At 44.7% G+C, this 57671-nt stretch carries 42 protein-coding genes (1 of these 42 running past the window's edge); 22 read left to right on the top strand and 20 right to left on the bottom strand.

Translation table 11 applies throughout. The features are described from left to right. The 4 genes from QUB14_RS18410 to QUB14_RS18395 form a co-directional block, all read left to right on the top strand. Positions 1-904 carry the 3' portion of a glycoside hydrolase family 10 protein gene (locus tag QUB14_RS18410; RefSeq protein WP_333218504.1) on the top strand. It extends 299 nt beyond the left edge of the window, so the window shows 904 of its 1203 coding nt (coding positions 300-1203); the start codon falls outside the window, past its left edge; its stop codon occupies positions 902-904. A 14-nt stretch (positions 905-918) separates the two neighbouring features. Beyond that, positions 919-1596, top strand: coding sequence for a TIGR02117 family protein (locus QUB14_RS18405; protein WP_333218503.1), 678 nt, complete (start codon positions 919-921; stop codon positions 1594-1596). Positions 1597-1728: 132 nt separating this feature from the next. After that, a complete protein-coding gene (gene hisA / locus QUB14_RS18400; RefSeq protein ID WP_333218502.1) occupies positions 1729-2502 on the top strand; it encodes a 1-(5-phosphoribosyl)-5-[(5-phosphoribosylamino)methylideneamino]imidazole-4-carboxamide isomerase in 774 nt (257 codons plus the stop codon). 140 nt (positions 2503-2642) lie between these two features. After that, on the top strand, positions 2643-4052 hold the full coding sequence (locus QUB14_RS18395) for a cation:proton antiporter (protein WP_333218501.1): 1410 nt from the start codon (positions 2643-2645) through the stop codon (positions 4050-4052). A gap of 237 nt (positions 4053-4289) precedes the next feature. Here QUB14_RS18395 and QUB14_RS18390 read toward each other — a convergent pair whose 3' ends face one another. The 9 genes from QUB14_RS18390 to QUB14_RS18350 all read right to left on the bottom strand — a co-directional run bounded on the left by QUB14_RS18390 (position 4290) and on the right by QUB14_RS18350 (position 19748). Continuing rightward, complete coding sequence (locus QUB14_RS18390) at positions 4290-5294, bottom strand: ADP-ribosylglycohydrolase family protein (RefSeq protein WP_333218500.1); 1005 nt, start codon at positions 5292-5294, stop codon at positions 4290-4292. Then, positions 5266-7971, bottom strand: coding sequence for a PAS domain S-box protein (locus QUB14_RS18385; RefSeq protein WP_333218499.1), 2706 nt, complete (start codon positions 7969-7971; stop codon positions 5266-5268). The genes QUB14_RS18390 and QUB14_RS18385 overlap by 29 nt, the downstream gene beginning before the upstream one ends. Then, a complete protein-coding gene (locus tag QUB14_RS18380; RefSeq protein ID WP_333218498.1) occupies positions 7946-8338 on the bottom strand; it encodes a circadian clock KaiB family protein in 393 nt (130 codons plus the stop codon). Before QUB14_RS18380 ends, QUB14_RS18385 begins: the two co-directional genes overlap by 26 nt. A gap of 21 nt (positions 8339-8359) precedes the next feature. Then, a complete protein-coding gene (locus QUB14_RS18375) occupies positions 8360-8698 on the bottom strand; it encodes a circadian clock KaiB family protein (RefSeq protein ID WP_333218497.1) in 339 nt (112 codons plus the stop codon). A gap of 24 nt (positions 8699-8722) precedes the next feature. Next, positions 8723-10420, bottom strand: coding sequence for a circadian clock protein KaiC (gene kaiC / locus QUB14_RS18370; protein ID WP_333218496.1), 1698 nt, complete (start codon positions 10418-10420; stop codon positions 8723-8725). A 917-nt stretch (positions 10421-11337) separates the two neighbouring features. Further along, complete coding sequence (locus QUB14_RS18365; protein ID WP_333218495.1) at positions 11338-14169, bottom strand: PAS domain S-box protein; 2832 nt, start codon at positions 14167-14169, stop codon at positions 11338-11340. A 41-nt stretch (positions 14170-14210) separates the two neighbouring features. Next, entirely contained in the window at positions 14211-15308 is a 1098-nt protein-coding gene (locus QUB14_RS18360; RefSeq protein WP_333218494.1) for a BMP family protein, read from the bottom strand. A gap of 114 nt (positions 15309-15422) precedes the next feature. Next, the gene (locus tag QUB14_RS18355; RefSeq protein WP_333218493.1) at positions 15423-17597 is read right to left on the bottom strand and encodes a glutamine synthetase III; all 2175 of its coding nucleotides are present in this window, start codon (positions 17595-17597) and stop codon (positions 15423-15425) included. A gap of 900 nt (positions 17598-18497) precedes the next feature. Continuing rightward, positions 18498-19748, bottom strand: coding sequence for an alpha/beta hydrolase (locus QUB14_RS18350; protein ID WP_333218492.1), 1251 nt, complete (start codon positions 19746-19748; stop codon positions 18498-18500). Positions 19749-20168: 420 nt separating this feature from the next. On the opposite strand from QUB14_RS18350, the gene QUB14_RS18345 reads away from it, so the two are divergent. Beyond that, on the top strand, positions 20169-21947 hold the full coding sequence (locus QUB14_RS18345; protein WP_333218491.1) for an SWIM zinc finger family protein: 1779 nt from the start codon (positions 20169-20171) through the stop codon (positions 21945-21947). A 57-nt stretch (positions 21948-22004) separates the two neighbouring features. On the opposite strand, the gene QUB14_RS18340 is transcribed toward QUB14_RS18345, so the two are convergent. Next, positions 22005-22607, bottom strand: coding sequence for a 2OG-Fe(II) oxygenase (locus QUB14_RS18340; protein ID WP_041622513.1), 603 nt, complete (start codon positions 22605-22607; stop codon positions 22005-22007). Between the two features lie 107 nt (positions 22608-22714). On the opposite strand from QUB14_RS18340, the gene QUB14_RS18335 reads away from it, so the two are divergent. The 9 genes from QUB14_RS18335 to QUB14_RS18295 all read left to right on the top strand — a co-directional run bounded on the left by QUB14_RS18335 (position 22715) and on the right by QUB14_RS18295 (position 36295). Continuing rightward, complete coding sequence (locus QUB14_RS18335) at positions 22715-23092, top strand: hypothetical protein (RefSeq protein ID WP_333218490.1); 378 nt, start codon at positions 22715-22717, stop codon at positions 23090-23092. Positions 23093-23268: 176 nt separating this feature from the next. Beyond that, positions 23269-23628 carry a group 1 truncated hemoglobin gene (locus tag QUB14_RS18330; protein WP_333218489.1) on the top strand — a complete coding sequence of 120 codons (360 nt, stop codon included), beginning with the start codon at positions 23269-23271 and terminating at the stop codon, positions 23626-23628. Positions 23629-24204: 576 nt separating this feature from the next. Then, complete coding sequence (locus QUB14_RS18325; RefSeq protein WP_333218488.1) at positions 24205-26541, top strand: glycoside hydrolase family 31 protein; 2337 nt, start codon at positions 24205-24207, stop codon at positions 26539-26541. A gap of 338 nt (positions 26542-26879) precedes the next feature. Next, the gene (locus QUB14_RS18320; RefSeq protein WP_333218487.1) at positions 26880-27224 is read left to right on the top strand and encodes a DUF433 domain-containing protein; all 345 of its coding nucleotides are present in this window, start codon (positions 26880-26882) and stop codon (positions 27222-27224) included. After that, on the top strand, positions 27217-27573 hold the full coding sequence (locus QUB14_RS18315; RefSeq protein ID WP_333218486.1) for a hypothetical protein: 357 nt from the start codon (positions 27217-27219) through the stop codon (positions 27571-27573). Before QUB14_RS18320 ends, QUB14_RS18315 begins: the two co-directional genes overlap by 8 nt. Continuing rightward, the gene (locus tag QUB14_RS18310; protein ID WP_333218485.1) at positions 27573-28181 is read left to right on the top strand and encodes a Uma2 family endonuclease; all 609 of its coding nucleotides are present in this window, start codon (positions 27573-27575) and stop codon (positions 28179-28181) included. The genes QUB14_RS18315 and QUB14_RS18310 overlap by 1 nt, the downstream gene beginning before the upstream one ends. Before the next feature lie 231 nt (positions 28182-28412). After that, complete coding sequence (locus tag QUB14_RS18305; protein WP_333218484.1) at positions 28413-33146, top strand: beta-propeller domain-containing protein; 4734 nt, start codon at positions 28413-28415, stop codon at positions 33144-33146. Between the two features lie 9 nt (positions 33147-33155). Continuing rightward, entirely contained in the window at positions 33156-35087 is a 1932-nt protein-coding gene (locus QUB14_RS18300; RefSeq protein WP_333218483.1) for an ABC transporter ATP-binding protein, read from the top strand. Positions 35088-35698: 611 nt separating this feature from the next. Further along, on the top strand, positions 35699-36295 hold the full coding sequence (locus QUB14_RS18295) for a Uma2 family endonuclease (RefSeq protein ID WP_242716623.1): 597 nt from the start codon (positions 35699-35701) through the stop codon (positions 36293-36295). A 213-nt stretch (positions 36296-36508) separates the two neighbouring features. On the opposite strand, the gene QUB14_RS18290 is transcribed toward QUB14_RS18295, so the two are convergent. Then, entirely contained in the window at positions 36509-36931 is a 423-nt protein-coding gene (locus tag QUB14_RS18290) for a hypothetical protein (RefSeq protein WP_333218482.1), read from the bottom strand. Between the two features lie 293 nt (positions 36932-37224). On the opposite strand from QUB14_RS18290, the gene gnd reads away from it, so the two are divergent. Beyond that, the gene (gnd, locus tag QUB14_RS18285; protein ID WP_333218481.1) at positions 37225-38679 is read left to right on the top strand and encodes a decarboxylating NADP(+)-dependent phosphogluconate dehydrogenase; all 1455 of its coding nucleotides are present in this window, start codon (positions 37225-37227) and stop codon (positions 38677-38679) included. A 60-nt stretch (positions 38680-38739) separates the two neighbouring features. On the opposite strand, the gene QUB14_RS18280 is transcribed toward gnd, so the two are convergent. Next, positions 38740-40224: an alpha-amylase gene (locus QUB14_RS18280; protein WP_333218480.1), complete on the bottom strand. Its 1485-nt coding sequence runs from the start codon at positions 40222-40224 to the stop codon at positions 38740-38742. A gap of 346 nt (positions 40225-40570) precedes the next feature. On the opposite strand from QUB14_RS18280, the gene QUB14_RS18275 reads away from it, so the two are divergent. Then, positions 40571-40996, top strand: coding sequence for a restriction endonuclease (locus QUB14_RS18275; protein ID WP_333218479.1), 426 nt, complete (start codon positions 40571-40573; stop codon positions 40994-40996). A 72-nt stretch (positions 40997-41068) separates the two neighbouring features. Beyond that, positions 41069-41482 (top strand): alternative ribosome rescue aminoacyl-tRNA hydrolase ArfB, encoded by a 414-nt coding sequence (gene arfB, locus QUB14_RS18270; protein ID WP_333147251.1) that lies wholly within the window; start codon positions 41069-41071, stop codon positions 41480-41482. Positions 41483-41521: 39 nt separating this feature from the next. On the opposite strand, the gene QUB14_RS18265 is transcribed toward arfB, so the two are convergent. Further along, positions 41522-41791, bottom strand: a complete 270-nt coding sequence (locus QUB14_RS18265) for a helix-turn-helix transcriptional regulator (RefSeq protein WP_333218478.1) — start codon at positions 41789-41791, stop codon at positions 41522-41524. A 234-nt stretch (positions 41792-42025) separates the two neighbouring features. Continuing rightward, the gene (locus QUB14_RS18260; RefSeq protein WP_333218477.1) at positions 42026-42325 is read right to left on the bottom strand and encodes a helix-turn-helix transcriptional regulator; all 300 of its coding nucleotides are present in this window, start codon (positions 42323-42325) and stop codon (positions 42026-42028) included. A gap of 345 nt (positions 42326-42670) precedes the next feature. Here QUB14_RS18260 and QUB14_RS18255 point away from each other — a divergent pair, with 345 nt between their 5' ends. After that, positions 42671-43669, top strand: a complete 999-nt coding sequence (locus QUB14_RS18255) for a hypothetical protein (protein WP_333218476.1) — start codon at positions 42671-42673, stop codon at positions 43667-43669. A 7-nt stretch (positions 43670-43676) separates the two neighbouring features. Further along, complete coding sequence (locus tag QUB14_RS18250) at positions 43677-43838, top strand: hypothetical protein (RefSeq protein WP_333126185.1); 162 nt, start codon at positions 43677-43679, stop codon at positions 43836-43838. Between the two features lie 247 nt (positions 43839-44085). Here the strand turns inward: QUB14_RS18250 and QUB14_RS18245 are convergent, their stop codons facing one another. From QUB14_RS18245 to QUB14_RS18230, 4 genes are all read right to left on the bottom strand, one after another. Next, on the bottom strand, positions 44086-44877 hold the full coding sequence (locus QUB14_RS18245; protein WP_333218475.1) for a hypothetical protein: 792 nt from the start codon (positions 44875-44877) through the stop codon (positions 44086-44088). 2 nt (positions 44878-44879) lie between these two features. Then, a complete protein-coding gene (locus tag QUB14_RS18240) occupies positions 44880-46223 on the bottom strand; it encodes a restriction endonuclease subunit S (protein WP_333218474.1) in 1344 nt (447 codons plus the stop codon). A 92-nt stretch (positions 46224-46315) separates the two neighbouring features. Continuing rightward, entirely contained in the window at positions 46316-48277 is a 1962-nt protein-coding gene (locus QUB14_RS18235) for an N-6 DNA methylase (RefSeq protein WP_333218473.1), read from the bottom strand. A 253-nt stretch (positions 48278-48530) separates the two neighbouring features. Then, positions 48531-52076 carry a PAS domain S-box protein gene (locus tag QUB14_RS18230; RefSeq protein ID WP_333218472.1) on the bottom strand — a complete coding sequence of 1182 codons (3546 nt, stop codon included), beginning with the start codon at positions 52074-52076 and terminating at the stop codon, positions 48531-48533. Between the two features lie 144 nt (positions 52077-52220). On the opposite strand from QUB14_RS18230, the gene QUB14_RS18225 reads away from it, so the two are divergent. Together QUB14_RS18225 and QUB14_RS18220 are read left to right on the top strand one after the other, a co-directional pair. Beyond that, positions 52221-52343: a hypothetical protein gene (locus tag QUB14_RS18225; RefSeq protein ID WP_333218471.1), complete on the top strand. Its 123-nt coding sequence runs from the start codon at positions 52221-52223 to the stop codon at positions 52341-52343. A 603-nt stretch (positions 52344-52946) separates the two neighbouring features. After that, entirely contained in the window at positions 52947-55772 is a 2826-nt protein-coding gene (locus tag QUB14_RS18220; protein ID WP_333218470.1) for a GAF domain-containing protein, read from the top strand. 10 nt (positions 55773-55782) lie between these two features. On the opposite strand, the gene QUB14_RS18215 is transcribed toward QUB14_RS18220, so the two are convergent. Further along, the gene (locus tag QUB14_RS18215; RefSeq protein WP_190661121.1) at positions 55783-55923 is read right to left on the bottom strand and encodes a hypothetical protein; all 141 of its coding nucleotides are present in this window, start codon (positions 55921-55923) and stop codon (positions 55783-55785) included. A gap of 56 nt (positions 55924-55979) precedes the next feature. Here QUB14_RS18215 and QUB14_RS18210 point away from each other — a divergent pair, with 56 nt between their 5' ends. Continuing rightward, on the top strand, positions 55980-57209 hold the full coding sequence (locus tag QUB14_RS18210) for a transposase (RefSeq protein WP_333218469.1): 1230 nt from the start codon (positions 55980-55982) through the stop codon (positions 57207-57209). A gap of 16 nt (positions 57210-57225) precedes the next feature. Here the strand turns inward: QUB14_RS18210 and QUB14_RS18205 are convergent, their stop codons facing one another. Beyond that, positions 57226-57603: a response regulator gene (locus QUB14_RS18205; protein WP_333218468.1), complete on the bottom strand. Its 378-nt coding sequence runs from the start codon at positions 57601-57603 to the stop codon at positions 57226-57228. Between the last annotated feature and the right edge of the window lie 68 nt (positions 57604-57671).

The raw sequence follows: 57671 nt of genomic DNA, 5'->3' as shown, positions 1-57671 counted from the left end.
ACAGTCGATCGACCCCTCGCCCGGATTGAAAGACCGAGACATCCTTCAAGAAATTATAGCACAATCCCGCCCAAAAGGTATAGCAGTAATCCCCTGGTTTGAGTTTGGTTTCATGGCTCCCGCCGAATCGGAATTAGCCACACTTCACCCCGACTGGCTGGCGCATCGGCGCGACGGTTCAACTATTTGGAAAGAAGGCAAACACGATCGAGTTTGGCTGAATCCCTTTCATCCAGAAGTCCAGCAATTTATCTTAGATTTAATCCTAGAAATTGTCGATAATTATGATATAGATGGCATTCAATTTGACGACCATTTCGGCTTGCCAGTAGAATTTGGCTACGAGCCGTTAACAGTGTCAATGTATCAGGAACAAATCAAAAGCCCTCCCTCCGACGACGCCCGCGAAACCTTCTGGGTGCGCTGGCGCGCTGACAAAATCAACGACTTCGTGGGCAGAGTTTCCCGCGCCATCAAATCCCGCAAAGAAAAATGTATTGTCAGCTTATCTCCGAACCCTTTTCACTTTTCTTTACCCGCCCACTTGCAGGACTGGTTTACCTGGGAAAGACGGGGCTACATCCAAGAAATTGTGTTGCAAATTTATCGCAGCGATATCAAGCGTTTTAGTGCCGAACTGGAACGGGAAGAAGTTAAACTGGCTAAACTTAACATTCCAACTGCGATCGGCATTTTAACAGGTCTTAAAAATAATTCCGTCCCCCTCAAACAAATTCAAGAACAAGTGCAAGAAGTGCGAAAAAGAGATTTCGCTGGGCTGTCGTTCTTTTTCTACGAAAGTTTGTCGAATTGGGCTAACGAAACCCCCGAACAGCGCAATTATGCCTTGCAAGAATTCTTTCCCACAAAGATGCAGCGCCCGCCATCCGAAGGCAGAATTTGACACCCAGGGCTAAAATGAGAAAAAGCATACAGCGCTTAGGAATTGTCATCTTATTTTTGACCGCTTTCCTAACAATTGGCTATCTCACTCCCAGAAAGTGGGGAAATTACTCGCAAGCAGATTGCATAATCTCTCTATACATTTCCAATCAAGGCATTCACACGGAAATCATTGTTCCAGTTACAAATGAATATTTTGACTGGAATCAATTTTTACCGCTAACAGAAATAGGGCCGCATGCCACTTCTGATTATAAATATCTATCTTTTGGCTGGGGAGATAGAGCTTTTATGCTGGAAACTTCCACATCAGCAATCATCAACCCAGTTACAGCTTTGAAGGCGCTATTTCTCCCTACTCCGTCTACCGTACACGTTCAAGGTTATCGGGTTCCTCCCCAAAATATTGAAGCCAAATGTGTGAAAATTAGTGGAGCGAATTATCTTAAAATAATAAATTTTCTTAAAGATACATTCCTATTAGACGCAGGAGGTAAGAAAATTAAAATTAGCTACGGCTACGGCAAAAGCGACAGTTTTTATGAAGCCAAAGGCAGTTACTCTATTTTGAGAACTTGCAACGACTGGACAGCCGAAGCTTTGCGAAAAGCCGATGTCAATACTCCTTTATGGTCTACGCTTTCTTCAGCGATTATGTTTCATTTAAATAGCGGTTGCGAATGTCAAAAATAAATGGTAACGGGTAATACCATTTTATATTTGAGATTAAACAATTGGGAATGACTGATTAGGTATGGGTTTGGAGCTTGCCTAAAGTTGCATTCTTTTTTTTAACTGGTATAATTAGCAATTTGAGCAAAAATCATGAATGTAATTCCAGCGATCGACTTATTGGATGGAAAATGCGTCAGATTGTATCAGGGAGACTACGCGAAGTCTCAAACTTTTAACGACAACCCGGTCGAAGTCGCCAGAGAGTGGGTAAATGAAGGCGCAACCATGCTGCATTTAGTAGACCTCGACGGCGCCAAAGCAGGTCATCCAGTCAACCAAGCAGCCATTGAAGCGATCGTCCGATCCGTAGACGTTCCCTGTCAAGTAGGTGGGGGAATGCGCGATCGCGCTTCTGTTGCTGCTATCCTCAATTTAGGCGTTCGGCGCGTCATTCTCGGCACTGTCGCCGTCGAACAACCGCAATTAGTCGGCGAATTGTGCGCCGAATTTCCCGGCCGAATTCTGGTTGGCATTGATGCCAGAAATGGTCGAGTTGCGACTAGAGGCTGGCTAGAAACTTCGGAAGTTTTAGCAACAGAATTGGCGCAAAAAATGGCCGAGTTAGGGGCGGCTGAAATTATTTACACCGACATTCACCGCGACGGTACTATGGAAGGGCCGAATTTGGAATCTTTGCGCGAAATTGCTAATGCTATTTCGATTCCGGTGATTGCTTCCGGTGGCGTTAGTTCGATCGCAGATTTATTGAGTTTGCTGGCTTTGGAATCAATTGGTGTCAAAAGTGCGATCGTCGGTAGGGCAATTTATACCGGCGATATCTTGCTAAAAGAAGCAATTCAAGCAGTCGGACAAGGGCGGTGGCAGGATGTACCGCCAGATTTGGGTTCTTCAAGCTTTGCTTGATAGTCATGTCGAGTTAACTGGCTACCCAATATGTAACAGTTATCAATTTTCCGACTCACAGTCATTAGTCATTAGTCATTAGTCATCAGTCAACAGTCAACAGTCAGCATAGAATCATCTTTCTTACCATCACCGTACCCATGTTTTTGAACCATACAATTACAGCTTTAAGTTCTGGGATGGCATCCCTAGTTGCTCCCATACCTTTATTAGCAACAGTCGAGGCCGAAAATTCGCCGATCGTCCTCAGCGGAGTTTTGCTCAGTTTGGTAGTGATTTATATCGCCAGTAAAATCGGCGCAGAAGTAGCGAGAAACTTCGATTTTCCACCGGTTTTGGGTGAACTTGTAGCAGGGGTGATTATTGGGGTATCTGCTTTACACTTGATCGTTTTTCCCGGAAGCGAGCTGTCAGCATCCAACTCAGGGATTATGACAGTTCTGCAATCGATCAATCATCTGTCTCCTGCCGCCCTCACAAGTGTCTTTGAATCGCAGAGTGAAGTCATTTCAGTGCTGGCTGAATTAGGCGTGATTATTCTGCTGTTTGAAATTGGCTTAGAGTCGGATCTCAAACAACTCAAGCAAGTCGGAATTCAAGCTACCGTTGTCGCCTGCGTAGGTGTGGCAGTTCCCTTTGCCGCCGGTACTGCTGGCTTAATAATAATTTTCCACACTGCAGCAATTCCAGCAATTTTTGCGGGGGCAGCTTTGACCGCAACCAGCATTGGAATTACCTCTAAAGTGTTGTCTGAATTAGGACAACTGAACTCTAAAGAAGGTCAAATTATTGTCGGTGCGGCGGTGATTGATGATGTGCTAGGAATTATTGTCCTGGCTGTTGTCGCCAGTTTAGCCAAAACAGGTGAGATTGATGTTGTTAATGTCATCTATTTGATCGTAAGTGCAACTGCCTTTCTGCTAGGTTCGATTCTCTTGGGTGGTGTCTTCGACAAAACTTTCTCGGCGGTGGCGGGTCAACTCAAAACTCGCGGCAATATTATCATCCCGGCATTTATCTTTGCTTTCTTCATGGCTTTTCTGGGCAACGCAATTCATCTCGAAGCCATTTTGGGGGCCTTTGCGGCTGGTTTGGTGTTGGATGAAAGCGATGCCCGCCTAGAGTTGGATGAACTGGTGAAACCCATCGCCGATTTATTTGTGCCCATCTTCTTTGTAACGGTGGGGGCTCGGGCGGATTTGGGGGTTTTGAACCCAACAGTACCGGATAATCGGGCGGGACTTTTGATTGCCGTCTTTTTGATTTTGGTTGCTATTTTTGGCAAGATCGTAACAGGCTGGGTGGTGTTTGGTCAGCCGGGAATCAATCGATTGGCGATCGGAGTGGGGATGATTCCTCGGGGCGAAGTCGGGTTAGTGTTTGCCGCCATCGGTTCGGCGAGTGGGGTTTTGGATAAACCGTTAGAAGTCTCGATTATTATCATGGTGATTCTGACGACTTTTTTGGCTCCGCCTTTTCTGCGGATTGTCTTTGGGGATACGGTAGAGCCTCCTGCTAGCGGGGAACTTTCTAGCGAGAAAATAGTTTGATATCATTTCCGGTTACACCGGAATGATGTTGACGGTTGACTGTTGACTGTTGACTGTTGACGCCGTGAACAGTGAACAGTGAACCGTCAACCGTGAACTCGAATTTACTATTCCGATGCTAACGGATTTGATATGATTGAGGGAATTTGAGTCTGGACGATCGACTGATTTAGAAACAAATGTCGATCGTCCAAATTTATTTAGCCGTAATAATAAGTCCTAAGTTGTGAGAAGCGGCTACAACTTGACTTTCAACTGATAACAATTGTCAGCGAGTTTAATCAGTTCGCCCAGACGCCAGGTACCCCGATCGTTCAAAAATTCCGCTAGTTGATTCGGGATGGCTTCTAGGCCCAGAAATGCCCCGCTGATGGCACAAGCCATTGCTGCGGTGGTATCCACATCGCCACCGACGGCGATGCTAGTGCAGAGAGTTTCCCAGTAATCTTGAGGCGTTCTCAAAAACGCATATAAACTCCACAAGACGCTACCAACTACAAAAGGGGAAATTCCTTGCCAAGAGTCCTCGTAGTTTAACGGGAGTCCTGCTCTAGAAATCAACTCTACGGCTGACTCTGGAGGCAATTTGACCCAATCAATCAAATCTTTGAGCAAAGCGGCAAAGGAAGAATCGACTTCTCCTACCCATTCGCTCAGTTGACCGAGAAATGGCTCAGTTTCAATAGTTGCAGATTGAAGGGCGATCGCCACAGCCCCGGCGATCGCCACAGCACCGGCAGAACACCGCGAATCTTGATGGGTGATGCGCCCTTGATCGCAAGCAGCTTGTACAAGCTGGGACGGGTCATCGTAGAATATTAAGCCGATCGGTCCAGCCCTCATCGCACTGCCATTACCAGCATTGGGAGCAGGAGTACCAGCTTCTTGCCAAGCAACCCCCCGTATCAGGCGGTTTGCAGCTTCTTCTGTCGCTCGACCCCGCCCGACAATGCGCTGTTGAGCGAAAATGTCAGCAATACGGGTGGCGTAGTCGCTGGGGTCGAATTCACCACAAGCGACGTAGCTTTGGAGGAGTTCGCGGGCGAGTTGGGAGTCGTCGGTGTATTGACCAAAAGGCAAGCCGAAGCGATCGCGATCTTTGATTTTTTTAAGTCTAACTTCGTAGTTGACAAAGTTTTGGCAAACTTCCGGAGGATAGCCTTCTACTCTACAGCCTATAGCGTCGCCGAGACACTGACCGATCAGACAACCTCTAAATTGTTCCAGACGCGGGACTGTCATATAAATCAGTTAATTCCCTAATGATATCCGTTTTAAAACTCAGCGCTAAATCTTTGAGGGCATTCGCGATCGCCACTTGAGAAGGAGGTATTTGTTCAATTAATTGCAGCACGAGATCTTGATCGCAATAGTACGCCGCATCATACATTTGCTGTAACCATTCCGGGGGCATGATTGCTAAAGCCTCTCTAGACAATTCAACCGTCGGCAGCAAAGCAGACTCTTCAGAGGTAAGGGGCGGGATGCCATTTGTTTGATTCTCGTCTCGCTGCAGTATCTCCGTTAACATTTGTAATAACTGTGCGATCGTGTAAGGTTTTAACAAAAATATTTTGACATTAGCATCTAACGCCAGCTTTCTGTTAGCCATGAGTCCGCTAGTCGCAATGATATTCACCCCTGGATTAATTTTTTGCAACGCGCGGATTGCCGAAACACCATCTAGGTTTGGCATCATCATATCCATTAAAACGACACTAATTTCCTGTTGATGTTCCCTATAGACAGCGAGGGCTTCAAGCCCATCACTAGCGAGTATTGTTCTGTAGTTATAGTTTTCTAGAGAAGTCTGTGCGATCTCTCGAATAGAGGCTTCATCATCAACAATTAAAATCAACTCGCCGTTACCTCTATGCATTGCTTTTTCTACGGTTGTGAGGCTCACTTCTCCCTCTATAGCTGGTAATAAAACCTGAAATTCCGTACCCTTACCCAACTCGCTATAAACCTTGATAAAACCGCCATGATTTTTGACAATCCCCATTACTGTTGATAATCCTAGCCCTGTTCCTTTGCCCAATTCCTTGGTAGTGAAAAAGGGGTCAAAAATTCGGTTTAACAATTCTGGCGGAATACCCATTCCTGTATCAGCAACCCTCACAGCCACATAACAGCCTGCTTTTGTTTCCAAATTCATCAGGGCATCATCTTCATCCAAGTGGCGATTTTCGGCAGAGATGGTCAAACTTCCTCCTGATGACATGGCATCCCTAGCGTTAATCATCAGATTCATAAATACTTGGTGTAGCTGGGTAGCATCACCCGATATTGTCCATAGTTCCATTGCGGGAATTTTAGTCGAAATAATTATTGATTTGGGAAATGTTTGTTGAACAACACCGATCACTTCTTGGAGCAAATTGCTTAGTTGTAATATTACATATTCACCATCCGTTGATCGACTAAAAAGAAGAATTTGCTTGACCAAATCAGCCCCACGTTGAGCACTACCCGAAAGGAGTCTTAACAATCTTTGTGTCGGTTCATTGATATTGGTAATTTTGAGAGGAAGCAGTTGACTAGCTCCCAGAATCGGGGTGAGAATGTTATTTAAATCATGTGCAATTCCACTTGCTAACGTTCCTAAACTCTCTAATCGCTGGGCATGATAAAACTGTTTTTCAAATTGTTTTTTTTCAGTAATATCACTATTAACAACCAGGATAGCTCGGGATTGGTAAAATTGATTCTTTATGAGTGTTTTACGACTTTCTACGATTATATTCTTACCTGTTTTAGTAAGTTGCTCCATTTCCCCCTGCCAACTGCCTTGCTGGGTAGTGATTTGGATCGGCTCAGTTAGTTTACACGGTTGATTAAATAAGGTTTGAGTTTTCTGCCCTATAACTTCGGCTTCTGCCCAACCATATAAACGTTCAGCTCCTTTATTCCAAAATAAAATATGATCGTCTAAATCCTTTACAAAAATGGCATCACTAGCAATATCAATTAAGGCTGCTTGTTCCGCAATTTTTTGCTCTGTTTCTTTACGTTGGGTAATATCGGTAATGATTTCTATGCCCACCCAACAATCTTGTTCTTGATCCCATTCAGCAACATAGTTTGAGGCAAGCCATCGAAGGGTGCGATCGCCATGCAAAAACCGATATTCGATAATACCAGAGCGCCCCGCTTGAATATTTTCGATAAATGAGGCGAGCGTTTTTTCTCTATCTTCGGGCAATATATTCGCTATGTATAAGGCAGAATCTGCTTGCACTGCTTCTAAGCTATAGCCAAAAACTTGTTGAGTTCCGCCTGTCCAAGAATCAATCTCTAAAGTACCATCCTTCAAAAGACGAAAGTTTTTAATAACGGCGATCGCGCTGTTGAGAATCTGACTGAGTTTCGCAGCTTCTTTTATTTTAGATTCTGTAATATCAGTAACAATAATACTATTAACTAAAATCTCATCTATCTGCAGTTGTTTAAACGATAATTTAACAGGGACTTCCTTATTTTCCGTTGCGGTGATCAACAATAATTCTCTAGTCAGACTTTTTTCAGTCTGAACCTGCTGCAAAAGTAGTAAAAATGCTTTTTTATCCTGGGGCGCAATAAAAGTTTCTAATTGAGAGCCGATCAGATTTGTTAAAGGACAATTTAAGAGTTCCGATAGTCGTTTATTACAGTACAAAATTAAACCTTCAGAAGATACGGTAGCCGCTCCTTCGCCCATTTGTTCCACTAAACACTGATAAACATAATCTGCCCCCTGAATCGTAAAAACTCGCTCTCCTCGCTGCGTAGAAACAACAACAGCATCAACTTCCCCAGAACGAATCGCCTGCAACGTTTCTTCCGCTACATTTAGGCGTTCCTGCACCTCTGCCAATTCCCGATGTAGGGTTTCGACTTCTTGGCTCATTTTTTCAATAGGGGTCAGAGAATCCTTCATTATTTTCCTCTCCACTTATATTTTTTTTCGGCACAAGATTAAGACCAATTAAGACTTTTTCTCTATTAGATAAATTGCCAATCATCATTTGTAAGGGCAGAGGTAACTTTTTTATCAAGGTGGGAACAGCCACAATGTTCTCCGAAATAACAGCTTCTGTCTGTTGATAAATATCAATAACTTCTAACTCATAACGCCCTTGGAGATATTCCTCACAAATCTTTTTGATATTTTGCAACGCCGTCACCGATTGAATCGTTGTACCTGAAATATAAAGACGTAGGGTATAATGCTCTTCCTTTGATTGGGACAGAGACTGTTCAAAAAGTTCTGTGGTTGTTGGTTTAACATCTTCGGAGTCAATCATTGTTAGTTCCTCTATCTTGAGTTATTGTTCATCGACTCGACGAAGAATTTGCAGTCCTACCAGAACTTTTTCAGTATTTGATAAATCACCAATAATCTTTTTAATCGGTTCTGGCAATTTTCTAACGAGAGTCGGTAGAGCAACGATGCTATCTTCTATGGCTAGCTGCGGTTGTTGACTTAAGTCAATAATTTCAATGGTATATTGACCGTGAAGATATTCCTCACATATCTTCTTCAAATTGGCAAAAGCAACCAGAGATTTAGGTGTATGTCCCGCCACATATAACCGCATTTGCCAAAGCTGTGACTCTTTTGTGTTAGTGGGCTGTGAGAAATTATCTGTTAAATTATCTGTCATGTTTTTTATCCTTAGAGATAATTTTCAGGGATTAAGATGACGTAATCTTCCCATAAAGGTTCGATTCTCCAGCACCGCTTTTTCTTCCTCTTGTTCTTCTTCAAGCAGCAAATCTAACTCCGCATCTCGATTGAGCAATTGCATTTGTAGAGCATTTATCTGAGCTTGTACGATTTTTTTCTCTTGTTCATACTCCCGTTTTTTGAGTTCAAAATTCTGTCTGCGTTTTTGATAGGCAGATTTTTCCTTTAGTTCTTGATTGAGTCTTTCCGTTCCTGTTAATACCTTGCCATCTCCCAAGTAAACCTCGACCAACTTTACGCCTTCATTGGTGACGATAAATTCCCGTACTTGATTAGAGTGCATCATACCACGAGATTTGAGGGCATAGAGAATCCGATTGCGCTCCCCATTGACCTTGATCGTTTGGAGTTCTAACCAAGTATCCATCAGAGAGGAAACACCCATTTCTGTCTGTTCGTGGTCACTGTCAGTATCACCGGGCGTTAAATCTGTCAAAAAAACGGTTATTTGTTGGCTCTTTAAATAGTCAATCAAACGCATAAAAAAGCTTTTTGTTTGCATAAAGCTTCCACTCAAAATGAGATTACTCATCGGATCGATGATGATCGTGCTTGGTTGAAATTCTTTGACCCAGCGATGGATTTTAAACAAACGCATTTCTAAATTGTAGTTAGTGGGACGTACCGCATCAAATTGCAATAATCCCTGCTCTACATAGGGAGATAAATCAAGACTAATCGAGTTTAAATTGCGGAGAATTTGTTGGGGGGATTCTTCTGTGGCGAGATATAAACACCGTTCGCCTCTCAGGCAGGTTGCTTGGGCAAAATGAGCTGCCAGTGTTGTTTTTCCCGTTCCTGCCCTGCCTGTGACAAGAATACTGCTACCCCGATAGTAGCCCTGCCCGCCAAACATTTCATCAAGCTGGGAAATGCCCGTTGAGATTCGCTCATTAGAAACCGCATGATCTAACGTTAAGGACGTAATGGGTAAGACCGAAATGCCATTTTCTTCAATTAAAAAAGGATATTCATTATTACTATGACGAGAGCCGCGATATTTGACAACTTGAAGGGTTCTTGTGGCGATGTCTTGCAAGGTTTTTTGATCTAATTTGATCACACAATCCGAAACGTATTCTTCTAAACCTTGACGGGTTAAGGTGTGATCTCCTCGCTCCCCTGTGATCACGGCTGTCACACCTTCGTCTTTTAACCAATGAAATAAACGGCGTATTTCTGCTCGGACAATGTTGGCATTGGCTAAACCAGCAAACAAGACTTCAATCGTGTCTAAAAGTACCCGTTTAGCACCAATTTTTTTGATCGCATAGCCTAGACGAAGAAATAGGGCTTCTAGGTCATATTCTCCTGTTTCCTCAATTTCGCTGGGTTCAATATAAACATGATCGATTAATATTTTACCTTCAGCAATTAACTGATTTAAATTCCACCCTAAAGAGGCGACGTTTTGGGTAATTTCTGACGCAGTTTCTTCAAAGGTGACTAAAACGCCTGGTTCTCCGTACCGCGTTGCTCCGCGCACGAGAAACTCCACACCAAATAACGTTTTGCCGCAACCAGCAGAACCGCAGATTAAAGTTGGTCTGCCTTGGGGCAAGCCTCCATCGGTGATTTCATCGAGTCCCTGAATTCCCGTTGGGCATTTGGATAATTGTAAATCTTGAATTTTATCCATAAAATATTAAAATTTCCTTTTTGATAGGAGTTACATAAGCGCACAACTATCCTACCTGTGACACTCTAGGAATCTGTGCTATTGTCTTGATTACCTGTATATGATTAACAATAGCACATTTTCTGACTTTAGTATCCATAGCTTTTCGTTTCTTAATGGAATCGCAAGCAGGTGGCGGATTACATCGTGGGGGAGGATCTCACTTTTGCAGCCAAGCAAGCTATAAATCTAAGTTTTGAGGCAGAAGGCAGGAGGAAGAAGGAAGGATCCAGAAGAAGTGTTTTTACAAATATGAGATGCTCCCCATCGTGGCAATTGAGAAAAGGCAGGCAATAAGCTGTTGTGCATCTAGATTGTCTATGGTATTACAGAGGGAGAGGGAGAGGATTTGACAAGTTTTGATATGGTAGGGAAATTTACAATTTAAATGCACAACAACTTATAGCCTTTCTATAGAACCCATTTGAGATATTTTTATGCTGTAGCTAGTCTTTGAAGCATCAGCCTAATAAAACTGAGCTTGAGCTTAGCCTTTGCAGGGTCAAGCGGGAACTCAAAATTTTTGACTAAGCTTTTAGATCTTTCCACCAAAGCGTTTGACCTTTAGATGACCCCGGAAGGCAGCAACAGGCACAAACTCCGATTTACCCTTCGCTTATTTTTCAGCTTTCGATGGCTTTGCTGAGAGTTCAAGTTTTAGGTGGATCATAATCGGGGGATAAATCTTGTGCAATGAAGAGAGTAAGTTTCTTACGGTGATAGCCCTGATAAAATAGGGTGGTGATCGGAGGGAATATTGACAGGTTTAGATTTGAAATAATCGAGGTTTTTCTTAAACATTTCAATCAAACCGCAATCATCCGATAAGCTGGCTTTAGAGAGAGTGAGTTGGGTTCTCTAGAGGAATGCCATCGCAGTTATTTACCCACGAGTGCTACAGCACCGCTTTGCAAAACAGGAATTTCAATTCGGAACTCTGCTCCTTGATGGGGCTGAGAGAAGCACTGGAGTAAGCCACCATGCTTATCAACTACAATTTGATAGCTGATGGATAGCCCTAATCCAGTTCCTTTACCAGTTGGTTTGGTGGTGAAGAAGGGATTGAAGACCTGTTGTCTAACTGTTTCCGTCATCCCAGGCCCATTGTCTTGAACTTGAATTACTACATTTTTTGAATAACCAGAATGAGTTTCGTTTGTGACTAGCTTAGTCCGAATAGTGATGCGACTGGGATTCTTTTGGATGTCTTTTAGAGAACGCTGATTGTCATAGTTTTCTAAAGCATCAATCGCATTTGCCAGAATATTCATAAAGACTTGGTTCAACTGTCCGGCATAGCACTCTACTCGCGGTAAGTCGCCGTACTCTTTAACAATTTCAATAGCAGGATGATCCGGTTTTGCCTTCAGTCGATTTTGCAAAATCATCAATGTGCTGTCAATTCCCTCGTGGATATCAACTGGCTTCTTTTCTGCCTCATCCAGCCGCGAGAAGTTTCGCAGCGAGAGGACAATTTGACGAATGCGATCGGCTCCTACCTTCATTGAAGTCAGCATTTTGGGCAAATCTTCACTAATGTAGTCCAGATCGAACTCTTCAATTTTTTCCTCAATTTGGGCATTAGTTGGATAGGTTTGCTGGTAAAGCTGAATCAACTTTAGTAAATTTTGCGTGTAGTCGGCAGTATGGCTCAGGTTGCCATAGATAAAGTTGACTGGATTATTAATTTCGTGAGCAACACCAGCAACCAGTTGCCCCAAACCTGACATTTTCTCTGCCTGAATAAGCTGTGCTTGAGTTTGCTGCAAGGTTTTGAGTGCAACCTCAGCTTCCTCTTTTGCTTGCCTTAACGCAGCTTCGGCTTGCTTGCGTTCAGTAATATCCAGTGTCAAGGATGCAACCCCAACAATCTTTCCAGCATCCCCTACTAAAGGCGTATTGAACCATTCGCAAATAATGGTTTGGCCGTTTTTCGTAATATTTTCGTTGACGCTGTAGCGTCCTTGGCTCTGAATCAACAACTCGTTCATCAGTCGATCGACCACCTGTCGGGCAGACGCCGGCACAATTAATTCTGCGGCATGGTGTCCGATCGCCTCTTTCGCCGTGTAACCAAAAATCTGCTCTGCCGCTGGATTCCAAGCAGTGACTTTAAAGTTTAAATCCCATTCCACAACTGCCAGTGAACTTTGGCGGAATAGATAAGATAGTCGCTGTTCCGACGCTTTGAGTTCTTCTTCTGCCTGTTTCCGTTGAGTAATGTCAATCCCAGTTTTGATGATGTACTCAATTTCACCTTCACTATCGAGTAAAGCAGTATCTGACCAGGCAATCAGTCTGAGTTGTTGATCTTTGCTCACCCAACTGCCTTCATACTGCTGGGGAAAATTACCAGATTGTAAAGACTCAAAAGTAGTTTTGGCTTGTCGAGCTAAGTCTGAGTTCGGGAACAATTCCCAAATGTAGCGCCCTTTCACTTCACTAAACGAGTAATGAGTCATTTGTTCGCAAGCTCGGTTAAAGCGAACGATTTGTCCCTGGGGGTCGAGCACAACTACCAGCGCACCTGCAATTTCAAGAATTGCTGAAACGAAATTGCGTTCCACTTCAAATGCTTTAATCAGTTCCTCTAACTGGGTTGCCATATTGTTAAATGCGATCGCCAATGTCCCCAATTCGTTCTGGCGGTCGATGTTGACCCGCGTCTCTAATTGCCCCGCACTGAGTTCAGTAGCTGCCGCGGTTAAGCGCTGGAGTGGCACCACAATTTGCCGAATAAATAGATACCCAATGCCAACAGCGACGATCGTCACCACCGCCAATGAGCCTCCCATAATTGAGAGCATTTGGTAAACGGGAGCATAGGCCTCAGCCGTTGGCAGTTCTACAACCACATTCCAATTCACGCTCCGAACTAAGGCACTGGCTCCCAATACTTCTACCTGCTTTAGACCCGGATAAACGTTAAGGTGCTTAGTATCTTCGGAGGCTTTCAAAAATTGAAAGAAGGGGCGCTTAGAAATATCTTGAAGTTGAAAGGTTTCTGGCTTACTACCGTTTTGAGCAATGAGAAAATTACGCTCATCGACTACATAGACATAACCCGTCTTGCCAACCTCGATTTGGGAAACAACAAACCAGAGAAAGTTGAGATTTATCTCTGCTAATAGCACCCCATCCACCTCATCTCGCTCATCCCGAATCGGAACCGCCAGAATGGTGGTGGGTTGGCGAGTTTTAGGATTAATTTCTACAGGACTGACATAATCTTCCTGTTGTTTGAAGGCACGAATAAACAGTGGCGAATGGGCTGGATTTTCTAACTTGAGCGGTTCGTAGGGTGAAACTGACGCGACAACTTGTCCCTTCCGGTTCAAAATGGCAACGGCTTCATAAGCATCATTATGACGAATCAACGCTTCCAACAGGCTCTGCTGCACTTGAGGTTGAAAGTTTGTGAGTCCTTTGACCCTAGCTAAATAGCTCAGTTTTCGTTTCAAGTCATCTAGATAATTATCAATCTGCCCTGCTGCTGTCTGACTGCGCTCTTGTTGGAGCGATCGCGATTGCTGGATCTGCGCCTGAAAGCTGAGGTAGATCAGCAAGCCACCTGTGGGCAGTAAGCTCAGAAGAACCAAAAATATCAAACCATACCGGAGCTGATTTGCAATAGAAAAGAAGCGTTGCCAAGGATGAGAACGAGAGCTTCTGGCGATCGGCACAATGCGCTCGTTGCGTTGATTTTGCATCGGACTTAGAATCAATATTAGTAAATCAATTAATCGGTGCACTAAGGAGAAACATCGATTTTGCCAGTCGTCACAGCTTCTCGGATAATCTTGAAAGTGTTTTCTTCCTGAGACGTGAGACTACCACGGAAAGGGGCAAAGTCGTAGATTTTTTCCTTGAGCCCAAACTTGTAAAGTTTTCCTTCCCAGCGACCTTGCTGGGTTAACACTGCCACATTTAGCACCAGATTGGGAATGTCCTGCAGAACGCTAGTTAGGACTTTGCCGGGAGCCACTTCGTACTGATCCTTTGTCCTACCAATCACCAAGACTCCTGGCTTTTGCGAAACGGCTTTTAGCGCGGCTAACCCTGCCTCACCCGCGTTGAATGCCAAAACATCTACTCCAGAAGCAACCATATCCGTTGCCACTTTGATGGATTTTTCCGTATCAACCCAAGAGTTGAGAAAAGCCGTCGAGGCTTGAACAGAGGGATTCGTTGCCTTCACTCCCCGCCTAAACAAGGCTTCTTCTTCTTTGTAAACCGGATAAGGTTCGCCCACAATATAGCCAACTTTATTGCTTTTGGTCTTCATGGCAGCCAAAGCGCCTGCGAGGTACCCCACCTCACCCGATCGAAAGGCAACAGCCCCCAAATTTCTGTTATTCCCTGGATGCGTTGTAATCAGGGCAAATTTCGTGCGCGGAAATTCTTTAGCGACCTTTTCGGCAGCTTTGGAATAGGCACCACTGGCTGCAATTACCAGGTCATAGCCTGACTGGGCATATTTGCGTATAGTAGGTTCACTATTTTCACCGTCCATACTGTCAGTAATGTCTATCTCAGCATTAAATTTATTTTTGATGAGATTCAATCCTTCAAAGCAAGCTTGATCCCAACTTTGGTTGTCTTTTGAGCCTGTGGTGAGCATTGCCACTCTAAAGCTGCTAGAGGTCCTTGCTTCCGGGGAAGAGTTTAGGTTCGGAGCCGATCGGCTGCAACCAATCGCAAAAAATAGAGCTAGAGCCGCCAGAGTCATTTGTTTCAAGAGAGATTGAATTCGCATAATAGCTTTTCGCAGCAATATTACTTTTTCTACGCCGATAAATTTGTTGAACGGTATCTCAACAATTTTTACAACTCTTACTCTAGCTCGCATTTAATGACTCTGACAGATTCAGCGTAACACTCATTTAAGCTCAAAAACAAGTAAGGACACGGCACTGCCGTGTCCTTACAACTCTAACCTGCAATTAACCGAATTTGTTTGCTATTACTTAACAAACAGCATTTCTTGATAAGTAGGCAGAGGCCACAAATCATCAGCCACTTCACCTTCCAGAGCATCCGCATACTTGCGAACCTCATCCATTAAAGGACGAATTGTTTGCGAAGCATATTGCATATGGTCTTCTGTCGAAGCAAAATCGTGCTTGCTCAAAGCAGCACTCAATTTGCTCGCAGTATCCATCATGGACTTAACCAGCACCGCTACTTTTTCGGCACTTTCTTTTTCCAGTTCGATTCCAATCTCTTTCAATTTAGAAATCGTGCCGGAAAGTTCAGCTAAATACCTCACCGCTGCGGGATAAATAATGGTTTTTGCCATGCTTATTACCAGTTTTGCTTCGACTTCAATTGCCAGCAAATACTGCTCTGCATAAACATCGTAACGACTTTCCAATTCAACTGGAGTCAGAACACCTGTCTTTTCAAACAAGTCTTCAATGTATCCTTCCTTCAACACGGGTAAAGCATCTGCCGTAGTCCGCAAGTTAGCTAAACCCCGTTCTTCAACAGCCATTTTGTGCCATTCTTCCGAATAGCCGTTGCCGCCAAATACAACCGCACCGTGCTCGTCCATCACTTCTTTGAGAATGGTTTGGATGGCAGCATTCAGTTCAGTTCCGTTAGCCAAATCGCTTTCTAATTTGTTAGCAATCCAGTCCAAAGAATCTGCAAGAATTGTATTCATCGCCACCAGAGGCCCGGAAACAGACTGACCGGAACCTACTGCACGGAATTCAAATCGGTTTCCAGTAAAGGCAAAGGGCGAAGTCCGGTTTCTGTCCCCAGCATCCTTCATGAAAGTAGGCAGTGTTTCTACACCTAAGTTCATAATTCCCCGACCTTTAGAGTCCTTAACTTCTCCCCGGCTAATTTGCCCGAAGATATCTTCTAATTGCGAACCCAAATAGACAGAGATAATTGCTGGTGGAGCCTCATTTGCACCCAATCGATGGTCGTTGCTGGCAGTAGCAACTACCGCGCGCAACAGCGGGCCGTATTTGTGAACTCCGCGAATCACAGCGCCGCAGAAAACTAGAAATTGTATGTTCGAGTGCGGTGTATCGCCGGGGTCTAATAAGTTCCCTTGGGTGGCATTGCCGACCGACCAGTTGACGTGTTTGCCGGAACCGTTAATGCCGGCGAAAGGCTTCTCGTGCAGCAAGCACATAAAACCGTGTTTCTTCGCAGTGTTGCGGAGAATTGTCATGGTTAATTGTTGGTGGTCGCTGGCGACGTTTGCAGCTTCAAAAACTGGTGCAATTTCAAACTGACCGGGAGCTACTTCATTGTGGCGGGTTTTGGCAGGAATTCCCAGCCGGTACATTCTTTCTTCTACTTCCTGCATGAAGACTTGAACGCGCTCTGGAATAGCTCCAAAATAGTGGTCGTCAAATTGCTGACCTTTCGCAGGAGGTTTGCCAAAAAGGGTGCGACCTGCTAGGAGTAAATCGGGGCGGCTGGTGGTAAAATTGGCATCTACCAGGAAGTATTCTTGTTCGGAACCGCAACTGGAATTTACCGGAGCAATTTCGGTGTTTCCTAATAGCTTTAACACTCGGGTTGCTGCTTTGTTCATTGCGGCAATGGAACGCAAAAGCGGCGTTTTCTTGTCTAAGGCTTCACCTGTCCAGGAGATGAAAACAGTAGGAATGCACAAGGTCATGCCGTTGTCTGTTTCCATGACATAAGCAGGGCTGGTGACATCCCAGGCTGTGTATCCGCGAGCGGCGGCGGTGGAACGGATGCCGCCGTTGGGGAATGAGGAGCCATCGGGTTCGCCTTGTACGAGAACTTTCCCTGCAAATTCTGAGATGACGGAGCCGTCGCCTTGCACTGAGATGAAACCATCGTGCTTTTCGGCGGTGCTGTTGGTGAGCGGGTAAAATACGTGGGCGTAGTAAAGGGCTCCTTTGGAAATAGCCCAATCTTTCATTGCTGCTGCAACTACATCAGCTACGGAAGCATCGAGTTTTTGGCCGGTTTGAATGGTGTTTTTTACTGATTTGAAAATGCTTTTGGGCAGACTTTCTTGCATCTTGCTCAGACTATAAACGTCTGTTGCCCACATATCTTCTAGCCGCTTGGGAGGCCGGCCTGGCATCAGTTTGCGGTTGACGATTTGAGAAATGGCTTGAACGCGCGATTCGTTTCCACTCATGGTTATTTTTATTGGGATTGCGGGACGAGTATTTGTGAAAAAATAGATGTTAGCAAAAGTTTAACGATTGACAAATATGTTGGATTTACCCAACGTTTTTAGTCAAAGCTAACTTTTGGCAGAATGCCTTTTTTGGCAGGCTCTAAAAGATTGGATGAGCGAGGCCCTATCACTTCGCCCATCTGGCGTGACAATCCAGTGTGAGATGCGGTTGGATTTTGGTTATTAGCAGCAATAAAATAGATGACAAGAGCCTGTACTAATTTGAGTCAACATGATAGATGTCTGCGCTGCACAGATTTAGTAACTAATCTTCACCCTGGTCAGCTCAAAAATTTTGTGCGAATCAATTCCGATGAATTCAGGTCAAAACTACTTATGGTTTTTAACGGTTCGACGATCGATAAATCGCAGTCCAGCAAACAACGCACTCGTTTAGGAGTTTTGGAGAATTATGGAGAGTACACAATCTACACTTGGAGAGTTTAAACAATCATTAACCAAATAAATGTATTGTAGGCTACAGAATTTTAGGTTTTTTTCAGAAAGGTCGATCGCACCGATCGCACACAACCGCAGGATTTTAGTGTAACAGAACGCGGGGCGCTGAAACTGGGGGGCGATCGTACATTTACAGGACTTACCCAGGGATACTATATATAGTGTGCCAACAAAGGGCTCTCGCTTTGGCGTTGCTGAATTCGGGTATGAAATTTGTAGGGGCAATCCCCCCGTGGTGGCCGCACCGCTGGCGGGGTCAGCTTTTATTCAGCCGCACCACAAAATTTTCCCAGCACAGTAATGGGGATTTCTATGAATTTAAAATAAAGAGATTTAGAGCAATAGTTCAGACAGTTTTAGACGCCGTTTAGTGAGAAGAAATGAGTAAATTTTAAACTTTTATTTAACTCGTTGGTAATCCGAAGACTTCAGAGCATGAGCCAAAAAGCGTTCTGTGTAGTACAAAGCTAATTGATTGCTCGGGCCATTAAAAACTGCATCAAAGGCGTGTTCAGCCCAAGGAATTTCGAGCAAAATAGCCCGATCGCCCGTGGCTCGCAATCGTTCGTAGAGCGATCGACCAAACTTGGGCTGAACGATATGGTCGCGACCTGCATAAACCAGTAGAGAAGGGGGAAGATTGGGTTTAATATAATTTATGGGAGAAGCCCGACGGTAAAGCTCGTTGAGTTCGTCTGGCGTTCCTCCCAGAAAAGCACGCAAGACGGCTCGAACATTTATGGCATCAGGAAAAGGTGGGTCATTGTATCCCCGGAGCAGGTCATTTGGCCCGTAATAGTTTACCACTGCTAGAACTGGAAGCACACTAGAATTATAAGCAGTTAGCATTGCTAAATGGGCACCGGCAGACCTTCCCATCAGAGCAATTCGATCGAGATCGATTTCCCAATCACCAGCATGAGTTTTGATATAGGAAAGAGCGGCTTGTACGTCCTCAAGCTGAGCAGGAAATCGATACTTGGGAGCGTGACGGTAATCAATTGCAACCACACAATAGCCTTGGGCGGCCATATAGCGGCTGAATTCTTCATTGGAATCGGCATTGCCTCTCTGCCAAGCTCCCCCGTAGAGCGTGATTATCGCCGGATATTTGCCAATTTGCATCGGCCGATAAAGGTTTAGTTGCAGTGAAACTCCGTCAGGGTTGGCAAATCCAATAGCCCGATCGATCCTAACCTTTCTAATGGGAATTCCTCGGAACGCATCTGCGAGGATAAACGGTTGAGGGCGTAGCTGCGCGCGATCGGCTTGAGGAATGGCTGCTAAATAGTTTTCCCCTAAAACTGCTTGCATTTGGGTAGCTATGGCTGCATTGGCTGCTGGGAACTGAATTAGGGGTAGCAGGCCCAGGATGAGGGCGAACAGGTTACAAATGAGTAAAATAATGTAGACTTTGCCTTGATGGCGTCTGAGCAGGTTCAGCAGAAGGGCGATCGTATTGATACCGACCAACCAAGGACTAATTTCTGGTGCTCCCACCGCCAAAGGGTACAGGAACATCGTGGGTGCTGGTACGATGACCCAGAGACTGAGAAATAGTGCGATCGCACTCAGGAACCAAGAAATAAATGGCGAGACTAAGAACGCTGCCAATAAAGGTAACTTTTTGCGGTTCTTCTTGTGGATCATCAGATTTTCGCAGCCTAATTTTTAATCAGTTTAAATTAATCTGGTGGTTTTTATTGGTAAGTCGATCGCCTCTGGCATTTTACCAAACCAGCAGCTTCATTGACTCCGACACCCTGCGTCGAGCGAAAATGCTTTGTATTGTTGTCTTTTCATCTTTGACGTTGTTCGCTGTTTCTGGGAATGTTAAGCTGAGGTTGTCTGGCTAAACTAACTGTATGGGCTGTTACTCATCAAAAGTTTGGCTATTATTCCGATTTTGGTAGTTACACATAACTTACGCACGGGTGTGGAGAAACCGGGTTTTTTTACAGTTTATTAAAATTTATGGAAACCTCAAATCGGAGCGCAATTAAATTGTAGAGCAAGTGTATTTCTCAGGTAAAATCGAGTCTAATCCTTTAATTGCTGAGGCATAGTCTCATGCCCATTCCCAAACTCAGTGAAACAACGATCAAGCTTCACACCTCTGCCCAATCTCTCAAGCGGGGTGAAGCTTACTATTTAGCTGGCAATGTTATTAGCGCAGTCCGGCGTGGCAATATGGTGCAAGCAGTAGTGGAGGGTTCCGAAGTAGAACCCTACCGTGTTACCCTGCCCTTTGATGATGCCGGATTAGGATCTACATTATTCTGCACTTGTCCTTACGAGAACGGTGGGTGGTGTAAACACATTGTGGCGACGTTGTTATTGTGTCTGCGGCAACCAGAAATAATTGAGCAGGGCCCGACACTGGAACAATTGCTCGATCGCCTCAACGATGTACAAACCCAGCAATTAATACAGCATTTAGTAAAAAAAGAACCATCACTCATTGATGCGATCGAACAATACATTAACTTAAGTGCTATTCCTGCACCTTCAAACCAACCTACCAAAGCACCGCGCCACACCTCCATCGATCCTGCTCCCTTTCGACACCAAGTACGACGAATTTTGCGAGAGGCTGTGAGGTATTTGGAGGATGGATGGGAGGAAGACCCAATTACAGAAGAACTTTTAGATGTAATTCAGCGAGCCCAGGAATTCAGCGCACAGGGGGATGGCAACAACGCCTTAGTAATTTTAGAAGCCATCACCACAGCCTGCGTTGAAGATTGGAATGATGTAGAAGAGTTTGGCGCTGAAAATTATGAGGTAGCTAACGCTTTGAATGAAGCTTGGACAGAAGCCATTTTGACGGCTCAACTAACTGCTGAAGAAGAGATTGATCTCCAGGTGATGTTAGAAGCTTGGCAAGATGAATGGGATTGTGATTTCAGCATGAGTTTGGAAGCTTTACGCCAAGGTTGGGACGACCCCCTACTCCAACAGGTACTTGAAGGAAACATCACTGGGCAAGGAGTTTGGGCTGGTGACGCACCAGACTGTGCTAAGGACTTAACATTGATTCGCTTGCAAATCCTCGATCGCCAGGAACGCGATCAAGAATACTTATACTTAGCCCAAGCAGAAGGCTGTGTTCAACAATACTTGACGATGTTAACTCGTTTGGGGAGAGTAGAAGAAGCAGTGGAAGCTGCTGCTACTGAGATGCAATCAGCGGAAGATGCTTTGGCTCTCGTTCAAACTTTAAAACAACAGGGAGCCTTACAACAAGCTCTGAAAATTTGTCAAGCTGGGTTAAATTTGTCAGGTCATTGCCATTACCAACTGGCAACATCGATGAGTGAGTTGGCTGTTGAGTTGGGCGAAGACGAACTTGCGTTAAATGCTCGAATCCAGATATTTAAAATCAAACCGTCTTTTAGCGATTATAGTTTAGTGAAGGAGTTAGCCAAAGATAGTTGGTCAACTTTGAAAGCAGATTTGTTAGCAACTCTGAAAAGTAATGAAAGTTGGAATTTTACTGATGCGAAGGTTGATATTTTTCTGGATGAGGGAATGATTGAAGATGCGATCGCCCTTGCTGATGGCTTGGGTTATTACGAATCAGCACTGATTCACCGAGTAATGGGGGCTGCTATCAGCCACAGCCCCGATTGGGTAATCGCCAATGCTTGTCGGCGTGCTGCATCGATTATGGATCAAGGGAAATCAAGCGAGTACAATCTTGCGATTAAGTGGTTGGAAAAAGCCCGCGCTGCCTATTTACACACTGGGCAAAATCTTCAGTGGTCTGCTTATCGTTCTCAACTGATGCAAATACACAGTCGGAAGCGCAAGTTGATGGAAATGCTCAAAAGTCCCCATTTAGATTGAGCCTTAAGTTTACCGTAAACCCAAGTGAAAGCGACCCAACCCAGGAGCGAATAAACCTTACTTAATTTTTGCTTTCACGGCCCTAGATTCCACTGTGAATCCGGGAATATCTTGCAGTTCTGTTTCGCTCAAACTGTACTGTTCGCAAACCAAACTCAAACGAGTTCCGGTACTTTTAACAGCGTTGACAGAGTGAGTCAAATCTCCTTGAAAATAGATCAGCGAGTTGGCTTGCGGCTTAATCTGTCCGACTTGCTGTTTGTTGCGCCGCAGTATCAACTCTCCCCCTTGCAAGTTCGGCGGTACTTGCACGTACAAAACGCTGACGGCTGCAGGAGGTTCAACTGTTTTGCAGTACGATCGCAATGATCGATCGATATGCGGATCGACGCGGGAACCTTCACCCAGCAACAAAGGGTTGAGGTAAAAAGCATTGCATTCAGGCTGTAATGCTTGGTCTAGATAGGGTTTGAACAAGGGGAACCGCCGTTCTACTTCGGCGATTTCCGAACGTTGAAACACCACGGAAAACCCTTTTGTGCCAATGAAATCGCGATTGAGGTTGTTGATTGCTAGATAAGGGGAGGCTAGAATTGCTCCTCGCAAGTCGTTGAGGTAGTCGATCGAGAAAGCGTTAGGATGTTGGCTATAGTATTTCAAGGCACTCAAAAATCATCAAAGTTTAAGGAAACAGCAGATAGAAATGCAGCAATCGCTCAGACTTGGGATTGCTTCGTTCCTCGGGGAGAACCAAATAATGTTTATTTGTGTCCGCGTACTTAAGTCAAAGGTTTTTCTTAACTGCGGGCGATCGCCCGGAAGTGTCGCAACCGACTAGCAACTGCCAAATATTACTACTATACAGCCGATCGACTTTCGCCGCTCGTCGTTGTGATTCGATTATATTGGGAATTCGATTATACATGATGCTGGTGGGCAGCCGATCGCCCATTTATTTTAACTTGTCCAATTGCAGGGGCGAGCCTAATTTCCGCGATCGCATCCGGCCTCTGTTTTCTCACCGATTTCTTGAGTTTGCTAGCTGGAAAACCGATGGGTGTTGGCGCTGTGTAGGAAACATCTTGCTAAAAAAAGCAATCCGTGCATTAGGTCAAAATGCTGGAAGGGCGATCGGGAATATCTAACGGGCGACAGAATGTTAATAAAGTTTACACATAGAGGGCTATCAAAAAAATACCAGCAGTCGGAACAGGTACTAAGTAATTAGTCAGATGAGAGCAATATTTCACCGGGTGGAGAAAAGCAAAGGTGCCTGGTATAATTAAAGAGTAAGTGAAAACAACAAACTTCCTCAAACGATATGGCAACAACATTGTACGAGAAAATGGGTGGAGAGCCAGCCATTAAAGAGATTGTGGATGATTTTTACCGCGATGTTTTGGCTGACGAGATAGTTAGCCACTTCTTCGATCATACAGATATGGCAAAGCAGCGCCGCCATCAAACTGCTTTTATCTCTTATGCCCTCGGCGGCACCAAGCAATACTCAGGTCGTTCAATGGAGAAAGCACACGCAGGTTTGAATTTACAGCCTGAACACTTTGATGCAATTGTGAAGCATTTGACCGATGCCATCATTGCCCACGGCGCCTCCCAAGAGGATCTCGATGAAGCGCTTGGTAAGATCGCGACTTTGAAAGAGGCTGTTTTGTACAAGTAAGATCGAGTGAATGCAACAGGGTTTTTGCAGCCACTAGAATAGTGATAAAAGTGGAGATTTCGTAATTTTGCAGCGATAACTCCCCTTTGTTTTTTGCCGCATATAGTGATCCGTGAAGAGGCGCAGGAAGAGAAGAGAATAATTCACAATTTAGGCGAGTATTGCTAGAGTTGTTTAACTGATATCTCGTATGAGTTGTGGGAAGCAATCGCGCGATCGATATAGTAGCGGATTTAAGTTATTTGTGACATCTTGCACCGTTATCAATAACAGGCAAGATGCCTGTTCCACAAAGACTAAATTTTCTTGTGGAACAGGCATCTTGCCTGTTCATAAAGCCTGATTGAGAAGGGTGCAAGGTGTCAGTTATTTTTGACTGGGTTTATTGATACTTGTTTGATTTTTTATAGTAGCTTATTCGGCTAGCCCCGGTAGGGCTGAAGTATATTTTACGGCATTTGTTCATTTACTTGAAATGCTGAAAAGTTATATTCATCCTTTAGCTAGATGACGGTAGTCAAGTGCGGATAGCACGATCGGTTTACTAATTGCCAATTACCAATTACCAAATCGTATATGCCGCAATACTTCGGAAAACTTCAAAAAACCGAACAGCCTTGGTCAACAATCGGTTCGGTACAATCCATAAATAAAACCGATCGCACCTTTCACTTTAATTGCGGTGAAACTTCCCTAAACCTCAGCATCCTCGCGCCGAATTTGATCCGAGTGCGAATGTCCCCGACAGGTGAATTCAAAAGCCGATCGCAATCAATAACTGTCCCTGACGAAGAGTGGGAAATTACACCATTTGAAGTGCGAGAAACAGACGAAAAAATAGAAATTGAAACAGCACAAATAACGATTTCAGTCAATCGCGATCGCACTTCCATCGAATGCTTTGACAAATCGGGAAAACCCTTTGCTAGCGACTGCGATCCTAGTATGGGATGGCGCACCGGCGCAACCGCAGGCTGGAAACGCATCGAAGCAGACGAACACTTCTACGGTTTCGGACAACGCACCGGCTTTCTCGACAAACTCTCCGAAGTCAAGACACACTGGACAATAGACGCGCTTGACTACAATTCCCTCAGCGATGAAATGTACCAGGCGATCCCATTTTACATCGCCCTGAGTCCCGATCGCGCTTACGGCATCTTTTTCAACACCACATTTTGGAGTCAATTCGACATCGGCGCCCAACAACCGGGAGTTTTGCGGATGGAAACCAGAGGCCCGGAACTCGACTACTACATCATTTACGGCCCGGAACCCGCCCAAATTCTCGCCACCTACACGCAGTTAACCGGCCGGATGCCGCTTCCGCCAAAATGGGCGCTGGGATACCACCAATGCCGCTGGAGCTACGACTCCGAGGACGTTGTGCGGGAGTTGGCGAAGCAATTTCGCGATCGGGCGATTCCTTGCGATGTCATCCACCTCGACATCGACTATATGAACGGCTACCGCATTTTTACCTGGAGCCCGAAGCGTTTCCCCGATCCCGCGAAACTGCTCGCAGACTTGAAAGCAGCGGGTTTTAAGGTTGTCACGATTGTCGATCCCGGTGTCAAGTACGAACCGGAAGGAGATTATGAAGTATTCGATCAGGGTGTGGAAAATGACTATTTCGTCCGCACCGCAGAGGGAAGGCTATTCCACGGTTACGTTTGGCCGGAAAAAGCGGTGTTTCCCGACTTCCTGCGGCCAGAGGTGCGCCAGTGGTGGGGCGAATTGCACAAAAACCTTACAGATATGGGCGTTGCGGGGATTTGGAACGACATGAACGAACCTTCGATCGCAGAACGGCCTTTTGGCGACGGCCACCAACACGTCTGGTTTCCGCTGGATGCACCGCAAGGCCCGGAATCCGAGGGCGCCACCCACGCGGAAACGCACAATTTGTATGGGTTGATGATGGCGAAAGCTTGTTCGGAAGGGTTGCAAAAAGTGCGATCGGGCGAGCGATCTTTTGTGCTGACGCGATCGGGTTTTGCCGGCATTCAGCGTTACTCCTCGGTATGGATGGGCGACAATCAATCGCAGTGGGAATACTTAGAAATGTCGATGCCGATGCTTTGCAATATGGGGCTTTCCGGCGTGGCGTTTGTCGGTTGCGACATCGGCGGTTTTGCGGAGAATGCAACCGCCGAAATGTTCGCGCGGTGGATGCAGGTGGGAATGCTGTATCCCTTGATGCGCGCTCATTCTGCGATTAGTACGGCGCAGCACGAACCGTGGGTTTTTGGCGATCGCACTGAGAAGATTTGCCGCGAATACATGAATTTGCGCTATCAGTTGTTGCCTTATATTTACACGTTGTTTTGGGAAGCTGCGACGACGGGAACACCGATTTTGCGACCGTTACTTTATCACTTTCCGCGCGATCGGGCAACTTATCACCTTTACGATCAAGTATTACTCGGCCCGTCGCTGATGGCTGCACCTGTTTACCGCCCGGGAGTTGAACACCGCGCCGTGTATTTCCCGGAGGGGACTTGGTACGATTGGTGGACGGGTGAATGCTATCAGGGCCCGACGCACATTTTAGCCCACGCACCTTTGGAGAGAATGCCGCTTTACGTGCGGGGAGGGGGCATAATTGCGATCGCACCTGTGAAGCAATTTGTCAGCGAAGAACCGCTTGAGTCATTAAAAATGCGAATTTGGCCCGGAAGCGGTGAATGGACGCTTTATGAGGATGACGGACACAGTTTTGAGCACGAACAAGGTGTCTGGGCTACGACTAATTACAAAGTGTATTTGGAAGAGGAAAAAATCATCGTTGAAATTGCCGCGCGCGAGGGTCAATTTTCGATTTCTGAACGCGAAGTTATTGTGGAAGTTGTTGGCGTTGGCGAACAGCGATTTACAGATGACGGTACGGTGCGGCGTTTGACATTTGGATAACTTTGGCATAAAGCGGTTTATGCTATGGTGGGATTGATTCAGGGCGATCGCTCGATCTGGCAGAGTTTGAGATGGAAAGGGCGATCGTATCCTGAAAATCTGTTCAGCCTATGATTCCGGTTTGGTTCGATCGAATTCATCAGCCGATAGCAAAGATGTTAGCGGGGTAGAGAAATCCCAAAAAAACAGCCAACAAATTCGGCAAAGGGGTTGGATAAATTGTAAACCTGTCAAGATTGTGGACGATGGGGAATTGAAAGTTTAAAAATTATTCGATTGCCGCCATGATTTTTAGTTTCCCCTATTCAAACCTTACTCAATAAATGGAGGTATAAACCATGCTAATAGAAGAATATTTTGAGTTTTTAGCCGATGATGACATTCGAGTAAAAGGGACAAGAGTAGGAATAGAAAGCATCCTCTATGAATATATTTATCATCAACGTTCACCAGAGGAAATTCTCAAACACTTTTACACTTTGACCCTGGATCAAATTTATGCGACAATCCTGTATTATTTAAACAATAAAGCCGTCTTAGACAAATATATCGAAGACTGGCTCGAATGGTCGCACGAACAGCGAAAAGCTCAAGAATTAAACCCTCATCCAGCTTCGGTCAGGCTCCAAAAAATCAAGGAAGAAAGAAATAAAAAACATGGCACTCAAGTATCTCATGGATGAAAATATTGACCCGATTTATCCTACTCAAATTCGGAGCAAACAAGTAGGATTAATTATTCGGGTCATTGGCGAACCTTCCATACCAGCAAAAGGAACTAAAGACCCTGAAATTTTAGAATGGTGTGAAAAGTATGACTTTATCCTAGTCACGAATAACCGTAAATCTATGCCCGTTCACTTAAACGATCATTTGCAAGCCAATCGTCATATTCCTGGAATATTTATTTTAAATGCGAATTTAAGCGTTGGGCAAAACATAGAGGAATTAATTTTGATTGCTGAATGTTCTTTTCTCAATGAATATCAAGATCAAATTATTCATCTACCTATCACTAAAGAGGTTTCCTGATGACTCAAGCGATACCCAAGTTAATAACTTTTGATGACTTTCTGGAATGGAAGCCAGAAAAAGGACACCATGAACTACATAACGGAGTTATTGTTGAAATGCCCAATCCAACTGGTAAACACTCAGCGATTGCCGGTTTTCAGTCGCTCGAATTGGGCTTTGAAATCAGGCGATTGCAACTTCCTTACTTTATTCCCAAGGAATGTACAATTAAATTTAGCGATAACTCTGGCTACGATCCCGATGTAATTGTATTAGATAAACAAGCCGTAGCAGCCAATGAGCCTCGATGGGAAAGAGAATCAGTCATCACTCAGGGAAATTCCGTTAAATTAGTTGTTGAAGTTGTCAGCACTAATTGGCGGGATGATTATGCCCACAAAATGATCGATTATGAAGCATTAGGCATTCCTGAATATTGGATTGTAGATTATTTGGGTTTAGGTGGTAGCCGTTATATAGGTTCTCCGAAACAGCCTACTTTATCGGTTTATCAGCTAGTAGATGGCGAGTATCAAATTAAGCTGTTTCGAGGAGATAAAAGGGTTGAATCGGCAGTGTTTCCAGAGTTGAATTTGACCGCAAAGCAAATTTTTAACGGTGGGTAAGTGTAATTCACTGATAAATTTTCAACCAACCTGGGAAACTTGAGGGTAAAGAAACAGAAATTAGGTCAGCATCATTGACAATGATTAACCGATCATCTGTTATAATCTACATAAATAACTTAGATGAGATTTTATGAGCACCACATTTACGGGAGAACCCTATCACCTAGCTAATGTGTTGCTTGTGGCTGCCCAAAAGACCAGAAAGTTAATGATTGGGAGAGAAATAGAATGTCTACAAGAATTGAAGAAGTTAAGAAGCAGTTATCTAGTCAAAGTGAGCAAGAAAGACTCGCTGCTTTATCAGAGACTCTCAATTATGGTCAACCAGGTTTAGAACTATTGATTGAACAGTCTATCAAAGATCGATCGGAGAGAGTCAAACAATTTGCCTACAGAGTTTTTCGTGCTGATAATTATTGTTTGAGGGCAAATGCACCAGAAAGCTTAACACCTTCCCCAACAGACGTTATTACTTCTCTGGCAATAAGTCCAGGTAATAGTATTTTAGTAGGAGGGAGTTGGAAAAAGATTTGGGTATGGAATTTGCAAACAGGGGAAATAATTCGTAGTATTGAAGGACATTCGCACTGGGTTTTGTCAGTTGCTATTAGTCCTGATGGCAATACCTTGGTTAGCGGAAGTGCAGATAAAAATATTAAGGTATGGAATTTAAAAACAGGGCAGCTTATTCATACATTAATCGATCTAAGTTGGCATTCTAGTTGGGTTACTGCTGTTGCGATCGCTCCCGATGGAAAAACCATTGTTAGTGGTAGCACCAACAAAACCATCAAAATATGGGACTTAAATACTGGGAAATTAAATGAAACTCTACAAGATCCAAAGGAACTATCTTCTGTTTTGAGCTTATGTATTAGCCATGATGGAAAAGTTATCGCTTGTGGAAGCACTAATAATAAAATTACCTTATGGAATTTTGATAGCGGTAAACTCATACGCAGTATTGAAGGACATTCAGCTTGGATTCAATCTTTAATTATTACTTCAGACAACACAACCTTAATTAGTGGCAGTCGTGATGGTGTTGTCAAATTTTGGCAATCAAAATCTGGAGAAGAATCTTCAAATCAATCAGGTTCAGTTTTGGGTAAAGGTTTAGTAGATGTAGCAGCTACTGTCGCAGGATTTTCATTAGGAGGGCCTATAGCTGTAGGGGCTTGGGTTTTAGGTAGATTGATTGTTAATGGAGCAGCCAATCAAGGTTCTTCTGCACTACCTTTTCAAAATTTAGAATGCACCAAGACTTACCCAAATAATCAATCAATTAATTCTCTAGCTTGTAATGTAAATCAAAATATACTTATAGTAGGTATTTCCAGAGAAATTAAAATCTTTGATTTAAGATATAATTATAATAAAATCATCTACACTTTACCAGAGCAGCCTAAATTTATTAGCTCTGTAGCAGTTAGTCCTAATGGCAAAACTCTTGCTGTTGCCGGTAAAGATTGGGTAACCTTATTGGAGCCACAAACAGGAAAACCACTTCATGCTATTAAGGGATGTTCTTATCCAAAATTAAGCAAGATTGTTATTCATGAAATTTCCCAAGCACTCCTTTGTGGTCAAGATAAAAATTTTACTGTCAAAGCTTTAGACCAGAATAATAGAGAGATGAACCTTAACGCTAAAGATGTTAAATGGGAAACTACTGGCGGTAAAATCAAACAAGGTTTATTTACAGCAGGTCAACGCGAAGGAATATTTGAAGTTAAAGCAAAGATAGGCATTTTGGAGGCTTCTGTCACAATTACTATTATTCAGCCTCCCAGAATTACTGAGATTTCTGTTACTCCTTCTAGCATTAATTTAGAGTTTGGTAAAACGCAACAATTTACCGCACAAGTTTTAGATCAACGCAGAAATCTCATGCCGGAAACTGTATTGTGGGAAGTAAGCGGAGGTGGAACGATCGACCAAAATGGCAATTTTGTAGCTGGAAGCGAGCGAGGTAAATTTGAAATCATCGCTTCAGTTAGTTCAATTCGTCGAGTTATCCCAATTACCATTATTGCACCTCCGAAGCTAACCGAACTAATTATTATATCGTCAACATCTCAATTAGAGTTTGGGCAGAGCTTTCAGTTTCAAGTTAAAGGAGTAGATCAATATGGTAACAACATACAAACTGGGAGAATTACTTGGTCAGGAAGTAGCGGCGGTGGAACGATTGACCAAAATGGCGATTTTGTAGCTGGAAGCAAGGAAGGAGATTTTGAAGTTATAGCTTCAGTCAGTTCAATTCGTCGAGTTATCCCAATCACGATTATTGCACCTCCGAGGCTAGCAGAACTAATTATTACATCCTCAATTCCTCAATTAGAGTTTGGTCAGAGCTTTCAGTTTGAAGTTAAGGGAGTAGATCAGTATGGTAACAACATACAAACTGGAGAAATTACTTGGTTAGCAATTAGTGGAAACATTGATAATCGGGGTATATTTTATGCGGGCGACCGAGAAGACACTGTTATTATTAAAGCAAGTCTAGGAACAATTAACATTTGCACAGAAGTTAAAGTTTACGAACCTTCTCGGTTAACATTTATAGAGATTTTACCTTCATCTGTTACTTTAGAGCCAGGACAAAGCCAAAGATTTAATCTGGTTGCTTTAAATCAACGAGGTGAAGAAATATCTGTCAGCGATATAGAATGGAATGCAACAGAGGGATCGATCGATCGACATGGCAATTTTTGCAGTGGAGAACAGCAAAAAGGTGATTGTCAAGTAACCGTCAATGTAGGACATTTAAGCGCTAATGCTGAAGTTACTGTTATTCCTGTTCTGAGAGGGATAAAAATATCTCCTGAACAGGTAGAAATTAAACCAGACGAATCATTTACTTTTACTGTAACTGGATTCGATCAAGTCGGCGATCCTTTAGAAATAATGAATGTTATATGGAACAGTACAACTGGTGGATTAATTACCAATAAAGGAGCTTTTAAAGGCGATTATAAAAAGCGCGAAGTTACTGTCACCGCAAAATTAGGAAAGCTTAGCGGTACAGCTAAAGTTATCCTGCTACCTGTGTTAAAGCGTTTAGAAATTAAACCTAGTTTTGTTTATCTTAAATCGAGCGAACAACAAACATTTGTTGTTAAAGGATTAGATCAATTCGGCTTTTCAATCGCGCCTGGTGAGGTTGATTGGGAAACAACCGGAGGTGAAATTGCTCAAGATGGTACATTAACTTTTACTCAGAATGAGCAAGGTTATTTTCAAGTAACTGCAACATCTCAAGTAGCTCCCAAGTATACGCAAGATATAAGAAAGCTCTTTTTATATACTGGGATTTCTAGCAGAATAATATCTTACTTAATTTCCTATGAAATGCTGCTCCAAGAAATATTTGCTTTAGATTCAGGTTCAACAGATACCGAGGAAAAATTAGATGATTCAATAGTTGATGAGACACAAGAATTAGATATAAGTACAGAGAAATTAGAGGCAATTCAAGCGACGGATACGATAGTAGAAGCTGACGGACAACTAGATATAGAGGTAGATCAAACAACAGATATTGATACAATTGTAGAACCAAATGTATTAGATTTTTATACGGCTTTAGAAGGGTGGTTTTGGAAAAAGCTGCAAAAGCTAGTAGCTAAGGTTTTTCTGTCTATCAGCCGTTTTTGCTTGAATGAAGCGAGTGCAAACTTAAGCGCTTCTGCTGATGTCTTTGTTTTGGCTGTTGAATACAATCCCTATAAATATTTTAAATGTCTTAATGTCCTTAATGGTCATTTTGATAATGATTTTGATTTGGATTTTCATTTTGATCGTTATCATGGATATTATAGATATCATGAATTGATTCATATTTCTTTGGCTATTACACCAGATGGACAGAGACTTGTTAGTTGTCGTTGCTGGGGCGATACCATAAAAATCTGGAATTTAAACACTGGAGAGTTAATTAGTACACGGGAAGTTCCTCAACACTATATTAATTCTGTTGCTATTACTCCAGACGGGCAAACACTTGTTAGTGGGGGTGCGAATAGCACCATAAAAATTTGGGATTTAAAGACGAACGAGTTACTACACTCTCTACATTGTTCAGATTCAGTTTATTTAGTGGCCATTACACCAGATGGGCAAAAGTTTATTAGTTTTGAGGACAAAAACATTATTCAAATATGGGATTTAAACACCCAAGAAATCTTAAAAACATTTCATATTGATTGGAGTAATACTAACAAAATTGTTATTTCTCCTGACCAACAGAGAATAATTGTAGCAAGTCAAAAAATTATCAAATCCTATGATTTAATAACTGGAAAATTGCGAACTATTATAGGATGTGATTTAGGATGGATTTATGCTTGGGCTATTACACCGGATGGTAAAACACTCATCAGTAGCCATAATAACAACACGATTAAAATATGGGACTTAACGAAGAAATATCCAGATGTTCGGCTAACTTTAAAGAGTTCTGCTATAGTGTGGGATCTTACACTTACACCTGATAGTCAAAGAATTGTATCGGTTGGACATGACAATGGCGATTATGAGTCGTTTATTGAAATATGGGACTTAAATACTGGACAAAAACTTCACTCTATAGAAGAGTATTTCACCAGCTATATAGAAGAGCATTTCATAGGCTATATCAAAGAGAGTAGTGATGCAAAAGTCTGGCATTTAGCCTTCTCAATCCTTAAAGAGAAAGGATTACATACAACGCCATCATTAGTTATGCAAGTTATGAAAGTTTTGCAAGCTATGGACAGTGGCATATTGTCACACAGAAAGAGTCATCGAACGCCATCATTAGCTATAGCTATCCAAGTTGTGCAGGACTACCTAAAAGAGTATTTTTCCCGCGCTAATAGAGTTTCTTGCCTTGCAATTACGCCAGATGGAAAACAAATTATCAGTGGTCATGGTGATGGAACTATTCGTATATGGGGAATACCAGAGTTGAGTCTGTAAAAATAGATCGTGAAAAACACTTTTGTTATAATATACCGTCCGGGGATGACTAGACCCGACATCTACCCACAAACTATGCAACCGATCCACATTACCACATTCCAAGCTCTGTGGCGCAGCCTGGGCCTGATAATCAAAGCCGCACCAATTGAACTCCGCAATTTAATATTACTCAACATTATCAGCGGTGCTGCCCCATCTGCCGTCCTATTTTTAGATAAATTAATCATTGATGAAGTATCTCGGTTGCTGTCGCAAACCCAAACAGCACAGCCCTTTGCTTTGATGCTTTCCCGGCCAATATTGCTGTGGAGTATTGGCGGAGTCTTAAGTCTCAAGTTAGTCGGCGATGCCCTAGACACAATGAACTCTTTTGTCGCGACATCTTTGCGCGATCGCGTTCAAGGCTTTGTCGAAGGAAAAGTCCTCGAAAAAGTCGCCAATTTCGACGATATTGCCCTCTTTGAAAACCCCGAACTATTAAATATAGTAGAACTAGCCAAAACCGGAGTATCCAAAATACAGCAACTAGCATTTACCATCAGCATGACCATCACGGGAATTTTTATATTTATTCCATCGATAGGCCTTGCTGCTGCAATAGCTTGGTGGGTGCCAGTGCTGATGTTAATCTCATCATCTCCCTCAATTTATACCCAAAGAAAATATAGCAGAATCATCTGGAGAGTTCAAAGAAAGCAAGCTAAAATCAGCCGCGAAATGAACTTATCCAGTAGAGTCTTGACGGGCGAAGAATATGCTAAAGAATTGCGTTTGTTTGGGTTGCAAGAACTTTGGCTCAAACGCTGGCAGGGTCAGTTTTTGCAATTTTTTAGCGAGATGCAGCAAATCCGAAAAAAAGGAGCAATTGTTGTACTTTTTTGGTCGATGTTTAGTAGAATTGGAGTGGCTTTGCCATTTATTTATGTAGTAATGGGAGCTTTGGGTGGTCGCTATACTTTGGGCGATTTAGCACTCTATTCGGGTTTGATTGTTCAAGTAAAGCAAAGTTTGCAGATACTGATTAGCACTTCTACTAATTTGTACGATATCTCTCTCAGCGTTAGTCCGATTTTTCAACTTTTGGAACTCCAACCAGAGTTGCAGTCTCCGCTTGTGGATGTGGCGTCTCGCCTGCCTAGTTTACCAGATGGCGGGCAAGATGCCCCCCCCACAAAAGATAAAATTGGCATCGAGATTAAGCATTTATCTTTTTGCTATCCCGGTAGCAATAAAAGCACGGTTGAAGATATCAACTTAACCATTAATCCGGGGGAAATGCTAGTGCTTGTCGGTGAAAATGGCGCGGGTAAAACCACCCTTGGTAAACTCCTCGGTCGCCTGTACGACCCGACAAGTGGTACGATCGACTGGAACGGCAAAGATTTGCGATCGTACTCTCTAGCATACGTGCGATCGCGCATCGCCGTCGTTATGCAAGATTACGCCCGTTTCCCCTCCACAGTCCGCGAAAACGTCGGTTTCGGCGACTTGCTTTCACTGTCAGATGACACCGCAATTAACGAAGCTATTTCGGAAGCAGGAATTGCAGCTAAAGTCAACAGTTTAGAGCAAGGTTTAGAGACTCCGTTGGGGAAACAATTAGAAGACGGCATAGACTTATCGGGGGGACAGTGGCAAAGAATTGCGATCGCCCGCGCCTTAATGCGGCTTTCTACAGCCGAAGTGCTCATTTTTGACGAACCAACCGCCGCCCTCGACCCCAAGACAGAACACGAAATTTACAGCATCTTCCGCCAAATAGCCGCCGGGAAAACAACCATAGTCATCAGTCACAGATTAGGCTTAGCAAAAATTGCCGATCGCATCGCCGTCATGGAAAACGGTAAAATAGCAGAAATAGGAACTCACGACGAATTGATAGCATCAAACGGAATTTACTGCTCAATGTTCACCCGTCAAGCTAGTAGCTATATTTAGAGTTAAATAAACAGTCCGCCAGGGGTTAAAACCCCTGTCTCATAGCGAAAGTCGGTTGAAACCGACTGGGGAGATATTGCAATGCTTGTTCAAAAATGTGTCTTTCAGTCCTCTTTGAGAGGACTTTTGCTATGAGACGGGGGTTTTCAACCCCCGGCGGACTTGTGGGTTAGCGTGGGGAATTTGGCGCGGGTGATTGTGATAAATTATCGCGGATTTGCCATCTAATTTCTCTCGTTAGGTGGCGAGAAACCGAGTTTCTGCGACAATTTTCAGTTGAGTACGAGAAATATCGGAAGAAACCCGGTTCCTGGGATGATTGTGCGAGATAGATTTATGATAGATTAATCTCATTTGTTTTGTGGCAAAGTCTCGATCCCCCCTAGCCCCCCTTAAAAAGGGGGGGACAAAAGTCAAATACAAATTCCCGCTTCTTAACGAGGGGACAAAAGTTCGATTCAAAGTCCCCCTTCTTAAGGGGGATTTAGGGGGATCTAGCCTTCGAGGTAAAGCAGAGATACCTGTTTTACTGTTGAATGCGATCTTTTTGATAAAATTGTCAGAAAGTGCGAGCTATAATAAAACCAACCTAGTTGGCGATAATATCAACGATGGAAACTATAACTCTCAACCTACCTGCCGCCGTCGCTTTAACCGACGAACAATTTTATCAATTGTCCATCGCTAATGAAGAGTGGCGATTAGAACAAACCCCCGAAGGAGAACTAATTATTATGCCTCCAACAGGCGGCGAAAGCGGCATCAGAAATTCCGATTTGACTACAGACCTAAATTTGTGGAATCGTCAGACTCGATTGGGAAAAGTCTTTGACTCTTCCACTGTCTTTCAATTACCTAACGGTGCGAAGCGTTCCCCTGATGCTGCTTGGGTACTCCTAGAACGTTGGGAAGCATTATCCGCAGAAGATAAGCGCAAATTTCCTCCCCTGTGCCCGGACTTTGTAATAGAATTGCGCTCGCAAAGTGATTCCCTAGAAACATTGCGGGCTAAAATGCGGTATTATCGAACTAACGGCTGTCGCTTAGGTTGGCTAATTGACCCCCAAACGCCTTTAGTAGAAATTTATCGGTTGTCTGAAGAGGTAGCAGAAGTTATTAATTTCTCTTTTGACCAACCGCCTACACTTTCGGGTGAAGATGTACTTCCCGGATTTCTTCTAGATATTACACCTATTCTCAACCCTTGAATCTCGATCCATTTTCTTTAGTTGGCTGGCGAGAAACCGGGTTTGTGCGACAAATTTTGGTTGAGTACGAGAGATATAGGAAGAAACCCGGTTTTTGGGATTCACTGCGTGGCGAGAAACCGGGTTTCTGCGACAAATTTTGGTTGAGTACGAGAGATATAGGAAGAAACCCGGTTTCTGAGATTCTTGTGCCTCCGAAAAGTCGATCGCAAATTATCTCCCCGTCAACGTATCCGCATAAGGATCGGGCAAAGCTTGCTGCACTTCCAAAAGCGACAAAGCATCCCCAGCCAACTGTGGGCTAATCAAATTTTTTTTTACCCCATCCCCCCGGCGATCGCGCTCTTGCAGCTTCAGCAATTCCTCTTGATAAACAGCAACAATTCGCCCTAAACTCAGCACCAAATCATCCCAATTATCATCTCCCACCAACTTCTCAGAAATTCCCTCAAATAACTCTCCCGCTTGCCTTTTTTGGACATAAGCTTTCAAAAGCTTTCCCGACTTTTGCAAAACGGCCTGATAAATATCCCCATCAGACCACCACAGCCCCTGTTGACTCAGCAGCCAAGTCAAAATATACTCGCGAGCGTGTTGCTCCTTCACCCAGGCCGCGAGATACTGCAAATCTTCCATAGTTACAACAGTCTCCTCAATTGTCCTTAAAATGTTCGCTTGTTTGTATCTACCGTTACCGCGATCGACATAATACCTGCCTTATCATCACCTGCCCGCGTCATTAATATCCCTTAAATCTTAAAAAAACCCTACTGATTTACCAAACAGCAATTCTGAGAATATAAAAATAAACCTAAACCTCCTAGGTCTATTGTCCAATACTTTTAGTCCACCGGAAAGCGCTACACCCCGCCTCGCTTTCCTCTCTCGCAAATCTATCCTCAAGCGGGAACAACCAGCGGGTTATTAGCATGACAAAGCAAAATTTTGGTTTAATCGGTCTAGCAGTGATGGGCGAAAACCTCGCGCTCAACGTCGAAAGCAGAGGCTTCTCCGTGGCTGTGTACAACCGCACAGCAGCTAAAACCGACGACTTCATGGCACAACGCGCCCCCGGCAAGAACATTGTAGCCGCCAAGACTCTGACAGAATTCGTCGATGTCCTAGAAACCCCGCGCCGAATCTTAGTCATGGTGCAAGCTGGGAAACCCGTAGATGCGGTCATCGACCAGCTCAAACCCATGCTGTCACCGGGCGACATGATTATTGACGGCGGCAACTCGCTATACGACGACACCGAACGCCGCACCAAAGATTTAGAATCGATGGGACTGGGATTTGTCGGCATGGGCATCAGCGGCGGCGAAGAAGGCGCGCTCAACGGTGCTAGCTTGATGCCCGGTGGCACGCACGCTGCTTACGGCCTACTAGAGCCAATTCTCACCAAAATTGCGGCTCAAGTAGATGACGGCCCGTGCGTCACATTCATCGGCCCCGGTGGCGCCGGCCACTACGTGAAGATGGTTCACAACGGCATTGAGTACGGGGATATGCAGCTCATTGCTGAAGCCTACGATTTGCTCAAAAACGTTGGTGGATTGAACGGCAAGCAGTTGCAGGAAGTTTTTGCCGAATGGAATACCACAGACGAACTAAACTCGTTTTTGATTGAAATTACGGCTAACATTTTCAAGTACAACGACCCGGAAACTAAGCAACCCTTAGTTGAGGTAATTATGGACGCAGCCGGCCAAAAAGGTACCGGCCGCTGGACTGTAATGAGTGCTTTGGAATTGGGCGTGAGCATTCCCACAATTATCGCTGCTGTGAATGCGAGAATCATGTCTTCTTATAAAGCAGAGCGCGTCAAAGCTTCCCAAGAACTGACGGGGCCTAGCGGCAAGTACGAAGGCGATACTAAAGAGTTTGTGAACAAAGTTCGGGATGCGCTTTACTGCTCGAAGATTTGCTCCTACGCGCAAGGCATGGCGCTGTTGAGCGCGGCGTCGAAGTCGTACAATTACGACTTGAGTTTAAGCGAAATTTCCAGAATCTGGAAGGGTGGCTGTATTATTCGGGCTGGATTTTTGGACAAGATTAAAACAGCTTTCAAGGACGACCCCACGCTGCCGAATTTGCTGTTAGCGCCGGAGTTCAAACAGAGCATTCTCGATCGCCAATCGGCTTGGCGAGACGTGTTAGCTACTGCTTGCCAACTGGGGATTGCAGTGCCAGCATTTAGCGCCTCCCTGGACTATTTCGACAGCTACCGCCGCGAAAGATTGCCGCAAAACCTCACGCAAGCTCAGCGTGATTATTTTGGGGCTCACACCTACGAACGCACCGACAAACCGCGCGGCGAATTCTTCCACTCTGAGTGGACGCAGACTGCTAAAGAATCGCTGCAAACTGGTAGTGGTGATTAATTAATTTTTGTAGGGTGCGTTTCGGCGCACCTTACAGATAAACAATGAGATTACTGCCAACTAATTTTTTTCCTGAACCCACACGGATACTGAACCGCCTTGACAGCGAAACTCGCCCCAACCCCACTCGTTAGTAGAAACAGGTTCCTTAATATGCCCTGTTAAGTCCACAAACTTAGCATGAGGTTTACCAACTTCCATCCACTTGGAACCCTCCGGGCCGTCACTCATAATTACTGCCATTGCCTGTGGATGTTTCCGATTGCCCAATCTCGTCCAGCCAATGGTATTCCAATGATCGAAATAGTCATATTGAGGGCCGTATGCGAAGTGTTTGCGAGCATGGAGAAACTTGTCAATTAGCGATCGATGAGAAGGCATAACAATCTTATACCGATTGCCATCACGCCCCCAATCTTCATATTCTGCACCGTAATAATCCGGGTAGAAAACGCAGGGATAACCTTCTTTTCGCAATAGAATAATCGCATAAGCAAGAGGTTTAAACCACGGTTCTACCACAGATTCAAGTGCTTGCAGCGGTTGGGAATCGTGGTTTTCGACAAACGTTACTGCATGAGTCGGTTGCTGCTGCATCATTGTACCGTCTAAGATGCGCCGCATATCGTAGTTACCGCCCTGTTGGCTGGCGTAATGAAAGTTGTAATGCAGTGGCACATCAAAAACTGACATTTTGCCCTTAACTGAACCGACATACCAGTGCAGGATATCGATATTTGGTGCCCAATACTCACCGACAACAAACAAATCTTTGCCGACATATCGCTCCAATTCATCCAACCATTCCGGAAAAAACCAAGACGATATGTGCTTGATTGCATCTAAACGGAAACCGTCGGCACCTGTTGTGTCGAGATACCACTTACCCCAGCGTGTAATTTCATCTCGTACCCCTTGCTCCTGAAAATCCAGATCGCACCCCATTAAATATGCAAAATTGCCATTTTCTAGGGCAACATAGTCATCAAAACTTCTACCTTCTACCAAATAGACTGTGCTGCGATCGTCTTTATTGTATTCGTTGTAGTCTACTGCGTCAAGATGCCACCAGTGCCATTCAAATTGGGAATATTTACCTTGGCGTCCGGGAAAGTTAAAATGGGTGTAGCTTTTGATTTCTTGCAACCAACCTTTGGGATTTAGCCGATCGTTTTGAGGATAAGGAGTTGCCTTAAATATCTCTGCTGCATCTGCACCCATTTTGTGGTTGATAACTACATCGGCATAGACTTGAATCTGAGATTTGTGCAGGGCTGCGATCGCATCCAAATATTGCTGCTTAGTACCATATTTGGTGCGAATTGAACCTTTTTGGTCGAATTCTCCCAAATCAAATAAGTCGTAAACCCCATATCCAACGTCGCTTTGCCCCCCACTTCCTTTGTAAGCTGGGGGCAGCCACAGTGCCGTAAAACCCGCATCAGCCAATTCTTTCGCTTGGTTTTTCACCTCATCCCACAGGGTTCCTCGATCGGGAATGTACCAGTGGAAATATTGCATCATCGTGCCGTTGATATCTGCCATTTTGCACCCTTGCCTTGAGATGATACTGACAATTTAAACCGATCTTAGGCTACAGCATTGCCCATTGTCACTGTATCCGCCGTAATTTTTGCTAAACCTACGGTTTGGGTGTGATTAAAGTTTTGTTACAGTTCTCAACTATAAAATCCCTTGACTCTCGCCTGACTCTTTGAACCGTACTTGAACTTGACTGCAAACAAAAAGCCCCAGTCCCATATCGGGAATCTAAAAGAATCAGTAAGTAAGATCACAATGTGCTTGTGATCTTAGTTGCGATGTTAGTAGATAACTATACTTAGCAAATCTGCTACCATCATAACTACTCCTTTTAAAAAAAGGTAATTTTATGTTAGATTTAAGTAAGTTTGCGGAAGGGCTAGAACTTGAAAGGAGTTTATTAGAGAGTGGGATTTTAGAAGTGGATTCAATGACGGGAAAAGAGTTTGAGAGTTTTCTAGTTCTCCCTTTTGAAAAGTTGGGGTATATTGCTATTTTAACTCAAGATAGCCAAGATTATGGGGCAGATTTAATTTTATACAAGGATGACTCAAAAACCGTGGTTCAAGCAAAAAGAAGCAAAAATCCAGTTGGGATTAAAGCAGTTCAAGAAGTAGCCGGAGCAGTCAGACATTACAAAGGCCATAAAGGCATAGTAATCACCAACAACAGATTTACAGAAAATGCTTGCAAACTTGCTAAATCTAACGAGGTAGAGTTATGGGATCGAAAAAAACTCATCGAATTCATCTTAACAGCTAAGAATTGTAAATAACTTATATACTAAAGTAAGTTATATATAAAAGATGCACTGCTTTCCCGGTATATTTAATCTGACTGATCAATCATGCTACAAATTTCTAACACTGTGTTCATAGACGATCGCGAAATCGAGATTAGTGCGATTCGCTCTCAAGGCGCGGGGGGACAAAATGTAAATAAGGTGGCGAGTGCGATTCACTTGCGCTTTGATATCCCAGCTTCCTCATTGCCCGATCGCTACAAGGAGCGTTTGTTGCAAATCAACGACCAGCGCATCACCTCCGAAGGTGTGATTGTCATCAAGGCGCAGGAACACCGCAGCCAGGAACAAAACCGGGAGGAGGCTTTGAGACGGCTGCAAGAACTGATTAAAAGTGCGATCGTCATACCGAAAAGGCGCAAACCCAGCAAAGCAACTCGTAGTTCCCAGCGCAAGCGTCTCGACAGCAAAACCAAGCGAGGCCAGATTAAAGCTCTGAGAGGGAAAATTACGGATTGAGGGATGAAAGGTCGATCGGGCTTTTTGACTTTTTAGTTGTCAGTCAGGATTTGGTGGGCCTAAGTCGTTCGGTAAATCGTTAAGCGTTTTTCCCAAAGCTTTGCAAAGAGCTTTCATTTGAGCAATGGTGAGTTCGGGTTCGTCTAGTCCTCGTTCCCATTTGCTAATGGCTTGCTGAGTTAGGGTTTTTGTGCGGGTTTTGTCGGGAATTTGTTTTGCTAAAGCTGCTTGCGATAAACCAACAGCCTCCCGCAAGATTTGCAGTGCTGGTATATCTTTCGACTCTTGAGTTTGTTTCTTTCTGGGCATATCATAGCAAATTCACAACCAAAGTTGTTGACAAATCAAGAAAATACAACTAAGGTTGTTAAGTATAGAGACAACACAAAGGCGGCTCCTTTAGCCGGACGGTGGAAACGCTTTGGTTTAGCGAGCTGCCTTATTTGTAGTTTCTACCCATTATGCCTGCATAGCCTTAGTATTTTCCGGGCTTGGGTGCATGACTTAAGCCCTTTTCCCTAGACATTTCCGAACCCCTGCGGGTTAGTTATCGTTCGATGAGGGCGATCGACTTGGTAAGTCATCGGGAATTTTAGTTACATCTAATCCTAAAAGCTCAAACATAGTTTTTAGAGAAACCTGGTACAGGTTAGCCAGTGCAGCTACGTTTTCAACAGTTGGCATGGACTTTCCTGATTCCCAGTCAGCTTGCATCCGCTCAGAAACGCCGATATGTTGTTTGACTTGAGGGCGGGTTAGGCCAGCTTGTTCTCTGAGAAGCCTTAATGGAGACTTGTCCTTTTCTTGCAAATTTTCTTCCACAGTGCATGAAGTTTGTTTCATGAAGCGAACCTCTTGACATGGTTGTTTAGATGAAGTAGACTTCATGTATAGCGACCAAACAAAGGCCCCCTGGCGAGCCTACTTTCGTCAAAATGCAGGTTTGAAAGACCGCCTTATTTTTAGTGTCTATCAATTGTGCCTGCATACCCAAGCGTATTTTCGGGGCAAGGGCGCATACCTCAAGCCTCTTTTCCTCAACGCCGAGGAGGTGATGCCATGTAAAAGGTCGATCGACCTCACAGGACAACACAACTCAAAATTGTATCAAAGATCCAGACCAAAACTTCTCCTTTGCGATCGCACAACTTCCGTGCTATCGTGCCCTTTCTCGAACCATTCCAGATCATGTCCACATCAATTGACAACTTCTACCTAGGCGATGTCGCCTCCAACTTTCACTTTGCAGGCCCGCTGCTAGACTTTGAAGAAGAAATCCAGAATCAATCTCCCTTTCACGATTTAGATTACCTGACAGGCGAAATTAAAAGGGGATTCCTAGACTACGTGCGTCAAGGAATCATGCTGGACGCGATCCGAAAACTGCGATTGTACAAAGACAAGTTCAAAACTTTTAAAACTTACTGCGAACAAGCATTAGGCAGGCAGTATTTTTACTGCACGCAAATTATCAAAGCTGCTGGCATTTGCCTGCGCTTAATTAAAGCTGGATTTGAGATTTTGCCTAGCTGCGTCGCTCAAGTTGTTCCTTTGTTCAAACACGCAATTACCGACCAATATGGGGATTGTCGTTTACAGGAAAAGTGGCAAGAAGTTGTCGATGTCATCCCCAAAGAAAGGATTACCGCAGTAACTATTGCCGAAACAGTTGACAACAATCCCAACCTCCGGCTCAAACAAATTCGCATTAAAACCGACACCTACGCCCTTTTAACCAAAAAAGCAGCCGCAGCCGGACTGTCAATTTCGGAATTTTTGGCAAGGTTGGTTGGCGAATACAATCCCAGCAATTTAGAGCAGCCAGCGGAACATACCCCGGAACAAGAGGAGATTTTAGACCAATTAGACGCGGAGTTTAAGAAGCCGGCCACGGAACAGACTTCAACTTCTGCCCCAGGAAAAGTTAAGTCTAAAGGTTTTGGAGTCAAAGTTGAGCCTAAAGGTGGTAAAAAGGAAGTTAAGGCGAAAACTTCGGAAAGGGAAGTTAAGGCGAAAACTTCGGAAGGTGAAGTTAAGTTCAAAAATCGGCAAAGTGAAATCAAAGCCGAGAAACAGTCGAATTCATTTAATGAGAAAAATCATGAAGTCATCTGCCCAAAATCCAATCATGCGTCAACTGAAATTAATGGAGGTTCAACTGAACGAAATTCAGTGCCACCTTATTAAAGCCACTGTGTTGAATTGGTGGCAAATAGTTTTGCCTGATGGACAGAAAATTGCGATCGAGCACGCGGGCGGCGGACACTGGATTTTTCGGGCTAACGGGCTTGAGAAATCTCATCCAGAAGTGCGAATAGCGGTGTTAAGGGCGATCGCCGAAGGCTGTCGCCGATAAGTTACGGCTAAGGACACGGCGCCGTGCCGTGTCCTGAGATGGACTGGCGGACTGGTGGGCTGGGGGCGATCGACATTAGTTGCGATTGCGATCGGAATTTCCCAACTCTGGAGGAAAGTTTAAAGTTCCGGGGTTGTGGGTAGACGGGTGGTGTCAATGGTTTTTATGACGTTTCCAACAATGTTACATTGGCAAAAGTCTGCCTGATGTTTGAATAATTTTCACTAACTTTCTAGAAAGTAAAAAATTAAGGTAATAACGCTGCAAGTTTGTCTCTTAACTCCTGCCCTCCATCAATGATGGAAAGCATTAAGTGTAAATCTTCAGGATATTCAGCAACCTGAACGCCATTCTTAGGAATGCTCTTTTTGCTCGATAACCGATAGCGGGGGCAACTTTTTAGAACATCACTGACTTTCGCGGTAATGGATGGGTTGCTGTAGCACTTTCTATCTAAACGTAGCAAGATTTCCAGTGTATCTAAAGTACGTTCGCCCGATAATGCGGTGTCCCAGGTAGTTGGAAATAGTAGCTTGCCGTAATCAAGTAAATCGCAGAATGCCTCCACACAGTCTCTCTGAGCAATGCTGAGATTAAGCAGTTTAGCAGAGTGAAAGAAGTCGTTTCGCAAATCACGACGCGCTTTCATACTATTATGTAAGCTGCCCAAAAAAGGTAACTCTGCTTTACGTTTGGCATCAAAGACAGCATGCACATCTTTCAATACATCATGGTAGTTTTTGAAATTGTCTTTACCTGCCCCTTTAGTAAGACGTTCTAAATCTGTTTGGATTGGTGTTGTACCAGCCTTTAAAGCAGCGTCTACAGCTTTTTGTGCTTTCTCAAATTTCTTTGCCTCCTTATCTCTCATATCTGACCATTTAGGATTATCAGCAACAAGAAAAAGTTTGGAAGCCAGTTCAGTGTAGTTATCACAGAGAATAAAAGCTGTTTTCCAAAACTGCCCTCCTGTTTTGCTGCTGTAGAATATTTCTATTCCCGCACAGATTTCACGCATCAGGTAAGTCAGTTGGCTCATGGCTACGTCTCCTCACCCAAAAGCTTATGTTCAAAGCGAGTCTTAGCAGCTTCCCACTCTATTTCTGCTTCCTGCCGCAGCCTTTGTGCATCTGCACGTCTCTTTTCGATTTCAGTAACAAGCGATCGCTGAACCTCTAAAGGTGGAATGGGGACAAGAATCCTCTCAATGGCATCTGTACGGATTCCAGGAATTGCTGAACCAGTAATGCCTCGTTTAATTTGTCTTTGTCCAGCAGACGAGTTGAGAAACCATGAAAGATACTCAGGATCGGTCTCTATTCCATGTTGTATACGTACCATGTGATTACTAATACAACAGTCTTCATCTCCAGAACGATGAACAGCAGCAATGCCCAACAGAACACCATCAATCGTCAGCACAATATCACCATCAAGCAAAATAGCTTTAGGTTCATGCTCAAAAGCATCTCGCTTTAATCGCTTTGCATCTGAAAGATTTAGATAGCCTTTTTCGATGTTCTGGGCACGTAAGAAAATTGGATCTTTGGGCTCTTCTGAATAGAATTCAGCTTTTGGAGTGATTCTACCTTCTACGATCTCTCGAACAACCCTTCGATCTCCTATCGCTAAAACCTTGGAAGGGCAATCAGATAAAGCAGTTTCTAATACTTGATGCTCTGGAAGGCTATAAAAAGGATCTAACCGTCTTCCTACATTTCTACGTTTCACTCCAAAGCATTGGGCATTGACAAAGCCAGGTTTGATAGAAAGTTTGATGCCAAGCTGTTCCAGCAAATAAGTATCAGTGCTGGCGAATAATTCATCTGCTTGGGCTAGTTTTTGTTTTTGGGTTTGTCGAGCGGCTTCGATTTCGGCAACGAGCGATCGCTGTACTTCAACAGAAGAAGGGAGAGGAATTAGTAAATCCTGAAGTTCCTCTGCATTGACATTAGACATACCAATAATCTGACGGCTCACTCTGTTGATCTGAATTCGTCCTGCTTTGGCATTAAGGAAGGTAGATACGAATTCAGGAAGCGCTTTAGTTTGGTCTAGAACAATGCGAATTAGATATGATGCAAAGACCCAATCTCCTGATTCACGAAAAACCTCACACTTCCCAACAAGTTCTTTTGAATTTGTTCTATTAAATAAAATATTTCCTGGCTTGACTCGATATAGTTCTGCTTGTTCCTCGGATAACTCGATGTATTTGAGATCCGTAAAATCCCAACCGTCATTCTGTAAATTATTCATGCGAATCATAGGTAGACCAATAGGCTCCTCAGTAGCAGGTAATGAGATGCCATATTGAGCTTTATGAATTACTCGTCTCAATGGTGTCAGTACATAATTTGGATTGGCATATCGTTTAGCTACCAAAATTGAAGAGGCTGCATAATTTACATCTGCTCTTTCCCTGATGCTGCCCCGCTTGACTGCAAAACATTGAGGAATGCCTTCAGCGACGGGGCTTAGACGAAAAAAGGTTGAGGATTTCGCTTAAAGCTGCGGTACTGTGCCAAAATTCCAGAATCGGGGATAACTTCATCGGGTTCCGAAACCCAGTCATCACCTTCTTTGTGATATGGCACTCGCCGATCAAACAAATCACAGCGTTGAATCTCCGTTTTTTCGTCACCCTCCACCAAAGTTTCAACCACCTTCATCGTTTTGCGACCAGTCGCGTCATAGCCGATGTTCTCTGCTACTGCCATGAATATCGCTTCCTCATCGCTGACTTTCTCTCCTTTATTCCGCTTTCGCAAAAACACCAGACTGGCTTTTACCCCCGCCCCAAAGTGAGAAAATGCCGTTTGTGGCAAACTCACCACTGCCAGTAATTGAAAACTATCTAACAGCCAATCGCGCACACCTTGAAGTGATGAGTTAGTGAGAATACCATCGGGTAACACGATGGCCGCTCTCCCGCCTGGTTTGAGAAACCGATACACCCGCTCACAAAACAGAATTTCAGTCTTTACAGATGTTTTGGCTTTGACCGGTTTCTTATCGGCCTTGAAATCCGATTTAGTCGATTTTTTCACCGTATAGGAAATATTTGCCAGTTCATAACTCGACAGGTAAGGCTTTTCCTCTTGCTTCACCATTGAGCCAAAAGGCGGATTGGTCAGCACCAGCGTAAAGCGGTTCTCAGCAAAGCCTTTGTTATGGGCAGTCAGCTTTTCGATGGGTTCCAGCGCATCCCAACCAATCACATTCGTATGTCCGTCATCGTGCAAGATCATATTCATCTTGGCGACACGGGTAATCTCTTCGTTAATCTCTATTCCAAATAAGCGCTTCTCGGCAAAATCGTGCCAATGATTGAAATGCTCCTTGCTGTCGAGGTCGTGATATTCGCTTGCCTCCCGCCGTACTGCATCCAACGCATACAGCAAAAATCCGCCAGACCCACACGCCGGATCAAGCACAATATCCTCATGAGTCGGTTCCATCATCGCAACCGCAAACTCAATAATTTCGCGGGGCGTGAAATATTGCCCAAAATCACCCTTGAAAAACCCATCCATGAACTGCTCAAACGCCAGCCCTTTGGTATCCAGATCAGTTTTGTTCAGGTTGATGCTTTCTAAGTGCAGTACGATCGTCCGAATAATGCTGTCATCGACCTTAATGTTTTCCGTAAAAACATCTGGATCTTTTTCCTTCTGCTTGTCGTAGAGCGATCGAATCCGCTCAGCTAAACGACGGCTCTCTTCATGGCTTTTGATCTGAAAGTCGTAGGGTTCCCCTTTCTTGCGAGGGGCTTGCTCATCACTAATCTTGACAAAGATCAGCTTACACAGCTCACCAAACGCAGCCGGAGGCGACAACCGACCGCCACCCCACAAGGTTTGATGACACTTGCGAATTGCTAGAATCAAGGCTTCTTTATTGACAGGCTGAATATCCAGCTTGCTACCCTTTTTAAACTTATATTCTTCTGGCTTACCGTATTTGATGGGCAAGTCCGCAACAATGTTTTTGTCTCGTTCCAGTGCCCCATACCGATCAGTGCAATCCAACACGCGACGAGTTGACCCTGCCACTACCATCACATAATCGGCTCGAAACTTTGCCCAGGTGCCATTGCCATACGCCTGCTCAACTGCCTGATTAAACTCTGCGTCTGTAATTCCATCCCGTTTACACTCAACCACCGCATAGGGACGCTTGCGCTCATCATCCTGAAATACCACCAAGTCGGCACGATCAGAAGGAGTGCGATCGGGTACAACGATCTCAATCCCAATTCGTATCGGCTCATACTGGTAGCGATAAATTAGTTCTGCCCAAAACTCAGCCCGAACTTGCTCTTCTGGATCGGAGTAACGCTCGGTGTGGTCAACAGCTTTGTAAATGATCTTTTGCTGCTTACCTTCACCTACAATTTCAGCGTGTCCGTCTTTTATGGCATTTTCTAGATAAGTCACATTAATTCCTTTAACAATAAACTATTCATAGGATTTTTAGAAGTCTTTTGGCGATCGCACCTACCACCTCAATCGACTTACCAAACGCTGGTCTATCCGATCGCACCAAACCAAAATCACAGGCTAACCAGACATTAAGGATGCGATCGCCCTTGACCTATCAAATTCTACCAGATCGAGCGATCGCCCTTTAAAATCCCACCATACCATAAACCGCTTCGACGAAATTTTCGGAGATGTCTAATACTCTGCCTTACTCTATTGGATGAAGCAATTTCTCAATTGTCTCTACTAACGTTTCAGGCTCAACAGGCTTGGGAAGATGCCTTTGAAATCCCGCTGCTAGTGCTTGCTGTTGATTGGCCTCACCTGCATACGCTGTGAGGGCGATCGCGGGAATCTCTCCCCCCTCCTGTGTGGATAGTTGCCTGACTTGACGAATCAACATATAGCCATCAATTTGTGGCATTCCAATATCAGCAATCAAAACATCTGGCTTAGATTCATTGAGCTTTTGTAGCGCATCTTTTGCTGAAGATACAGAGATCACTGTGGCTCCCGCTTGCTCCAAAATACATTGAACTAACTCTAAATTGTCTACTTCGTCATCGACGGCCAGGATACATAATCTAGCCAAGGGTAAAGTGTGAGCTGTGAGTGATAGATTATCGTTGCGATCGCTGTTTGCATCATTGCTTCTGGCTAATAAGGGAAGTGTGACAGTAAATGTTGCTCCCTGTCCTTCTCCAAAACTTTCGGCTTTGACAGTTCCACCGTGTAGCTCAACGACGTGACGCACGATCGCTAATCCCAGCCCTAACCCACCAAATGTTCTCGTAATACTGCTATCGGCTTGTCGAAATGTGTCAAATACATAGGGAATAAATTCTGGCTTAATCCCTTTCCCTGTATCCCTGACTTGAATTTGAGCATAGGAATCAATCCTTTTTAGCTCAACTTCAACTCGGCCTCCAGTTGGAGTAAACTTAATGGCATTGGTCAGCAAATTCCAGACAACCTGTTGCAATCGGGTAGCATCTCCTAACACATCGCCGACATTGGGTTCTAGCTGAGTTTGAATTTGAATGTTTTTCGCTTCGGCGGCTAAATTAACTGTTTCGATCGCAGCTTTAAGAGTTGTTTTCAAATTAATAGGAGTAGAGTTCAAACTCAACTTGCCTTGCAGAATGCGAGAAATATCCAGCAAATCCTCAATCAGTTGAACTTGCAACTGGGTATTGCGTTCAATCGTTTCGAGAGCTACCGCCGTCTTGCCAGAATCCAGGGTTCCCCTTCGCAGCAGTCGAGTCCAACCCAGAATCGGATTCAACGGAGTCCGCAATTCGTGCGACAAGACAGCTAAGAACTCATCTTTAATTCGGTTAGCTGCTTCTGCTTGTGTCCGTGCTTGCGATTCTGACTCGTAGAGCCGTGCTCGGTCGATCGACTGCGCCGACTGCTGTGCCAGTGCCAAAACAAAAGCGCGATCGCTCTCACAAAGCTGGGGAAGAGTTGAAAAACTGAGCGATAGTCCACCAACGGCTTGTCCTTCAATCAAAAATGGCACTGAAATCCAGGCTTCTAAACCCGCCTTGGCATACGCTTCGGCTAAATGAGGATAACGGGCAATTCGGTTTTCGATGGTTTCTTCCCAAACAGGTTGCCCAGTTCGCACAGCTTCTGCGAGAGGATAGGGTGCATGAATCGAAAAACTGCGGTGAAATTTTCCTACGTGCTCATACCCGATCGCTTGAATAATCTCCAGTTCGCTTCCATCCTGGTTTAATACGGCAACCAAACCAGAACTCGCTCCCAGTGCCGACATTCCCTGTTCAATAATCACATGAGCCACTTGAGCCGCGGTTAGCGATTCAGACAAAGCCGTCATCACCGCCAGCAGTCGAGCCGTTCGGTTAGCCGCGAGTTCGGCAGCTAATTGCGCTTGTTGGGTTTCATTATAGAGACGAGCGTTATCAATGGCGATCGCTGCTCGCTGAGCCAAATCTTCAGCCAGGCCAATGTCTTCCAGGCGATAGCGGCGATCGGATTCAGTAAACACAAAGGTAATGCTACCCAACACGCGCCCGCGTGCCTGTAGCGGTGAAATGATGCAGGACTTTAACCCAACTCCACGTAAGATTTCCAGGTATTCAGCATTCGGCACTGTGGCAACTAACTGTTCATCTGTAATCTCAATCAGAATTTCAACCTGTCCTGTTTGCATGACTTTAGCAATGCCATACCCATCATCGAGATGTCGGGGAAAGCGTTGAGCCAACTCCCAGCCCAACTGGATTTTTTCGGGATCTGAATGAGCCACCGCAACACGACCGATCGTGCGATCTTCATTCAGCAGATCGACACTACACCAATCTGCAAAATAAGGAACTGCCAGCTTTGCAACGCTTTGGAGAGTTTGTTCATACTCTAGCGAAGAGGAAAGGATAGCACTCACTTGGGCTAAAAATGCTGATTTTTCCTGAGAAACCTCTGCTAAAGCACGGGCTGCCTGTTCTTTAACAAGCTGTACTCGTTCGTCTTCGGTTTGCTTGCGTTCAGTAATGTCGCTGAAAGCAGCAATGATATTGATAATTTTTTCTTCTGCGTCAAACAAAGGGGAAGCATTGATCGAGAGAATCGTGCGGGTGCCATCGGCATGGTTAATGCCATGTTCAATACCATAAACAGGTAAGCCTGTTTGCATAACCCTCGCAAACGGCAGTTCATCTTCTGGGAAAGGATGACCCTCCACGGTTGTAATGAACCAGGATGGATCTTTATAGCCTCGCTCCACAATGTCGCTGCTAGTTAATCTTAAAATCCTCTCTGCTGCCCTATTTGCGGCAATAATCTGTCCGGTAGAATCTAAAATAGTGATGCCATCAGGAATAGTTTGGAAGATGCTGGATAATTGCGCTTCACCCTCACGCAGAGCAGTTTCTGCCTGCTTGCGTTGTGTAATGTCGTGCATCACGACAACAGCACCTTGTTTTTCGCCGTTGGCGGCAATAATCGCCTGTCCAGTTGCTAACAGCATTCGCGGCGTTCCCTGCTGCGGAACAATCATCATTTCCACATCACGAACGTTGTGTCCTTGCAAGGCCTGGAACAGGGGAATATCCTCTGTATTCATCCGTGTTTTGCCGTCGGGCAAATACAAGTTATAATACTCAGCCCATTGCTCCGGTGGAACTGGCTGCTGAGGTAATCCATGAAAATCTTTAGCTGCTTGGTTAAATACCGTCAATATGCCATCTGCATCGCAAGCGACAATGCCAGCTTGAACGTTGTTTAGGATTGCCTTCAAAAAGTCCTGTTCTTTCTGAAGGGTGGCTTCCACCTGCTGGCACTTTGTGATTTCGGCTTTCAATTGTCGATCGGCTTGAGATGTTTCGGCGGTTTCTTGGAAGTAAAAGAGTAAGCTATCTTCACTCTTGATTGCGCGAATTCTCAACCACTTGTTGAGTGAGGGATAGTGTTCCTCAAACTCGATTGCAGTTTGCTTTACGCTCGCTCGATGACAATAATTATATAGCTCAGAGGTAGGCTCGACCGCAAATACTGTCCATATCGTTTTGCCAATTAGGTCTTGCCACTTCCTATTTAAAAGCTGCTCTGCTTTACGGTTGACATAGGTGCAGTACCACTCTAAATTAATGCAAATGAATGCCTCAGCCATATGGTCTACGATCGCCCCAAATCGAGCTTCAATCGCCTGACATTCTGTACATAGCTCTTGAGGAAAATTTACAGTAAACTCTTTTCGATGATTCAAGGAGTTTGTACGTTCTACATTCATTGCGGTTAGTTCTGCCTATTTACCTATTATGCCAGTTATTGTTAGGGAATCAAGATCCAACGTACCCGAAACTCAAGTCCTTCAGTGTCTTAGCAAATGTGCGATCGCTTTCACCAATTCCTCAGGTTCGACAGGCTTCGAGATATGTATCCCAAATCTGGCAGCATGGGCTTGCTGCCGATCGATCTGCTACATAAAACTGACGTGCTGCGGGAATTGGTAAGAGGGTTGGAGCGCAAAATACCGAAAAGTAGCGAATTGTCCTAGAAATTAGGGATTAAGTGGAATCTCTCCAGCATAGGCACTAAGAGGATTTTCTCAATTCAAGCTGAGTTGCTTCCTAAGGAATATCTGCCTTAAGGCAGGTGCTTTGGCGAGATTGTTCGCTGCTCAGGACGTTAAAATAAAATGGATATCGCCCGTATCAACCCCTTTGGTTCAATGGGTGTTGCTAAGCTGATGTGCATCTAACTCCTTAGATGCACATCAGCTTAGCAACACCTCCGGCATTGTGGGCCCACTTATCCTGCAAGGTAGATAAATATATCCCCCTAGTGGCAGACAATCAGATATAGCAAATGTTATATGTTCCTGAATTTGTCTAATTCCTCCTCGAACTCTCGTGCTTCAAGATGCGATCGCGCTTAAGCCATCAGACGTTACACACCCTGATTGATGCCTGTGCGGTCGCCATTGCTTTCGCCGCAGGCTTTCAACAGCATATTTCTAAACCTGTAGAGTCAGAAGACCTGATTCAGGCGATAACTTCGTTAAGCGCTGCTAACGCTGCCTCGGTCAGGCACCTCTGAATAACGCAACCTCATTCCCCTGGCATTTCCCATTCTCCACTCGCCCGTTGGCTCAAAATCCATGACTGAAACTTCTTCTAAACCCATTGCAATAGCCGCCCCTTTGCCTGCAAATGAGGTGGAACGATTAGAGGCACTGCGGCGATACAAGATTCTTGATACTCCACCTGAAGCGGCATTCGATCGCATTACGTCACTAGCGGCTCGTCTGTTTGATGTGCCAATCGCCCTAGTCTCTCTGGTAGACGAATCGAGAGCCTGGTTCAAGTCCGGCTACGGCTTTGAGGTACGGGAAGTGCAGCGGGATGCTACCATTTGCAGCTTGGCGCTGTTATCTGACGATGTTCTAGTCATTCCCGACACCAGGCAAGACAAGCGCCTCGCCTGTAATCCATTCGTACAAAATGAACCAGGTCTGCGGTTTTATGCGGGTGCGCCGTTGATTACCCAAGATGGCTTTAACCTCGGCACGCTTTGTTTGTTAGATACAAAACCGCGTAATGCCTTAACTGATGAGCAAAAAGCGACTTTGGCAGATTTGGCGGCAATGGTTGTGGACGAATTAGAGCTACGGCTGGCAGCGCGTAAAATTGCTCAACTGGATGCGGCTCTACTAGAGGTGACGCAGGGCGTTTCTACCGTGACGGGCGAGGCATTTTTTTCGGCTCTGGTACAACACTTCACGAAGGCACTGGGAAGCGATTATACCTATATTGGTTTGCTCGCTGGAGACGACAAAGAAGCGATTACAACAATCGCGGCTTGTGCCCAAGGTCAAATTATCGACAACTTTGAATATCTGTTGCAGGACACACCTTGTCAGACAGTCCTTCGACAACGAAAAATGTGTTGCTACCCCCGTGGTGTGCAAGCGTTATTTCCCAAAGCTCCCCTTCTAGAACCCTTGAACGTGGAAAGCTATGTGGCAATTCCGTTCTTTGACTCGGCAGGCAAACCGTTAGGGTTGCTGGGCGTGATGGACGGCAAGCCGTTGGAAAATGTTCAGCTTGCAGAATCCCTGCTGACAATTTTTGCCCTACGGGTTGCCACTGAACTAGAGCGGCAACAGACCGAGGAGATGCGAACACAAACGCTGATCAAAGAGCAGCAGTACAGCCGCCAACTGCATGGCTTGACGCAGGCAGCATTAGCGATCAACGCAACCCTTTCTGTTGAAGAAGTGCTGCAAGTCATTACCGAGCAGGCATATCAAATCATTGGCACTCACCAGTCGGTCACAAGCCTGACAATCGATCAAAACTGGGCACAGGCAATTAATGCTGTTTACTTGTCCGACAAGTATGCCCAGTGGCAAGACTATAACGACCAGCCGGATGGATCTGGAATCTATGCCTGTGTCTGTCATTTGAACCGATCCATGCGAATGACCCAGGTAGAACTGGAAGCTCACCCCAAGTGGAAAGGATTTGGCAAGGTAGCAGATAGACATCCCCCCATGCGCGGTTGGTTGGTTGCTCCTCTCGTGGGGCGAGATGGACGCAACATTGGGTTAATCCAGCTATCCGATAAGTACGAAGGTGACTTTACAGAAGAAGACGAAGCGATTCTGGTGCAACTGGCACAAATGGCATCGGTGGCAGTTGAAAACACTCGGCTGTATGAAGCCCAACAGCGTGCCCGCACACAGGCAGAGTCAGCGAATCGGATTAAGGATGAGTTTCTGGCGGTGCTGTCCCATGAGTTGCGATCGCCCCTTAATCCGATTCTGGGCTGGACAAAGCTCCTTCGCGGTCGCAAGCTGGATGAAACAGCCACAGATCGTGCGCTAGCAACGATCGAGCGCAACGCTAAATTGCAAGCGCAACTGATTGAAGACTTGCTCGATGTCTCTCGAATTCTTCAAGGAAAGTTGAGCCTCAATGTCTGTCCCGTTAATTTGCCATCCACCATTAAAGCGGCAATGGAAACAGTCCGTCTGGCAGCAGAGGCAAAGTCAATTGAAATTCAGATGCGATTTGAACCGGGTATTGGCCAAGTTTCCGGTGATTCCACCCGCTTACAACAAGTGGTGTGGAATCTGCTATCCAACGCGGTTAAGTTCACCCCAACTGGGGGACAGATAGAAATCACATTAGAGCAAATCGGGTCTGAGGCACAAATTCAGGTGAGTGACACCGGCAAGGGAATTTCTCCAGACTTTTTGCCCCATGTGTTTGAGTATTTCCGACAAGCCGATAGCACTACAACCCGTAGGTTTGGGGGATTAGGGTTAGGGCTGGCGATCGTGCGTCAGCTCGTCGAGTTGCACGGAGGAACTGTTGCAGTAGACAGTCTAGGAGAGGGACAGGGGGCGACGTTTACCGTCAGACTGCCCTTGAGAAGGGAAAGTGCCGCGCCGAACGATGAAACCGCTACGACTAACTCGTTCGCGACTGTTCCTGAGACTTTACCTCTTACAAACATCCGGGTTTTGGTTGTGGATGATGAAGCAGACTCGCGTGATTTCCTCGCTTTCGTCTTGGAACAAGCAGGTGCAGAAGTGACGGCAGCAGCATCCGCTAGCGAAGCCTTACAAGCACTGACGCAATCGAAGCCAGACATTCTACTTAGTGACATCGGGATGCCGGAGATGGACGGCTATATGCTGATGCGTCAGGTGCGCGTGTTGGAATCAGAACAAGAAAATAAGATTCCAGCGATCGCACTAACTGCCTATGCTGGAGAGATGAATCAGCAGCAGGCACTTGCTGCAGGTTTTCAACGGCACATCGCCAAACCTGTAGCCCCAGAAACACTGGTTCAAGAGATCGAGAGCATGGTTAGCTTAAACAGCAGAAGCCCCACACTGAATTTAGAGGGGGATTTATCGAGGCGTAGCCGAGTACCCCCAATAAATCAGTGTGGGATGAATGCGCGACTGACGTAGGGAAAGCGAGTCAGTCAGTAAATGTCAGGGACAGTCGATCAATCCATGCCTCTACCATCTGGGTGATGGTTTTTTCTCTTGCCTCCGCGATCGTTCTCAGTTTATTGAGTCGTTTCTCAGACAATCGGATGTGCAGGTTCTTGTTCTTCATGCTGTGTTGTCGATGCGAACACAATAATGCTAACTTGACATTCAAGGAGTGCAACCATGAGAACGGCTTACCAGTACAAACTACGTCCAACAAAACAACAGGTCATTGAGCTACACAGATGGCTATCCATGCTAGGAGCTCAGTACAATTTTCTGTTGGCTGACAGATTTAATTGGTACGAACAAAACCGTTCTCCTGTTAACGCCTGCCCTCTCGTCTGCCACCTACCTGAACTGCGAGACAATCCTGATTATTATTCGCAAAAGAAAACGTTACCTCAACTCAAGAAAACGCATCCTTGGTATGGCGAGATATATTCGCAAGTCCTGCAAGATGTAGTTAAGCGAGTTAAGATAACATTTGACCGTTTCTTGAAAGGTGACAGCAGCGGGAAACGTAGCGGAAAACCTCGTTTCAAGGCTCGCAATCGCTATCGCACCTTTACGTATCCACAGGTGAAAGAGGGATTCTTACGTGGCAACTTGATTAACTTGCCGATGTTTGGGAAAGTTAAAATTGTCTTGCATCGCCCTATCCCTGATGGGTTCAAAATCAAAACCGCATCTGTCACCAAGAAAGCTGATGGTTACTACCTTACGCTCTCCCTAGAAGACAAGACAGTTCCAGAGATTAAGCCAGACTTTAATCCTCGTTCGATAACAGGTATTGATGTAGGACTGAAGGAGTTTTTGACAACCTCTGAGGGCGAAACAGTCGCTATTCCCCAATATTACCGTAAAGAACAAAAACGCTTACGGGTAATTCAAAAGCGAGTGTCACGTCGCAAGAAAGGCAGTAGCCGGAGGCAGAAGGCAGTTAAGGAGTTAGGAAAGTGTCACAAAAAAGTAGCTGATAAGCGCAAAGATTTTCACTTCAAGACAGCTAATTGGCTGCTATCAAAATATGACGTAATCGCGCACGAGGATTTAAATATTAAAGGTCTAGCTCGTACAAGATTAGCTAAATCTGTGTTGGACGCTGGGTGGTCAAGCTTTCTGTCGATATTAACAAACAAAGCCTCAAATGCTGGTTTGTTGGTTGTCCCAGTAAGCCCCCATAATACTTCACAAGATTGCTCTAATTGCGGTGAGAAAGTACCAAAAAAGCTGCATATTCGCTGGCATGACTGTCCTCATTGCGGGTGCAGTCTTGACCGCGATCATAATGCAGCAATTGTTATTAAAAATAGAGCGGTGGGGCAACCCGCTTTTAAAGCTCAGTCAATGTCCTATGCAATAGCAGGAGTCGCTGAGAAGCCTACACCATACTGTACTCAGTTGGTGTAGGAGTTGTCACCTGTATTTAACTGGCCGATCTCAGCAAACGGGCGATCGCATTGACCAATTCCTCAGGTTCAACAGGCTTGGAGACATGGATCTGAAATCCGGCAGCTAAGGCTTGCTGCTGATTCATCTCTCCAGCATAGGCAGTTAGTGCGATCGCAGGAATCGTGCCTCCCTGTTGGGGTGACCACTTTCTAATTTGCCGAATCAGGGCATAGCCATCCATCTCTGGCATCCCTATGTCACATAAGAGCAAATCGGGGACAGATTGATTCAGGAGAGTCAACGCCTGTGCCCCCGAAGCGGCTGTCCTAACTTGTGCGCCAGATTGCATCAGGGTGAATGCTGCCAACTCCCGCATATCTGCATCGTCATCCACCACCAACACATACAGCACTTCCGGCTGTTATGAGGTACAATAAGAAGAGATTCTAAAAATACATCAATGAAAGCATATTCAGTTGA

This window comes from Microcoleus sp. B3-D2 (assembly GCF_036705345.1).
Lineage (GTDB): Bacteria > Cyanobacteriota > Cyanobacteriia > Cyanobacteriales > Microcoleaceae > Microcoleus.
This window is presented reverse-complemented; position numbering and strand designations above follow the sequence as displayed.

What these genes read in the sequence shown, in the direction of transcription:
- QUB14_RS18405 (WP_333218503.1), top strand. Translation starts at nt 919, where the DNA reads ATGAGAAAAAGCATACAGCGCTTAGGAATTGTCATCTTATTTTTGACC.
- hisA (WP_333218502.1), top strand. Translation starts at nt 1,729, where the DNA reads ATGAATGTAATTCCAGCGATCGACTTATTGGATGGAAAATGCGTCAGA.
- QUB14_RS18395 (WP_333218501.1), top strand. Translation starts at nt 2,643, where the DNA reads ATGTTTTTGAACCATACAATTACAGCTTTAAGTTCTGGGATGGCATCC.
- QUB14_RS18390 (WP_333218500.1), bottom strand. Translation starts at nt 5,294, where the DNA reads ATGACAGTCCCGCGTCTGGAACAATTTAGAGGTTGTCTGATCGGTCAG.
- QUB14_RS18385 (WP_333218499.1), bottom strand. Translation starts at nt 7,971, where the DNA reads ATGAAGGATTCTCTGACCCCTATTGAAAAAATGAGCCAAGAAGTCGAA.
- QUB14_RS18380 (WP_333218498.1), bottom strand. Translation starts at nt 8,338, where the DNA reads ATGATTGACTCCGAAGATGTTAAACCAACAACCACAGAACTTTTTGAA.
- QUB14_RS18375 (WP_333218497.1), bottom strand. Translation starts at nt 8,698, where the DNA reads ATGACAGATAATTTAACAGATAATTTCTCACAGCCCACTAACACAAAA.
- kaiC (WP_333218496.1), bottom strand. Translation starts at nt 10,420, where the DNA reads ATGGATAAAATTCAAGATTTACAATTATCCAAATGCCCAACGGGAATT.
- QUB14_RS18365 (WP_333218495.1), bottom strand. Translation starts at nt 14,169, where the DNA reads ATGCAAAATCAACGCAACGAGCGCATTGTGCCGATCGCCAGAAGCTCT.
- QUB14_RS18360 (WP_333218494.1), bottom strand. Translation starts at nt 15,308, where the DNA reads ATGCGAGCTAGAGTAAGAGTTGTAAAAATTGTTGAGATACCGTTCAAC.
- QUB14_RS18355 (WP_333218493.1), bottom strand. Translation starts at nt 17,597, where the DNA reads ATGAGTGGAAACGAATCGCGCGTTCAAGCCATTTCTCAAATCGTCAAC.
- QUB14_RS18350 (WP_333218492.1), bottom strand. Translation starts at nt 19,748, where the DNA reads ATGATCCACAAGAAGAACCGCAAAAAGTTACCTTTATTGGCAGCGTTC.
- QUB14_RS18345 (WP_333218491.1), top strand. Translation starts at nt 20,169, where the DNA reads ATGCCCATTCCCAAACTCAGTGAAACAACGATCAAGCTTCACACCTCT.
- QUB14_RS18330 (WP_333218489.1), top strand. Translation starts at nt 23,269, where the DNA reads ATGGCAACAACATTGTACGAGAAAATGGGTGGAGAGCCAGCCATTAAA.
- QUB14_RS18325 (WP_333218488.1), top strand. Translation starts at nt 24,205, where the DNA reads ATGCCGCAATACTTCGGAAAACTTCAAAAAACCGAACAGCCTTGGTCA.
- QUB14_RS18320 (WP_333218487.1), top strand. Translation starts at nt 26,880, where the DNA reads ATGCTAATAGAAGAATATTTTGAGTTTTTAGCCGATGATGACATTCGA.
- QUB14_RS18315 (WP_333218486.1), top strand. Translation starts at nt 27,217, where the DNA reads ATGGATGAAAATATTGACCCGATTTATCCTACTCAAATTCGGAGCAAA.
- QUB14_RS18310 (WP_333218485.1), top strand. Translation starts at nt 27,573, where the DNA reads ATGACTCAAGCGATACCCAAGTTAATAACTTTTGATGACTTTCTGGAA.
- QUB14_RS18305 (WP_333218484.1), top strand. Translation starts at nt 28,413, where the DNA reads ATGTCTACAAGAATTGAAGAAGTTAAGAAGCAGTTATCTAGTCAAAGT.
- QUB14_RS18295 (WP_242716623.1), top strand. Translation starts at nt 35,699, where the DNA reads ATGGAAACTATAACTCTCAACCTACCTGCCGCCGTCGCTTTAACCGAC.
- QUB14_RS18290 (WP_333218482.1), bottom strand. Translation starts at nt 36,931, where the DNA reads ATGGAAGATTTGCAGTATCTCGCGGCCTGGGTGAAGGAGCAACACGCT.
- gnd (WP_333218481.1), top strand. Translation starts at nt 37,225, where the DNA reads ATGACAAAGCAAAATTTTGGTTTAATCGGTCTAGCAGTGATGGGCGAA.
- QUB14_RS18280 (WP_333218480.1), bottom strand. Translation starts at nt 40,224, where the DNA reads ATGGCAGATATCAACGGCACGATGATGCAATATTTCCACTGGTACATT.
- QUB14_RS18275 (WP_333218479.1), top strand. Translation starts at nt 40,571, where the DNA reads ATGTTAGATTTAAGTAAGTTTGCGGAAGGGCTAGAACTTGAAAGGAGT.
- arfB (WP_333147251.1), top strand. Translation starts at nt 41,069, where the DNA reads ATGCTACAAATTTCTAACACTGTGTTCATAGACGATCGCGAAATCGAG.
- QUB14_RS18265 (WP_333218478.1), bottom strand. Translation starts at nt 41,791, where the DNA reads ATGCCCAGAAAGAAACAAACTCAAGAGTCGAAAGATATACCAGCACTG.
- QUB14_RS18260 (WP_333218477.1), bottom strand. Translation starts at nt 42,325, where the DNA reads ATGAAACAAACTTCATGCACTGTGGAAGAAAATTTGCAAGAAAAGGAC.
- QUB14_RS18255 (WP_333218476.1), top strand. Translation starts at nt 42,671, where the DNA reads ATGTCCACATCAATTGACAACTTCTACCTAGGCGATGTCGCCTCCAAC.
- QUB14_RS18245 (WP_333218475.1), bottom strand. Translation starts at nt 44,877, where the DNA reads ATGAGCCAACTGACTTACCTGATGCGTGAAATCTGTGCGGGAATAGAA.
- QUB14_RS18230 (WP_333218472.1), bottom strand. Translation starts at nt 52,076, where the DNA reads ATGAATGTAGAACGTACAAACTCCTTGAATCATCGAAAAGAGTTTACT.
- QUB14_RS18225 (WP_333218471.1), top strand. Translation starts at nt 52,221, where the DNA reads ATGTATCCCAAATCTGGCAGCATGGGCTTGCTGCCGATCGATCTGCTA.
- QUB14_RS18220 (WP_333218470.1), top strand. Translation starts at nt 52,947, where the DNA reads ATGACTGAAACTTCTTCTAAACCCATTGCAATAGCCGCCCCTTTGCCT.
- QUB14_RS18215 (WP_190661121.1), bottom strand. Translation starts at nt 55,923, where the DNA reads ATGAAGAACAAGAACCTGCACATCCGATTGTCTGAGAAACGACTCAAT.
- QUB14_RS18210 (WP_333218469.1), top strand. Translation starts at nt 55,980, where the DNA reads ATGAGAACGGCTTACCAGTACAAACTACGTCCAACAAAACAACAGGTC.